The 57,671-nt window shown below is 40.9% G+C and carries 54 protein-coding genes (2 of these 54 only partly in view); 34 read left to right on the forward strand and 20 right to left on the reverse strand.

Annotated elements, in window-relative coordinates; genetic code table 11:
• Window positions 1–368: the final stretch of a putative metalloprotease CJM1_0395 family protein gene (locus R0J88_RS13290; RefSeq protein ID WP_410900144.1), read on the forward strand. Its footprint begins 484 nt before the window's first position; the window shows 368 of its 852 coding nt (coding positions 485–852); the start codon falls outside the window, past its left edge; its stop codon occupies window positions 366–368.
• 157 nt (window positions 369–525) lie between these two features.
• Here R0J88_RS13290 and R0J88_RS13295 read toward each other — a convergent pair whose 3' ends face one another.
• From R0J88_RS13295 to greB, 4 genes are all read right to left on the reverse strand, one after another.
• Window positions 526–2,850, reverse strand: a complete 2,325-nt coding sequence (locus R0J88_RS13295; RefSeq protein ID WP_410900145.1) for a Tex family protein — start codon at window positions 2,848–2,850, stop codon at window positions 526–528.
• A gap of 166 nt (window positions 2,851–3,016) precedes the next feature.
• Window positions 3,017–3,598, reverse strand: a complete 582-nt coding sequence (locus R0J88_RS13300) for a CBS domain-containing protein (RefSeq protein WP_008129108.1) — start codon at window positions 3,596–3,598, stop codon at window positions 3,017–3,019.
• A 52-nt stretch (window positions 3,599–3,650) separates the two neighbouring features.
• Window positions 3,651–3,956: a hypothetical protein gene (locus R0J88_RS13305; RefSeq protein ID WP_010557746.1), complete on the reverse strand. Its 306-nt coding sequence runs from the start codon at window positions 3,954–3,956 to the stop codon at window positions 3,651–3,653.
• Between the two features lie 110 nt (window positions 3,957–4,066).
• Window positions 4,067–4,549 carry a transcription elongation factor GreB gene (greB, locus tag R0J88_RS13310; protein WP_410900146.1) on the reverse strand — a complete coding sequence of 161 codons (483 nt, stop codon included), beginning with the start codon at window positions 4,547–4,549 and terminating at the stop codon, window positions 4,067–4,069.
• Between the two features lie 194 nt (window positions 4,550–4,743).
• Between greB and ompR the strand changes: the two genes are divergently transcribed.
• Both ompR and envZ read left to right on the forward strand, forming a co-directional pair.
• Window positions 4,744–5,463, forward strand: coding sequence for a two-component system response regulator OmpR (gene ompR / locus R0J88_RS13315; RefSeq protein WP_006793806.1), 720 nt, complete (start codon window positions 4,744–4,746; stop codon window positions 5,461–5,463).
• Window positions 5,464–5,468: 5 nt separating this feature from the next.
• Window positions 5,469–6,785: a two-component system sensor histidine kinase EnvZ gene (gene envZ, locus R0J88_RS13320; protein ID WP_006793807.1), complete on the forward strand. Its 1,317-nt coding sequence runs from the start codon at window positions 5,469–5,471 to the stop codon at window positions 6,783–6,785.
• A 62-nt stretch (window positions 6,786–6,847) separates the two neighbouring features.
• Here envZ and R0J88_RS13325 read toward each other — a convergent pair whose 3' ends face one another.
• A complete protein-coding gene (locus R0J88_RS13325) occupies window positions 6,848–8,884 on the reverse strand; it encodes a glycoside hydrolase family 97 protein (protein WP_410900148.1) in 2,037 nt (678 codons plus the stop codon).
• Window positions 8,885–9,046: 162 nt separating this feature from the next.
• On the opposite strand from R0J88_RS13325, the gene R0J88_RS13330 reads away from it, so the two are divergent.
• The 3 genes from R0J88_RS13330 to R0J88_RS13340 all read left to right on the forward strand — a co-directional run bounded on the left by R0J88_RS13330 (window position 9,047) and on the right by R0J88_RS13340 (window position 12,566).
• On the forward strand, window positions 9,047–9,673 hold the full coding sequence (locus R0J88_RS13330) for a methylamine utilization protein (protein ID WP_410900171.1): 627 nt from the start codon (window positions 9,047–9,049) through the stop codon (window positions 9,671–9,673).
• Window positions 9,663–10,895, forward strand: coding sequence for a hypothetical protein (locus R0J88_RS13335; protein ID WP_410900149.1), 1,233 nt, complete (start codon window positions 9,663–9,665; stop codon window positions 10,893–10,895). The genes R0J88_RS13330 and R0J88_RS13335 overlap by 11 nt, the downstream gene beginning before the upstream one ends.
• Before the next feature lie 69 nt (window positions 10,896–10,964).
• Window positions 10,965–12,566, forward strand: coding sequence for a methyl-accepting chemotaxis protein (locus tag R0J88_RS13340; protein WP_410900150.1), 1,602 nt, complete (start codon window positions 10,965–10,967; stop codon window positions 12,564–12,566).
• 50 nt (window positions 12,567–12,616) lie between these two features.
• Here R0J88_RS13340 and speE read toward each other — a convergent pair whose 3' ends face one another.
• Window positions 12,617–13,480 carry a polyamine aminopropyltransferase gene (gene speE / locus R0J88_RS13345; RefSeq protein ID WP_039038374.1) on the reverse strand — a complete coding sequence of 288 codons (864 nt, stop codon included), beginning with the start codon at window positions 13,478–13,480 and terminating at the stop codon, window positions 12,617–12,619.
• Window positions 13,481–13,677: 197 nt separating this feature from the next.
• Between speE and speA the strand changes: the two genes are divergently transcribed.
• Genes speA through R0J88_RS13365 form a run of 4 tightly spaced genes read left to right on the forward strand, consistent with a single transcriptional unit; the run spans window position 13,678 to window position 18,692 of the window.
• Window positions 13,678–15,558: a biosynthetic arginine decarboxylase gene (gene speA / locus R0J88_RS13350; protein ID WP_410900151.1), complete on the forward strand. Its 1,881-nt coding sequence runs from the start codon at window positions 13,678–13,680 to the stop codon at window positions 15,556–15,558.
• Window positions 15,559–15,615: 57 nt separating this feature from the next.
• On the forward strand, window positions 15,616–16,500 hold the full coding sequence (locus tag R0J88_RS13355) for an acyltransferase (RefSeq protein ID WP_008129852.1): 885 nt from the start codon (window positions 15,616–15,618) through the stop codon (window positions 16,498–16,500).
• Window positions 16,501–16,518: 18 nt separating this feature from the next.
• Window positions 16,519–17,439 (forward strand): acetyltransferase, encoded by a 921-nt coding sequence (locus tag R0J88_RS13360; RefSeq protein WP_243532390.1) that lies wholly within the window; start codon window positions 16,519–16,521, stop codon window positions 17,437–17,439.
• Window positions 17,436–18,692: a mechanosensitive ion channel family protein gene (locus tag R0J88_RS13365; protein WP_033019818.1), complete on the forward strand. Its 1,257-nt coding sequence runs from the start codon at window positions 17,436–17,438 to the stop codon at window positions 18,690–18,692. Before R0J88_RS13360 ends, R0J88_RS13365 begins: the two co-directional genes overlap by 4 nt.
• On the opposite strand, the gene chrA is transcribed toward R0J88_RS13365, so the two are convergent.
• Window positions 18,655–19,809 carry a chromate efflux transporter gene (gene chrA, locus R0J88_RS13370; RefSeq protein ID WP_410900172.1) on the reverse strand — a complete coding sequence of 385 codons (1,155 nt, stop codon included), beginning with the start codon at window positions 19,807–19,809 and terminating at the stop codon, window positions 18,655–18,657. The genes R0J88_RS13365 and chrA overlap by 38 nt on opposite strands.
• Before the next feature lie 178 nt (window positions 19,810–19,987).
• Between chrA and R0J88_RS13375 the strand changes: the two genes are divergently transcribed.
• Window positions 19,988–20,620, forward strand: coding sequence for an OmpA family protein (locus R0J88_RS13375; RefSeq protein ID WP_008129859.1), 633 nt, complete (start codon window positions 19,988–19,990; stop codon window positions 20,618–20,620).
• Between the two features lie 35 nt (window positions 20,621–20,655).
• On the opposite strand, the gene R0J88_RS13380 is transcribed toward R0J88_RS13375, so the two are convergent.
• Window positions 20,656–22,434, reverse strand: coding sequence for an ABC transporter transmembrane domain-containing protein (locus R0J88_RS13380; RefSeq protein WP_006794215.1), 1,779 nt, complete (start codon window positions 22,432–22,434; stop codon window positions 20,656–20,658).
• Window positions 22,435–22,522: 88 nt separating this feature from the next.
• Between R0J88_RS13380 and R0J88_RS13385 the strand changes: the two genes are divergently transcribed.
• The 7 genes from R0J88_RS13385 to R0J88_RS13415 all read left to right on the forward strand — a co-directional run bounded on the left by R0J88_RS13385 (window position 22,523) and on the right by R0J88_RS13415 (window position 32,861).
• Complete coding sequence (locus R0J88_RS13385; protein ID WP_410900152.1) at window positions 22,523–22,921, forward strand: DUF3224 domain-containing protein; 399 nt, start codon at window positions 22,523–22,525, stop codon at window positions 22,919–22,921.
• A 16-nt stretch (window positions 22,922–22,937) separates the two neighbouring features.
• On the forward strand, window positions 22,938–23,120 hold the full coding sequence (locus R0J88_RS13390; RefSeq protein ID WP_006794217.1) for a hypothetical protein: 183 nt from the start codon (window positions 22,938–22,940) through the stop codon (window positions 23,118–23,120).
• On the forward strand, window positions 23,121–23,738 hold the full coding sequence (locus R0J88_RS13395) for a LysE family translocator (RefSeq protein ID WP_410900153.1): 618 nt from the start codon (window positions 23,121–23,123) through the stop codon (window positions 23,736–23,738).
• 156 nt (window positions 23,739–23,894) lie between these two features.
• Window positions 23,895–26,774, forward strand: coding sequence for a TonB-dependent receptor (locus tag R0J88_RS13400; RefSeq protein ID WP_410900154.1), 2,880 nt, complete (start codon window positions 23,895–23,897; stop codon window positions 26,772–26,774).
• Between the two features lie 22 nt (window positions 26,775–26,796).
• Complete coding sequence (locus R0J88_RS13405) at window positions 26,797–31,101, forward strand: alpha-1,6-glucosidase domain-containing protein (protein ID WP_410900156.1); 4,305 nt, start codon at window positions 26,797–26,799, stop codon at window positions 31,099–31,101.
• Between the two features lie 346 nt (window positions 31,102–31,447).
• Window positions 31,448–31,993, forward strand: a complete 546-nt coding sequence (locus R0J88_RS13410) for a PH domain-containing protein (RefSeq protein ID WP_010557725.1) — start codon at window positions 31,448–31,450, stop codon at window positions 31,991–31,993.
• Window positions 31,980–32,861, forward strand: coding sequence for a hypothetical protein (locus R0J88_RS13415; RefSeq protein ID WP_410900158.1), 882 nt, complete (start codon window positions 31,980–31,982; stop codon window positions 32,859–32,861). The genes R0J88_RS13410 and R0J88_RS13415 overlap by 14 nt, the downstream gene beginning before the upstream one ends.
• Window positions 32,862–32,942: 81 nt before the next feature.
• Here the strand turns inward: R0J88_RS13415 and R0J88_RS13420 are convergent, their stop codons facing one another.
• Both R0J88_RS13420 and R0J88_RS13425 read right to left on the reverse strand, forming a co-directional pair.
• The gene (locus R0J88_RS13420; RefSeq protein WP_006794223.1) at window positions 32,943–33,287 is read right to left on the reverse strand and encodes a rhodanese-like domain-containing protein; all 345 of its coding nucleotides are present in this window, start codon (window positions 33,285–33,287) and stop codon (window positions 32,943–32,945) included.
• Window positions 33,288–33,292: 5 nt separating this feature from the next.
• Window positions 33,293–33,481 carry a DUF2892 domain-containing protein gene (locus tag R0J88_RS13425; RefSeq protein WP_006794224.1) on the reverse strand — a complete coding sequence of 63 codons (189 nt, stop codon included), beginning with the start codon at window positions 33,479–33,481 and terminating at the stop codon, window positions 33,293–33,295.
• A 131-nt stretch (window positions 33,482–33,612) separates the two neighbouring features.
• Here R0J88_RS13425 and R0J88_RS13430 point away from each other — a divergent pair, with 131 nt between their 5' ends.
• From R0J88_RS13430 to R0J88_RS13440, 3 genes are read left to right on the forward strand one after another with little or no spacing between them, the layout of a single operon-like run.
• On the forward strand, window positions 33,613–33,915 hold the full coding sequence (locus R0J88_RS13430; RefSeq protein WP_006794225.1) for an ArsR/SmtB family transcription factor: 303 nt from the start codon (window positions 33,613–33,615) through the stop codon (window positions 33,913–33,915).
• A gap of 5 nt (window positions 33,916–33,920) precedes the next feature.
• Complete coding sequence (locus R0J88_RS13435) at window positions 33,921–37,196, forward strand: efflux RND transporter permease subunit (protein ID WP_410900159.1); 3,276 nt, start codon at window positions 33,921–33,923, stop codon at window positions 37,194–37,196.
• Window positions 37,186–38,259 carry an efflux RND transporter periplasmic adaptor subunit gene (locus R0J88_RS13440; RefSeq protein ID WP_410900160.1) on the forward strand — a complete coding sequence of 358 codons (1,074 nt, stop codon included), beginning with the start codon at window positions 37,186–37,188 and terminating at the stop codon, window positions 38,257–38,259. Before R0J88_RS13435 ends, R0J88_RS13440 begins: the two co-directional genes overlap by 11 nt.
• On the opposite strand, the gene R0J88_RS13445 is transcribed toward R0J88_RS13440, so the two are convergent.
• Window positions 38,252–38,929, reverse strand: a complete 678-nt coding sequence (locus tag R0J88_RS13445; protein ID WP_008130030.1) for a nitroreductase family protein — start codon at window positions 38,927–38,929, stop codon at window positions 38,252–38,254. The two genes, R0J88_RS13440 and R0J88_RS13445, sit on opposite strands and share 8 nt — an antisense overlap.
• A gap of 187 nt (window positions 38,930–39,116) precedes the next feature.
• Here R0J88_RS13445 and R0J88_RS13450 point away from each other — a divergent pair, with 187 nt between their 5' ends.
• From R0J88_RS13450 to R0J88_RS13465, 4 genes are all read left to right on the forward strand, one after another.
• Window positions 39,117–39,998, forward strand: a complete 882-nt coding sequence (locus R0J88_RS13450) for an ABC transporter ATP-binding protein (protein WP_410900161.1) — start codon at window positions 39,117–39,119, stop codon at window positions 39,996–39,998.
• 9 nt (window positions 39,999–40,007) lie between these two features.
• Window positions 40,008–43,586: an ABC transporter permease/M1 family aminopeptidase gene (locus R0J88_RS13455; protein ID WP_410900162.1), complete on the forward strand. Its 3,579-nt coding sequence runs from the start codon at window positions 40,008–40,010 to the stop codon at window positions 43,584–43,586.
• Between the two features lie 170 nt (window positions 43,587–43,756).
• Entirely contained in the window at window positions 43,757–44,068 is a 312-nt protein-coding gene (locus R0J88_RS13460; protein WP_410900163.1) for a Bor family protein, read from the forward strand.
• Window positions 44,065–44,394, forward strand: a complete 330-nt coding sequence (locus R0J88_RS13465; RefSeq protein WP_410900164.1) for a Bor/Iss family lipoprotein — start codon at window positions 44,065–44,067, stop codon at window positions 44,392–44,394. Before R0J88_RS13460 ends, R0J88_RS13465 begins: the two co-directional genes overlap by 4 nt.
• A gap of 13 nt (window positions 44,395–44,407) precedes the next feature.
• Here R0J88_RS13465 and R0J88_RS13470 read toward each other — a convergent pair whose 3' ends face one another.
• From R0J88_RS13470 to R0J88_RS13510, 9 genes are all read right to left on the reverse strand, one after another.
• Window positions 44,408–45,646 (reverse strand): ABC transporter permease, encoded by a 1,239-nt coding sequence (locus tag R0J88_RS13470; RefSeq protein ID WP_006794233.1) that lies wholly within the window; start codon window positions 45,644–45,646, stop codon window positions 44,408–44,410.
• A complete protein-coding gene (locus tag R0J88_RS13475; RefSeq protein ID WP_006794234.1) occupies window positions 45,639–46,346 on the reverse strand; it encodes an ABC transporter ATP-binding protein in 708 nt (235 codons plus the stop codon). Before R0J88_RS13475 ends, R0J88_RS13470 begins: the two co-directional genes overlap by 8 nt.
• The gene (locus tag R0J88_RS13480; protein WP_410900165.1) at window positions 46,346–47,512 is read right to left on the reverse strand and encodes an efflux RND transporter periplasmic adaptor subunit; all 1,167 of its coding nucleotides are present in this window, start codon (window positions 47,510–47,512) and stop codon (window positions 46,346–46,348) included. The genes R0J88_RS13475 and R0J88_RS13480 overlap by 1 nt, the downstream gene beginning before the upstream one ends.
• Window positions 47,513–47,567: 55 nt before the next feature.
• Window positions 47,568–48,281, reverse strand: coding sequence for a YIP1 family protein (locus tag R0J88_RS13485; RefSeq protein WP_410900166.1), 714 nt, complete (start codon window positions 48,279–48,281; stop codon window positions 47,568–47,570).
• A gap of 264 nt (window positions 48,282–48,545) precedes the next feature.
• Entirely contained in the window at window positions 48,546–49,211 is a 666-nt protein-coding gene (locus R0J88_RS13490) for a hypothetical protein (protein ID WP_006794237.1), read from the reverse strand.
• A gap of 170 nt (window positions 49,212–49,381) precedes the next feature.
• Window positions 49,382–50,068 carry a TorF family putative porin gene (locus tag R0J88_RS13495; RefSeq protein ID WP_006794238.1) on the reverse strand — a complete coding sequence of 229 codons (687 nt, stop codon included), beginning with the start codon at window positions 50,066–50,068 and terminating at the stop codon, window positions 49,382–49,384.
• Window positions 50,069–50,350: 282 nt separating this feature from the next.
• Window positions 50,351–51,514 carry a hypothetical protein gene (locus R0J88_RS13500; protein ID WP_010557712.1) on the reverse strand — a complete coding sequence of 388 codons (1,164 nt, stop codon included), beginning with the start codon at window positions 51,512–51,514 and terminating at the stop codon, window positions 50,351–50,353.
• 139 nt (window positions 51,515–51,653) lie between these two features.
• Window positions 51,654–51,854, reverse strand: coding sequence for a helix-turn-helix transcriptional regulator (locus R0J88_RS13505; protein WP_006794240.1), 201 nt, complete (start codon window positions 51,852–51,854; stop codon window positions 51,654–51,656).
• A gap of 8 nt (window positions 51,855–51,862) precedes the next feature.
• Window positions 51,863–52,294: a hypothetical protein gene (locus R0J88_RS13510; RefSeq protein ID WP_410900167.1), complete on the reverse strand. Its 432-nt coding sequence runs from the start codon at window positions 52,292–52,294 to the stop codon at window positions 51,863–51,865.
• A gap of 231 nt (window positions 52,295–52,525) precedes the next feature.
• Between R0J88_RS13510 and R0J88_RS13515 the strand changes: the two genes are divergently transcribed.
• From R0J88_RS13515 to rpsE, 9 genes are all read left to right on the forward strand, one after another.
• Window positions 52,526–54,487 (forward strand): AsmA family protein, encoded by a 1,962-nt coding sequence (locus R0J88_RS13515; RefSeq protein WP_410900168.1) that lies wholly within the window; start codon window positions 52,526–52,528, stop codon window positions 54,485–54,487.
• Between the two features lie 272 nt (window positions 54,488–54,759).
• Window positions 54,760–55,128 (forward strand): 50S ribosomal protein L14, encoded by a 369-nt coding sequence (gene rplN, locus R0J88_RS13520; RefSeq protein ID WP_002959498.1) that lies wholly within the window; start codon window positions 54,760–54,762, stop codon window positions 55,126–55,128.
• 10 nt (window positions 55,129–55,138) lie between these two features.
• Window positions 55,139–55,453 carry a 50S ribosomal protein L24 gene (gene rplX, locus R0J88_RS13525; RefSeq protein WP_006794243.1) on the forward strand — a complete coding sequence of 105 codons (315 nt, stop codon included), beginning with the start codon at window positions 55,139–55,141 and terminating at the stop codon, window positions 55,451–55,453.
• 16 nt (window positions 55,454–55,469) lie between these two features.
• Window positions 55,470–56,009, forward strand: coding sequence for a 50S ribosomal protein L5 (gene rplE, locus R0J88_RS13530; protein WP_006794244.1), 540 nt, complete (start codon window positions 55,470–55,472; stop codon window positions 56,007–56,009).
• A gap of 10 nt (window positions 56,010–56,019) precedes the next feature.
• Window positions 56,020–56,325, forward strand: coding sequence for a 30S ribosomal protein S14 (gene rpsN, locus R0J88_RS13535; protein WP_006794245.1), 306 nt, complete (start codon window positions 56,020–56,022; stop codon window positions 56,323–56,325).
• A 21-nt stretch (window positions 56,326–56,346) separates the two neighbouring features.
• Entirely contained in the window at window positions 56,347–56,739 is a 393-nt protein-coding gene (rpsH, locus tag R0J88_RS13540) for a 30S ribosomal protein S8 (RefSeq protein WP_006794246.1), read from the forward strand.
• A 13-nt stretch (window positions 56,740–56,752) separates the two neighbouring features.
• Window positions 56,753–57,286, forward strand: coding sequence for a 50S ribosomal protein L6 (gene rplF, locus R0J88_RS13545; protein WP_006794247.1), 534 nt, complete (start codon window positions 56,753–56,755; stop codon window positions 57,284–57,286).
• A gap of 9 nt (window positions 57,287–57,295) precedes the next feature.
• Window positions 57,296–57,646, forward strand: a complete 351-nt coding sequence (gene rplR / locus R0J88_RS13550) for a 50S ribosomal protein L18 (RefSeq protein ID WP_006794248.1) — start codon at window positions 57,296–57,298, stop codon at window positions 57,644–57,646.
• Between the two features lie 9 nt (window positions 57,647–57,655).
• Window positions 57,656–57,671, forward strand: the 5' portion of a protein-coding gene (rpsE, locus tag R0J88_RS13555) for a 30S ribosomal protein S5 (RefSeq protein WP_006794249.1). 491 nt of this gene lie beyond the right edge of the window; only the first 16 of its 507 coding nucleotides appear in the window; it begins with the start codon at window positions 57,656–57,658; its stop codon lies beyond the right edge, outside the window.

Below are 57,671 nucleotides of genomic sequence, written 5' to 3' on the forward strand. Positions count from 1 at the left end.
TACAAATTGACGTTGCTGAAATTCCAGGTGATCCCCAAGCAACCATAGAAAAAATGCAAACGGTTAGAGCTGCAGCCCTAGCTCCAGCTGAGCCTTCGGGTGCTGATCGATCAATAGCGGCGGACGCGACTCAAAAGCTGGTAGCAGCTCAGGCTGAACTTGCAGCGCCTCAAAATGATGAAGACGACAGCGCTGAAAACAATAGCAAAGCGTCATTTACAAGCAGTGAAACGCAAGAAACTAAAACGGCAGAAAGTGAAAAGCAAACACGAGATGCAGACGTGGAAGCACGCGCAGGACGAATTGCTAATTTTTATCAAATGGCAACTTCGCCATCCACACAAAGTGGTTTTTCAGCAATCTCTTAGCGAATAGCCTGAACTTCGAATATTAAACTATTCACAATAAATTATTTTTAATGCTTACTGATTTGAATTAAAAAAACCGCTTTCGCGGTTTTTTTTATTTTAAAGCGTAGAGCGCTTTCCGATTTTTACTTAAAAGCTAAACAAGCTATATGGCCTGCTATTTTTTTACTTTGGCATTCGCAAATGCATCGGCAAACGCGTTACCCATAACCGCATTACCGCTATCACGTTTAGGTTTAGCAGCTTTTGGTTGCGCATTGTTAGTGCGCGGCTGTTGTTTTTGTGCAGCAGGGGCTGGCTTGTTGCTGGTGTCTATTTCGTCGTTTAAACGCATGGTAAAGCTAATACGTTTACGCGAAGCATCAACCTCCACTACTTTAACTTTTACAATGTCGCCCGCTTTAACTACTTCGCGAGGATCAGATATAAACTTATTCGTAATCGCCGAAATATGCACTAACCCATCTTGGTGAACACCTACATCTACAAACGCACCAAAGTTAGCAACATTCGATACAACACCTTCTAAAATCATACCTGGTTTTAGGTCACTTATTTTCTCTACACCTGCTTTAAACTCAGCTGTTTTAAACTCTGGACGTGGATCGCGACCCGGCTTATCAAGCTCAGTAATAATATCGGTAACCGTAGGTAAACCAAATTTTTCGTTGGTGTAGTCGTTAGCAACGAGCTTGTTTAAAAATTCGCTATTACCAATTAATGTGGTTACTTCTGCGTTGTTTTTTTCGCAAATTTGCTTAACAACAGGGTAGGCTTCAGGGTGAACTGATGAGTTATCAAGTGGATCGCTGCCATTGTTAATTCGTAAGAAACCAGCAGCTTGTTCAAATGCTTTTGGCCCTAAACGTTCTACTTTTTTCAGTTCACTACGTTTTGCAAATGATCCATTGGAATCGCGGTAATTTACAATGTTTTGCGCTAAGGTTTTGTTTAATCCTGATACGCGTGTAAGTAAAGGAACCGACGCCATATTTAAATCAACACCTACCGAGTTTACACAGTCTTCAACAACGGCTGTCAGTGTTTGTCCGAGTTGGCTTTGCGACACATCGTGTTGATATTGCCCTACACCAATTGATTTTGGCTCTATTTTAACAAGCTCAGCAAGCGGATCCTGCAAGCGACGTGCAATCGATACCGCGCCACGTAATGACACATCTAAGTCAGGAAATTCGTTAGCTGCAAATTCAGATGCTGAGTAAACCGACGCGCCAGCTTCGCTCACCATAATTTTATTAAGTTTTAACTCGGTATTTGCTTTCATTAGCTCAGCAACCAATTTGTCTGACTCGCGCGACGCTGTACCGTTACCAATGGCAATAAGTTCTACTTTGTGTTGGCGGCAAAGTTGCTCTAGTGTACGCAGCGATTTATCCCAATGGTTTTGCGGGGCATGAGGGAAAATAGTTTGCGTAGTTAGCAGTTTACCTGTGCTGTCTACAACAGCAATTTTGCAACCGGTACGTAAACCGGGATCAAGTCCAAGTGTTGTGCGTGGACCTGCAGGTGCCGCCATTAGTAAGTCTTTTAAGTTTTTAGCAAATACATCAATAGCGCCAGCTTCTGCTTTTTCGCGCATGGCTGCAAAAAACTCGTTTTCTAAGTGTAAACCTAGCTTAATTTTCCAAGCCCATTGCACCACGCTTAAAAGCCAAGTACTCGCTGTTTGGTCGGTAATATTTAAGCGATAATGCTGTGCAATCATATTTGCACAAAGTTGAGCAGGGTTTTCAGAACTTGGCTCTGGGTTTACATTTAATTGAAGTATGCCTTCGTTGCGAGCTCGCAGCATAGCTAATGCACGATGAGAAGGAACTTTAGTAAGTAGCTCCTGATGATCGAAGTAATCGCGATATTTAGTGCCCGCTTGTTCTTGACCTTTAATTACCGTGCTTTGTATTGCACCGTTTTGGCTTATGTGACTTCTTAATTTAGCGAGTAATTTTGCATCTTCGGCAAAACGCTCCATTAAAATAAATTTAGCACCATCAAGCACGGCTTTTGTGTCATCAAAGCCTTTATCAGCATTAATGTACTGCTCAGCGTGTTGCTCAGGATTTAAACTCGCGTCGGTAAATAACGCATCGGCTAAGGGCTCTATGCCTGCTTCTATGGCTATTTGGCCTTTGGTGCGGCGTTTTGCTTTATATGGAAGATATAAATCTTCGAGTTCTGTTTTACTTTGCGCGCTAGTGATGTCGGCTTTGAGCTCTGCGGTAAGCTTCTTTTGAGATTCGATAGTCGACAAAATAAAGCTACGACGCTCTTCAAGTTCTCGAAGGTAAGATAAACGCTGCTCTAGCAAGCGCAATTGAGTGTCATCTAAACCGCCGGTGACTTCTTTTCTGTAGCGGGCAATAAAGGGAACAGTTGCGCCTTCATCAAGTAATTTTGTTGCAGCAACAACTTGTTGTTGTTGTGCATTTAGCTCACTGGCTAAACGTGCAGAGATATCGCTCATGCAAAAACCTTTTTAAACAAAAAATAAGACCAGAAATAAATATCTGGGTCGGCTAATTGCTTGAATAATATCACATGAAGTTGTAATAAAAAGCTCTTAAAGCAAGCTATTTAACTTGCTTTAAGACGGTTGCTTTGGTTGAGGTAGTTAAGCGATAAAACAACCTCTAATGAGGGTGGTCTACGCTTTCTAGTACGTCGCTAAACGAAGTGGCAATTGGGCTAATGTGCAGCGGAATATGTAATGTTTTAGCAATTTGGCGAGCTGAAATTAATCCACATATTTCGTTATTGGCTGTTGTTACTAATAAAAACATCGCCCCTTGATGCTCCATTGTTTGCAAAGCATCGCCCACACAGGCATAACTTAAGCTTTGCATGCTGACACCCATTAGCTGGTTTATTGGGGTCATTACATGGCGAAGGCTCACTTCATTTCGCGGTGTATTTAAACGTTGAGCAATAATAGTAATTTTAGCACTTTGTAAATCAGCACTTGAAACAATACCTATTAGCTTGTGGTCGTCATCCATTACTAATACAAAGTCAGACTGCTGGCTGCTCGTTTGTTTTAGGGCATCAGCGATTATTGTTTCGTGCTGTGCTCGAACAGGTTTTTTTTGTGTAAAGTTATTCACCATTTTTAAAGCGGGTGAGGCCAAATCGATTAACGGTTGATTGTCAGCAAATGATTTTGCAATAACACCATGAGAGATATTTTGGGTACGTAATTCTTTAAAGTTAGACATAATATCCACCTATTAGTTAAAAATTTAATTAAATTGAAAGTAATAAATTAAATTAAATAACAGGGGGCCCACGTTGGTACGCAGTGCTAAACGGTCTGCTAAAAGATGAACTCTTGTAAAAAGAGTGAGCGCCTTTAGGGAGTGGTTGAGCTGCCTTAAGGGAAGTGACATCAACAAATGAATCTTCGTCAAAGTCAGGAGTTGCCTGATCGGGAATATCTAAGGCAATTAAATTATTTAAAACGGTTGGGTGTTCAAGGTTGGTGTTTTGGTTGCTGGCATGCAAAGTCAAACTCACACTCATAAAAAGTGCAAACAATACGGCATTACTAAATATGCGCTGTACTACGTTTGACATAACCATTACAACCTTTGCTAATCCCACATTAAAATTATGTGCGAGCTATTTATATATAGCCTAATGCGATAATTTAAACAATCAAAAGTTAATATGATCTGAATCAAATGCTACTTAGCCGTTTTTTGATACTCAATTGAGTTTATGTACCACTCTTTTTTTCCCTGCGGTGTCATTACTTCAAAATCGTCATCGACTTGTTTTTTAATAAGCGCCCGGGCCATGGGTGAGTCGATAGAAATATAGTCTTTTCGGTCGTAAATTTCGTCTGGGCCAACAATTCTGAACTTTTTTATGTCGCCATGCTCATTTTCTATTTCGACCCACGCACCAAAAAATACTTTTCCGTCTTGTACGGGGGAGTAATCAATAATATTTAAATCGGGAATACGTTTTCGCAAATAGCGAACACGTCGGTCTATTTGGCGCAGCAGTCGCTTATTATATTGATAGTCGGCATTTTCAGAGCGATCGCCTAAGCTTGCTGCCCAGCTGACTATTTTTGTTACTTCAGGGCGTTTTACATTCCACAGGTGATCGTGTTCTTGTTGCAGTTGCAAATAGCCTTCACGGGTAATTAAATTTGTTTTCATCGACTTTTAATTATTAGCACTAATGATGGGCACGGTAATAAACTTAGAAAAATTTGTCGAGCTTAAAGTGTTTAAAGCAGCCATTATTGTTGTTTGAAATGTTCAGTAACAATCTAAGGCCGTAATTAGTTTTTGATTATTTGTTTTTTCATTTATATTAATACTTAATTGGATATAAAAATAAGAAACAAGTAATGGGACACGAAACGACAAAAGTATTGGTTGTAGACGACGATATGCGCTTACGCAGCTTATTGGAGCGTTATTTAGTAGAGCAAGGTTTTATTGTTAGAACCGCTGCAAACTCAGAACAAATGGATAGGCTTTTAGAGCGCGAAAACTTTCACTTAATGGTACTCGACTTAATGCTTCCCGGTGAAGATGGCTTATCTATTTGCCGTAGGTTACGCCAAAAAGAAAACGAAATCCCCATTGTTATGCTCACCGCAAAAGGCGACGAAGTCGATCGTATCATTGGTTTAGAGCTTGGCGCAGATGATTACATTCCAAAGCCATTTAATCCTCGTGAGTTACTTGCGCGCATTAAAGCCATATTACGCCGCCGCGCTAAAGAAGTGCCAGGTGCGCCCGCCGCAGAAGAAAACCTAATTGCCTTTGGTAAATTTACACTTAATTTAGCCACTCGTGAAATGAGCGAAGGCGATAAAACAATATCGCTTACCAGTGGCGAGTTTGCCGTACTTAAAGCGCTTGTGTCACACCCAAGAGAGCCGCTTAGCCGCGATAAACTCATGAACTTAGCGCGTGGCCGAGATTACAGTGCCCTAGAGCGCAGTATTGATGTGCAAGTGTCGCGCCTTCGCCGCATGATTGAAATAGATGCGGCTAACCCGCGTTATATTCAAACTGTGTGGGGATTAGGGTACGTGTTTGTTCCTGACGGTGAAAAGTAGTTTTTATGGGATTTTTTCCACGTAGTGCGTTTGGGCAAACTGTATTTTTGGTAGCGGCGTTATTACTTATAAACCAAGTTGTATCTTACGTAACAGTCAGTTTATATGTTGTAAAACCGACCATAGAGCAAGTGAACTTAATGCTTGCTAAGCAAGTTAAAACTGTTTTTATTGACTGGGAAGACGGTATAGAAATAAACGACGACTTATCAGAAAAGTTTTTTGAAATAACCGGTATTGATGTCATGACCCAGCGCGAAGCCATGCGCCAAGGGCTTGGTCAAACCCGTGAATACCCCATGCTTTCACGTAGTATGTCTGCGCAGTTAAATGGCTCGGCGCGGGTGCGTATTACGCAAACTGGCCCACTCGTTTATTGGATAGAAGCCCCGCAAGCGCCTGGTTATTGGGTTAAAATTCCACTTTCAGGGTATCAAGAAAACAACCTCGAATTTTTAACGTTTTACTTATCAAGTATCGGCTTTTTAAGTGTTTTAGGTGGTTGGTTATTTGCGCGGCACTTAAACCGCCCGTTAAAAGCACTGCAACAAGCCGCTGTAAAAGTGGGTAAAGGCGATTTTAGCACTAAGCTAGAAGAGGAAGGCTCTACTGAAGTAATAGAAGTAACGCGTGCGTTTAACCAAATGTCGCGCGGTATAGCGGCCCTTGAAAACGACCGGCGTTTACTTATGGCGGGTGTATCTCACGATTTACGCACACCACTCACACGTATTCGTTTAGCAACCGAGATGATGAGCGACCAAGACGAGTATCTTCGCGAAGGGATTATTTACGATATTGAAGATATGAACGGTATTATCGATCAATTTATTGAATATTTACGTCACCACAAACGCGAAGAACTCAGTTGTGAAGATATAAACGCGTTAGTGGGTGAGGTCGTTAATTGCGAGTTAAAGCATCAGCGCTCTATTACCTTTAAAAGTAACCCAAGTATAGAGAGTATTCCGCTCAGCAGTGTGGCTATAAAGCGTGTTGTAACTAACATGATTGAAAATGCAATTCGTTATTCTGACGGCGATATAGAGGTACTTAGTTATTATAACTCCAATAAAAAGTATGTGGTTATTGCGGTAAACGATAATGGCCCGGGTATTCCTGAAAGTGAATTAGAGTCGGTATTTGAACCGTTTAAGCAAGGTGATGCCGCGCGAGGTAGTGAAGGCAGTGGCCTAGGCCTTGCTATTATTAAGCGCATTGTTGATATGCACGACGGCAAAGTAAAACTAGAAAACCGGCCTGAAGGCGGCTTAAGTGCACAAATTTATCTGCCTATAAAAATACAAAACTCTGCACAGTAACCTGTGCAGAGTTTGCTATTTGTAACACTTATATATCTGTAAAACTGATATAACCGTGAAGCTTAAAGTGCTTTAAAGCGGATGGCAGTGCCGCCGCTTGTTGCTAGTTTTAAAGTTAGCTTATCGTTTGCACTAACTACGCGCTTTTCGATATCTAAATCGTACGGGTTGTTTTTCCATTCTGCGTTTTTGCCGTCTTGGTATATATGCGCTTCAAACTTTTTACCCTTTTCTAAAAAGTCGAGTTTTACCTTAATGGTGCGGGCTTTTTCGTCAGTCACTGCACCTAAGTACCAATCGTTTCCTGAGTATTTATCGCGTTTTCGTTCTTTACGGGCAAACACAATAAAGTCGCCTACTTCGCCATCAAGCGCAATACTCTGCTGCCAATCGGTTGGTACATCTTGAATAAATTGAAATGCATCTGGCTTAGCTAAATAGTTTTTAGGTAGGTCGGCGGCCATTTGAATCGGGCTATACAGCACAACATAAAGTGCAAGTTGCTTGGCAAGCGTTGTTTGTGGGCGGTTTGTATCATCGCCTAAGCCATTAAAGCCCATATCAAATATACCGGGAGTAAAGTCCATTGGCCCTGCCAGCATACGGGTAAACGTAAGCATAGGGATATGCTCTGGCGGGTTAGGCGGTGTGCCCCATGCATTAAACTCTTGCCCACGTGCGCCTTCGCGCGCAATCCAGTTTGGGTAGGTACGGCGCAGGCCAGTGTCTTTTATAGGTTCGTGAGTGTTAATACTAATTTTATGTTTAGCAGCGAGCTTTACGTTATAAAGGTATTCGTTAACCATAAATTGACCGTCGTGCCACTCATGGCGGGCAATGCTGTTTTCATCTATGCGTTTTATGTTTCCGCCATCGGCCACATAGCCCGTTTTAACTTGGCTTACGTTTGACTTTTCGTAAAGGGCAAAGGCATCTTCCATTTGATTGCGATAGTTAGTTACATTGCCTGAGGTTTCGTGGTGGCCAATTAACTGCACCCCTTTTTGCTTACCATAGCGGGTAAGCTCCTCAATATCGAAGTCGTCGTAGGGTTGTGTAAAGCTAAACACATCGCCATTAAAAAACCAGTCGCCATCCCAGCCTATGTTCCATCCTTCTACTAGCACGCCGTCAAAGCCATACTCTGCGGCAAAGTCCATGTAGTATTTGGTTGTTTGAGTTGTAGCACCGTGTTTTTCACCACTGCCCCATGTTTGCGTATTTATATGCATACCCCACCAAATACCGACGTATTTACCCGGTTTTACCCACGATACATCGCCCAATTTATTTGGCTCATTAAGGTTTAAAATAATATCGGAGTTAATCAGGTCGACCGCTTTACTGCCTATTTGAATAGTACGCCACGGTGTATTAAATGCGCCTTGCTTTTTTACTGCAATGCCGTCAGACCACGGTGTTAAATCAGCTTGAAAAACACCTGGTCGACGCTGGTTAAGGGTCATACCTGCATAATCGACAAGGGCTGCTTCGTGAATACTAACGTGTACGCCCTCTTTGTTTTTAAACGTAAAAGGGGTGTGTACTAAGGGAGCGTCGTTAACTGGGGTGGTGTTATAAACATATTCGTAACGGTTCCAGCCTCGGGCTGGGATCCACCACGCTGTTGCACTTTGGCTGTCGGTAATGGCAAATTCGGTAAGTTCTTTTGTGATTTCTATATTTTCAAAACCGGGTTGCTTGGGTACTTCGTATCTAAAGCCCACGCCGTTGTTAAAGGCTCTAAATTTAACAGTAAATACGCCGCCTTGTGGTTTTTTAAATGTAACAGCAACTTCGTTATGGTTGTCGGTAACGATTTGTCGCTCGCCCCAAGGTTGTTGCCACTGGGTGTTTTGTGTGTTTTTTTGTGTATGGGTTATTTTAAAGCCTTCGCTAAAAGGGGCTTGTTGTTTAAATTTAAACCCAAGCGCGGAGCTATTAATAACCGGTTTGTTTTTAAAGTCGATTGAATAGCTTGGGGTCGTTAATTCGTCAGAAATAGTTATTTTAATATTGCCGTTGGGCGATTGTAATGTGGCTGTTTGTGCAAAACAGCTGCCCGAAAAAGCTAAAAGCAGAAGTGCTGATGTTCTCATTTAAGAGATCCTTACTGTGTCAGTGTGACTTATCAGAATAAAGGCTGTTGTTAACAAATACGAATATCTACATACGTATTCATTTATCAATAAAATAGAAAGAAATAAGTCACCTAATAGGTCTATACTGTAAATAATTTGAAAAATAAGAATAGTAAGATGATGTTCAAATATTTAACGTTAATTATAGTCATGTTATTAACTTGGCAGGCAAAAGCGGTTTCTATCACGGTTAACAATAATAAAAACGAGCCTATGCCTGATGCCGTGGTGTGGCTGACTTCTGAGGTGCTTTCTAGTCAATCCAGCCAAGTAGATACGCTTTATTCTATGGTGCAAAAAGATAGGGAGTTTACACCGCGCATTTTAGTTGTACCACAAAATGCAAAAGTGGAATTTCCAAACGCCGATTCAATTTTGCATCATGTGTATTCGTTTTCTGAGGCAAAAACGTTTGAATTAAAGTTATATAAGGAACAACCCAAGGCGCCATTAGTGTTTGATCAAACCGGTGTTGTTGAGTTGGGATGCAACATTCATGACTGGATGCTTGGTTATATTGTGGTTGTTGATAGCCCTATTTTTGATATTACCGATAACAGCGGACATGTAAATTTAACCGTAGAGCCAGGTGAGTACAAACTTAATGTGTGGCATTCAGGGTTTGGCGATATAAGCCATGTTGAGTCTAAAAAAGTAAACATAGGGCAAGCTCCATTTATTTATAAAGTGAAGCAAGCCATAACCGAGCAGTTTGATTTTGCTACGGATGAATTTGATGATTATTAACCACATGCTCAAATATGCGGTTGTTAGTGGTGTGCTTTTATTTAGCGCGTCAATCAGTGCACAGGTTAAGGGGCTGCTACAAGTGCGTGCAGTTCAAGGTGATGCGCTAAAAAGTTTTCAAGACGGAGGCACCGGCTTATACCGACACGATGCTAAAAACGATAGCGTTTTATTATCGCAAGGTATTATTGACGTGCGCGCCGATTTAGCAACAAGTTGGTCTGCTCATGGGGTGTTAAACGTTAATCAGGACCCTGATGTAGGTTTAGGTTTAACACAAGCCTATTTTACATATAAACCATTAACTAGTAGCGCTTATAAGTGGCATGTACGAGTGGGTGGGTTTTATCCGCTAATGTCGTTAGAGAACCCAGATATTGGCTGGACATCTCCTTACAACTATACCAATTCAGCAATTAATAGTTGGATAGGTGAAGAGCTTAGAACCGTTGGCGCAGAGGTAACAATAAAACGCCCCGCTAAACGTTTTAACAGCCCGCATAGTTTTAGTTTAGTGGGTGCAACATTTAAAGGTAACGACCCTACAGGCACGCTGCTGTCTTGGCGTGGCTTTGCCATGCACGACAGGCAAACTACATTTAACGAAGGTATTAGGTTTGCACCCGTTGCAGCACTTAGCGAATATGCATTGCGTTGGCAGGCAAATCAGGTTTTACCATTTGAAGAAGTTGATGGGCGCTTTGGTTATTACCTTGGTGTTCACTGGGATTATTTAAAACAATCACAATTTAGAGTTTATTATTACGACAATAATGGCGATCCAACTAAACTGAACATTAGCTCAGGACAATATGCATGGAATACACGTTTTACCAGTGCTGCATGGTTATATAAATTTAATAATAAAACGCGTTTTATAACACAGGTACTAAGCGGTAAAACCGAAATGGGGCATAGCAAATTAATAGATAACGACTTTTATAGCCATTATTTAATGCTAAGCCATAAAGAAGGTAAGCATAGAGTATCGTTGCGGTACGATTACTTTAAAGTAACCGATAACGACACGACGGTATTTGACCCAAATGCAAGCAATGGCGAAGGGGTAACAGCCTCTTGGCGTTACGCGTTTAGCAAACATGGTCAAATTGGTATTGAAGGCTCAGCACTAAAAAGTTTTGTAGACAATAGAGCTGCAATGGGGCTGCAGCAGCGAGCTTCGCAGCAGCAAGTAATGATTAACACGCAATGGAAGTTTTAGGTTTTATCAACCTACTGCAATTTTAGGTTTAATTTGTAAGAGGCGTTTAGGGCCTTGCAGGGTGATAAAATGAATTTGCATAGTATTCGCGTTAAAGTGTCGTTTCCGATAGTTGTTTTAGGACTTGCCATACTCTCGTTAATTGTGGGGTATACCTACTTAATAACCTTACAAAAAAATGCACTTGATGTGCAGTCTGAAAAATTTATTAAGGCGCTGTCTCTTGCTTTAAACGCAGACCGCGACCTATATCAAGCTAAAGTGGCCGAATTAAATTTAGTAACTAATTCAAAAAATACAGAAAAGTACCAGGCAGAGCACGAAGAAAATGCAATGCAAGTTACTGATAAACTTAATCAGTATTTATCTTTAATGAAAGATTACCCCAGTATAGCTAAAGAGCTAAATGGCTTTGAAAACGACTTTAATGCTTGGCTTGCAGCGTCAAAAAGCTACATGGCTGATAAAAATAGCCAAGCTAAACAAACGAATTCGGAGCAAGCATTTGCCACTTTAAGAATTAAGCTTGATAAAGCCGGTGAGCTGGCTGAAAAAACCTCGGAGCAAGAAATCATCACGCTTTCATCCAATATCATTTCAACAAAAATTATGATGTTAGTTATCGTTGTTATTATTTTAATTGCAGCGAGTTGGTTTAGTTACAGTGTACCTAAACAACTTACTCGCCAAATTAATTATGTAACTAAGCGTATTAGTGATATTGCCTCCGGGGATGGCGACTTAACTGGGCGCATACAAGTAACGTCTAAAGATGAGTTTTCTGACTTAGCCACCGAATTTAATACTTTTTTAGATAATTTACAGCAATTAATACGCGATATATTAGAGCAATCTAAAGAGTTAAATGGTTTAGGTGTTGAGCTTAGCAAAGTGGCCACCCAAAATAACAGTGTAAACCAAGCCTTGGGGCAAGCGTCAGAGTCTATTGTAAGCGCAGTACATGAAATGAGCACTGCTAGCAAAGAGGTTGCAGGGGTTGCACAGCAGTCATCAAGCGAAGCCGATAATTCGTTAAAACTAGCGCAACAAGGGCTTAGTGCGGTGGCTAATTCTAGTTCGCGAATCACCTCTCTTTCTAGCAACATGGAGCAAGCTATGGCGCGCTCTACTGAGCTGCAACAAAGTTCTGACAACATCGCCAAAGTCCTTGAGGTGATTCGTGCCATAGCAGAACAAACAAACTTATTAGCACTTAATGCAGCAATAGAGGCGGCACGTGCTGGCGAATACGGACGAGGCTTTGCGGTTGTGGCTGATGAAGTAAGGACGCTCGCTACGCGCACACAAGATAGTACCAACGATATTCAACAAATGATTGAGTTGTTTGCATCGAGTGTATCGCAGTCGATTAATGCCATAGGTGAGAGTAAGCAATTTGCAGATGATGCTGTTGAATCGTTTTCGCAAACTAACGATATACTCAATGCCATGCAAAGTTCATCTACTAAAGTAAACGATATGGCTATGCAAACTGCGCAAGCAACCGAAGAGCAAACAACGGTTTCTGATGAAATAAGCCATAACTTATCATCACTTAACGATCAAACCTTAGAGGGTGGGTCGCTGGCGCGCACAACGCAAGATGTATCAAATAAAATGGAGCAGTTAACAGGCGAGCTTAATCGATTAGTTAACCGGTTTAAGGTTTAACGTAACAAAAAGGGAGCGTGTAGAGCTCCCTTTTAGAATATTAACACTGATTATTTTTTATCAAACGCGCGTTTCATAAAGTTAGGTGTTGCTAAAGCCCCATGGTGAATACCACTGTTGTAGTATTCACTTTGCGTTGCAACATGTGCTGCGCCGTCCTCTCTAAAACCATTAAATGCTTCAGACTTACGAGCAAGTGTTACCGACCATAAACCACTTGGGTAAATAGGCTGTGGAAATGGCAATGTTTGTAAATCGTTAAAGCCAACGCTTAACATCGCTTCACGCATTTCAACCAGTAGTGGCATATGCATAAGTGGCGATTCGCTTTGTTGCACTAAAATACCGCCAGGGCGAAGTGCGTTTAAACAGCTTGTGTAAAATGCATGGTTAAATAAACCTTCACCTGGGCCTACTGGGTCGGTGCCATCAACAATAACCACGTCGATAGACTCGCCAGCCACTTCGCGCATGTACTTAATGCCATCATCAAACATAACTGTAGCGCGTGCATCGTTATTAGACTCGCACAGCTCTGGGAAGTATTTTAACGACATTTGTGTGACTACTTCGTCTATGTCAATTTGCGTTACGCTTTCTACGCCAGGGTGTTTTAATACTTCACGTAACGTGCCGCAGTCGCCGCCGCCAATAATAACCACATTTTTAGGATTTGGGTGTGCTAAAAGTGCAGGATGGCTGATCATTTCATGATAAAAAAAGTTTTCGCGGGTTGATACCATAGTACAACCGTCGATGATCATTAAATTACCAAAGTCTGTGGTTTCGAACATTTCTACTTTTTGAAAAGGAGACTGTTTTTCATCTAACTTTTTGTTAATGCGTAATGAAAATGCGCTGCCGTCGCGGTCGCTAATTTCAGTAAACCACTTACTTTGATCTAAGTTTGCCATAGTTGCTGATACACTTTTTAGGTTAAGGTAAAAAAAGGGCAATTCTGCCAGTGCTTGGCGGTTTGCTCAATGATATTTTAACTGATTTAGCGAATAAAGTTAGTGAGGAGTGAGTGAAAGTTCAATTTTTGTTAGCCTAGGAGATAGCGACGTATTAAAATGCGCCTTTATACCTAATTGACGAAAGAAGAGTTGCCATGACCTGGGGTTTAGAAACAGCACGTGCTACTTATAATGTTGCTCATTGGAGTGATGGCTATTTTGATATCAATGCACAAGGCGAATTGGTTGCCTACCCCGACGGCGATCAAAGTAAAGCCGCAATCTCTTTAACAGACTTAACAGAGCAATTTAAACAGCAAGGGCTAACATTGCCTGTTTTAGTGCGCTTTACCGACATTTTAAAAAATCGTGTAGATACGCTTACTAATGCTTTTACCAAAGCGCGCAGTAACCGCGAATATAATGGCAAATACACCTGTGTTTATCCTATTAAAGTAAATCAGCAGCGCTCTGTGGTGAGTAAGTTATTGGCGCACCCAAGTGGTTTAGTTGGTCTTGAAGCGGGTTCAAAACCTGAGCTAATGGCTATTTTAGGTGTGGCAAAAGAGCCAATTACCATTGTATGTAACGGCTACAAAGACAGCGAATTTTTACGTTTAGCGTGCATTGGTCAGGCCATGGGGCACAGCGTAAAAATAGTGGTCGAAAAGCTATCAGAGCTAACCACCTTACTTGAAGAAATAGATAACTTAGGCATAGAGCCTGCAATTGGTATTCGTATACGCTTAAATTCGGTGGGTAAAGGTAAGTGGCAAAATACGGGTGGCGAAAAAGGTAAGTTTGGTTTAACAGCAGGGCAAGTATTAAGCGCAGTAGAAGTACTTAAAAAACACAATAAATTACACTTAATGCAAATGGTGCATTTTCATATTGGCTCTCAAATTGCCAATATTCGTGATATACACCGCGCACTTCGTGAGTGTGCGCGTCACTTTGCAGAGCTAACGCAACTAGGCGTACCACTGAATACGGTTGATGTAGGTGGCGGTTTAGGCGTTGATTATGAAGGGTCGGGCTCTCGTAGTGCGTGCTCAATGAACTACACAGTGGAAGAATACGCCCGTAACGTAGTAAATGCGTTTGCGGAAGTGTGCGACCAACACGATTTAACCCATCCAGCTATTATTACCGAGTCAGGCCGCGCTTTAACCGCGCATCATGCGGTACTCATTACCGACGTAATTGACGTTGAAAAAGCACCCAATCATTTAAATCCTGAACCACCGCTTGAAAACAGCGTGTTAGTGCTTGATGAAATGTGGCAATGTTTACAGCGTTTGAATCCGCGTATGGCGCTAGAAATTTATCACGATGCGATGCACTTATTTAGCGAAGCACATGATCAGTACGTACACGGTTTAGTAAGCATGCTAGAGTGGGCGAAAATAGAGCAGCTTTACTTTACTATTTTGCATCGCGTGCGTGCGTCGCTTAGCAATAACGCGCGAGCTCACCGAGAAGTACTCGACGATTTAAATGAAAAGTTAGCCGATAAACTATTTGTTAATTTTTCACTGTTTCAGTCGTTACCAGATGTGTGGGGCATACAGCAGTTGTTTCCGGTTATGCCAATCGAAAACTTAACGCAGCCCCTTACTCAGCGCGCCATTATTCAAGATATTACTTGTGACTCGGATGGGCAAATACGCGAATACGTTGAAGGTGCAGGTATTGAAACCAGCTTGCCAATTCCTGAATATAAGCATGGCGAACAATACCACCTTGCTATGTTTATGGTTGGCGCGTATCAAGAAATATTAGGCGATTTACATAACCTCTTTGGCGATACCGATTCAGTGCATGTTGAGCTAAACGACGACGGCTATGTATTAACCAATGCCATAAAAGGTGATAGCGTTAAGGATGTATTAAAGTTTGTTGATTACGATAGCGCTATTTTAGCTGAAAATTTTGCTTCTCAAATTAATAAACTAGATGCCTCAGAGCAGTGTAAAGCAAGTTATTTAGCCGAACTTAATGCCGGGCTTGAAGGCTACACCTATTTTGAAGATTAATTTTTAAGTATTAAAGCGCAGTGTTTGCTGCTGCGCACCGTTAAAGGAATAGAAGTAATGTCAGTTATTCGTAGTGTTTTTAGTCTTATTTTTTATGCATTAAACACACTTTTTTGGTTTATACCTATTTTTATTTGTGGCTTGTTAAAGCTTATTCCTATTAAACCATTACAAAAGTTATTGAGTTGGGTTGCTAAACAGTGCGCCACTATTTGGGTGTCGTTCAATACCTTAAACCAGTTGTTACTTACACCAACAAAACTTAACGTGACGGGCTTGGATTCTCTGAAACTAAAAGATTGGTATTTGGTGATTGCCAATCATCAAAGCTGGGTTGATATTTTAGTATTGCAGCGTGTATTTAATCGCAAAATTCCGTTTTTAAATTTCTTTTTAAAGAAAGAGCTTATTTATGTGCCTATTTTGGGCTTATGTTGGTGGGCGCTCGACTTTCCATTTATGACGCGCACGAGCAAAAGTCAGCTTAAAAAGAACCCTAAATTACGTGGCAAAGACTTAGAAACAACACGTAAAGCCTGCGAAAAATTTAAAGAAATGCCTGTAACGGTAGTTAACTTTGTTGAAGGTACGCGCTTTACACAAAGTAAACATGCAAAACAGCAAAGCCCATTTCCGCATTTATTAAAACCAAAAGCCGGTGGCATTGCCTTTGTTATGCAAGCAATGGGTGAGCAAATTTCTCAAGTAGTGAATGTTACCTTGCATTACCCTGACGGTATTCCTACGTTTATGGACTTTGCTGGTGGGAAAGTAAAAAATATTAATGTACACGTGAATGTCATGCCGGTAAGTGATGAGTTAATTGGTGATTACACGGGTGATTCTGAATTTAGAGTTCGTTTTCAAAGCGAGTTAAATCGTTTATGGGAAGAAAAAGAACAAACGTTGCAATCACTTGACGCCCCAACAAGTACAAAATAACACGGTGAGCTTACAGTTATGCTAAAAAAATGGTTACCAAATTGGCTAAACGGCCTAATTGTAGGCTGCGTATTATTTACTAACCTTATAATTTTTGGCGTGTTGGTATTACTTTTAGGATTAGTGAAACTATTACTGCCTATTCATGCTGTTAATCGTTTATTACATAGCGCTTATCGGGGGTGGTGTAATGGTAATCGATTGGGTTTATGGCTAGGCTGCCCAGACATTAAAATTGATGTGAAAGGTGATTTAAATTCAAAAAGTTGGTACTTACTAATTTGTAACCATATGAGCTGGTTAGATATTACGGTGCTTAGCTCGATGCATGCGTTACCCGCGCCTAAGTTTTTTTTAAAAGACGATTTAAAATATGTGCCATTTATTGGCACGGGTGCGTGGGCGATGGGAATGCCATTTATGAAACGTGTAAGCAAAGCGCAAATAGCTAAAAACCCAAAGCTTAAAGGGTTAGACATAGAGCGCACTAAAAACAGCTGTCGTAACTTTCGTAACCACCCAACAACTATTATCAACTTTGTTGAAGGAACGCGTTATACACCCGCCAAACATGCACAACAGCAAAGCCCGTTTAAGCATTTACTAAAACCAAAAGCAGGCGGAATTGCATTTGCACTTGAGGTACTTGGAACCCAGTTTGATGCTATGTTAAATACAAGTTTGGTCTATAGCGGTAAGTCAGATCATGTGTGCCGCAACTTATTAAAAGGTGAGCTAGACTCTATTCACGTATCAATTGATGTAATGGCTATTACCGACACTATGTTAGGTAGTTACCAAACAGATGAAGCGTTCAAAGCTAACTTTCAACAGTATGTGAACGACTTATGGGTTGCAAAAGATAAGCAATTGGCAGGTATTTATGCTCAGCAAGCTATGCCAGATGCACAAATTAGTAAGGAAGCCAAAACACTATGACCAACACCCATATACAAGAGCTAATTGCCCCTTGGTTTGAAAACGTCCCCGACGCTGCTTTTTTTAGTGCACTAACGGCTACCGCCATTGGCATTTGTTCGTTATTTGTTGTGTATTTATTTACTCGCAGGCTTATGCTGCCAGGTATTCAAAAGGTGGTTACTAAGTTATCGCCTGAGCGTATTGGCGCGCTTTCTCCAATGTTAACTAAGCTTAATAAGCGTATTGCTGGGCTACTGTGTTGTGTACTGTTTTTAGCCACCTTCGATAGTGTATATCCGGTTGGTGAGTTAGCGGCTGAAATACTTAAAACCATAGGCCAAGCTTTATTAATTATTTATACCGGTTTTATTATCAGCAGTATTGTAAGTCTTGCGGCTGCTATTTATAACCAATTAGACTTTGCTCGAGAAGTCCCCATTCAGGGCCTTGTGCAAGTTGTAAAGCTAATTACCTTTATTGTTTGTGGCATTTTAATTGTTAGTATTGTGCTTGAAAAATCACCAACGTATATTCTTTCGGGTTTTGGTGCGATTGCCGCCGTCACTTTATTAGTATTTAAAGATACGATTTTAGGGTTTGTTGCCAGTATACAAATTGCGGCTAACCGATTAGTTACTTATGGTGATTGGATACAAGTTGATAATTATGGCGCCGATGGTGAGGTAATAGACTTAGGCTTAAACACGGTAAAAGTACGTAACTGGGATAACACTATTACGACTATTCCTACGTACATGCTGGTGGCAGGCTCGTTTAAAAACTGGCGTGGTATGCAGGAGTCGGGTGGAAGGCGTATTAAGCGCTCACTCAATATTGATATGAACAGCATTTGCCTAGTAAACGACGAGTTTAGAGCGCAAATAGACGCCGCTATTCCGCTGCACGAGTATATTCGTGTATCGACATTGCCAGAGCCTGTGTCTAATTTAGGGCTGTTTCGTCGTTATGCCGAAGGGTATTTAAAGCAGCATAGTAAAATAAACTCTTCGCTTACTTTAATGGTGCGGGAGCTTCAACCTTTAAACCACGGTTTACCTATTGAGTTTTACTGCTTTAGTGAAGATAAGCGCTGGATTTCTTACGAACATTTGCAAGCCGAAATAATGGATCACTTACTTGCCGTGCTGCCTATTTTTGGATTGCGCGCTTATCAAAGTGTGAGTGGGCAGTTAAGCCCACCAACCAATGCAGGGCAAACTGAAAAACCCAGTATTAAAGTGCCCAATAATGCTGTGCAAGACCCACACTAATAAAGAATATTAATAGCCACCAAATAGGTGGCTTTTTAAATCGTAGCCATGCAAAAGCCACAACAACTAACCCAACATGCAACCAGCTGTGCACTGCCGATGTCCAAATAGGTGAGTATAAAGCTGCGGCCAAAAAGCCCACAACGGCGGCATTAAGTGCGGCAATTGAACTAGCAAAACGCGGTTTATTAGCCAAGTTAAGCCAGCTTTTTTGAAATGCTAACATCAATAAAAAGCCGGGTGCAAAAATTAATAACGTAGCAACCAGTGCGCCAAATAAAGGCTGCGCAGTATTAAGTTGTGCACCTAAATAAGTAGCAATAGTAAACATAGGGCCAGGGATTGCTTGAGCGCTGGCATAAGCACTTAAAAATTGGTCATCACTCAGCGCAGGTACACCAGCTTGCAATACGGGTAATACAACGTGCCCACCACCAAACACCATAGCGCCTGCTTGGTAAAAAGGCGCAAATAATGCAAATTCTTTTCCAAGCGGGGCAAAGCTAATAGCCAGTAATAATGCAAATAAGCTCAGAGCAACCCAGTTAATATTACTTTTTGTGTCGGTATTCGTATTTTGATTTGCCTCGCCTAATTTTAATAAAGGCCATATAGCACCAATAGTTGCAGCAATAACTAAAACTGCAATTTGCGTGCTTAACACGGGCAGTAGAACAAGCGCTAAGGTGCTAAATAGCGCAAGTAACTTAAGCACCGCACTTGTGCAAAAGCTTTTAGCCATAGACAGTGTGGCATCAGCTACGATGACCACGGCAAATAGTTTCAAACCTGCAATAATCGCATAGTAAACGGCATCAAATTGGTGTGCACTAATGGCCAGTATCACCATAATTAAAAAAGATGGCAGCGTAAAACCAACAAATGCGGTAATACCACCTAATATCCCTGCGCGTTCAACACCAATAGCAAAGCTCACTTGGCTCGAACCAGGTCCCGGCAACGCTTGGCTTAAACTAATTAATTGCGCGTAGCGTGTGTTAGTGATCCAATTTAGTGTATCTACAAAGTGGCGCTTAAAATAGCCTAAGTGTGCCGCTGGACCACCAAAGCTCATGCAGCCAAGTAAAAAAAACTGCCTAAAAATAGCAATCAGCATTGCGCTTTTATCCTTTTTTGATTTCATTAAATTGTCACAAAGGAAGATGACATATTTATTAAAACTCAATTTTTTAGGGTTAATAACAAAATTATAAGGTGATTGTTACGCACTTCATAGTTTGTTCATACAAGTAATTACATACTGTTGCTAAATTCTAAATGAATAGGACATCATCATGACATTATCAAAATCACTTTTGAGCGTTACAGTAGTAGCCGTATTACTTTCAGGTTGCGAAATGAATAACACCGGCAAAGGCGCAGCAATTGGTGCAGCTGCTGGTGGCGTGTTAGGTAAAGCAACGGGTAACCACAAAGACAAGCGTATATTTATTGGTGCTGCTATTGGCGCATTAGCAGGTGCAGCTGTAGGTGACTACATGGATAAGCAAGAAGAAGCGTTTCGTGATGAACTAGCAGGTTCGGGTGTTGAGGTGGTACGCGAAGGTGATAACTTGCGTTTGGTTATGCCATCTAATATTACGTTTGCAACCGACCAATCATACATTTCAACAGGGTTTAACGATACCCTAAACGCCATTGCTAAAGTTATGAATAAGTATGAGAAAACCTACCTAAGCGTAGAAGGGCATACAGATAGCACAGGGCAAGATAGCTACAACATGAACTTATCGCGCGAACGTGCTCAAAGTGTAAAGGCTTACTTAGCTAACCAAGATATTATGGCAGCACGTATTAGTACTAGCGGCTTTGGTGAAACACGCCCAATTGCCACTAACGATACTGCAAATGGCCGTGCTCAAAACCGCCGTGTAGAAATTCAAATAGTGCCAAACACAGAGGGTTAACGCCTAGCCTGTGCGAATTTCAATCTGTTAAGACCCTAGTCTTTATTAAACTGTAATTCACACAGCTTTTGATACAACGGGTTGCTTGCTACTAATTCTTGGTGAGTGCCCGTTGCAATAATTTCGCCATTCTCCATAACTACAATCATATCTGCATGGATAACTGTTGCTAGCCTATGCGCAATTATAAGCGTGGTGCGATTTTGCATTAAGTGCTCAAGCGCGGCTTGAACGTGGTGCTCGCTTTGCGCATCAAGTGCGCTGGTAGCTTCATCAAGAAGGAGTATTTCAGGGTCTTTTAAAATAGCCCTAGCAAGAACAATACGCTGCTTCTGACCACCCGATAATCTAACGCCTTGTTCGCCTAAAAAGCTGTTGTACCCTTGTGGTAATTGTTTAATAAATTCATCAGCATGAGCATGTTTTGCAGCAGCGTATACTTGTTCATCAGTGGCGTTTGGATTGCCGTAACGAATGTTATGCATTACATCTGAGCTAAATAAAATAGGGTTTTGTGCCACCATACCCATTTTATCGCGCAGAGTGTTTAAAGATAGCGACTTAATATCAATATCGTGAAATTTTATTGCGCCACTAGCTGGGTCGTAAAAGCGCTGTAGTAGCTCAAATAATGTTGTTTTACCTGCGCCAGATGGGCCAACAATAGCGACTGTTTGACCTTGCGAAATGCTTAAGCTTATTTTGTTAAGTGCACTGACATCCGGGCGAGACGGATAATTAAAGCTGATATTTTCAAGCGAGATTGCAGGTAAACTTGCGTTATTTTGTAGCTGAGCGTCTTGCGGGTTTTCAGGATTTTCAATTTCACTTTTAACGGCCAGTAATTCAAGTAAGCGGGCGGCTGCGCCTGCCGCTCTTTGTAGTTCACCGTACACTTCTGCAACCGTTGCCACCGACATTGCCACCATAATAGCGTAAAACACAAACGCACCCAGTTCACCCCCGGTCATAGTGCCTGCCAGTACATCACTGCCGCCAACCCAAAGCATTGCGCTAATGGCACTAAAGGTTAAAAATATTACAGCGGCAATTAAAAACGAGCGCTGTTTAATGCGGCTTTTGGCAACGTTGAAGGCTTTTTCGGTTTCAAGTGCAAAAGCATGTTGCTCTTGTGTTTCGTGGCTATAGCTTTGTACCACTTTAATATTTTGAATGATCTCGCCGGCATATGTGCTTATATCGGCAATGGCGTCTTGACTCGAGCTTGCAAGTTTACGCACCTTTTTGCCAAATACCATCATCGGCACTAATACCAGCGGCACACACGCAACCACTACGAGCGTAAGCTTTAAGTTGGTAATTAATAACATTACCAAACCGCCAACCAGCATTAATGCGCTACGCAGCGCCATAGAAAACGATGAGCCAATAATTGATTGCAGCAAAGTGGTGTCGGTTGTTAAACGTGACATAAGCTCGCCACTGCGGTTTTCTTCAAAGTAGCTTGGGTGCAAAGTAACAATGCGATTAAACACGGCTTTACGAATATCGTTACTGACTCGCTCGCCAATCCACGACATTAGATAAAAGCGGCTAAAGGTGCCTACAGCCAATAAGCTAATTAAACCAATAAGTACCAATACAGCTTGTTGAAGTTGCGCTTGAGAGCCCGCAATAAAGCCATGATCTATAACAAACTTAACCCCTTGGCCTAACGATAAATTAACGCCAGCCGTTACTAATAAAGCGCCAAGGGCTGCTATAACCATCCATTTATAGGGTTTTATAAATGCAAAAATAGGCAATAAACTGCTAAAGGCAGCTTTTTCGGTTGCGGGGGTACTGTTTGGCATAGTGGATTCTTTTTATAAGTTGAGGTATAGATATGGCATCATTGGATTAAAAATCAATAGCTTTAAAAATCATCAATAAGGAATTGTTATGACAAGCAACATAGTAACAGGCCAATTTAAGGTGGCATTAGCCCCACTAGATGGCTATGCCAAAGGACAAAACGGCATTAATTTAGGGCGTATGTCGATTGATAAAACATTTACAGGCAAGCTTAATGCTTCTAGCCAAGGCGAAATGTTAAGCGCTATGACACCTGTGCAAGGCAGTGCTGGTTATGTAGCAATAGAGCAAGTAATAGGCGAACTTGAAGGCAAAAAAGGCAGTTTTGTATTACAACATTTTGGCACTATGGATAAAGGCCAAGACAGCCTAATTTTAACTGTAATTTCCGACTCAGGCACTGATGGGTTAGAAGGATTAGCCGGCAGTATGAAAATACGCATTGAAAACGGTGTACATTACTACGATTTTCAATACACGTTATAAGATACAAAGGATTTAAATGCAAAAAGTAATCGAATTTAGAAAGACCCGCTTTATGGGTGGGGTAAATATAGCGGCGCTGAATGATCGCATACAGGAATTAAATCAAGATGGCTGGAAAGTAATTAGCGCAGTGCCAATAACCGGTTTTTATGGGCAAGTGCATGGTTATACATTATTTATTGAAATTGACGAGCTGTAAATGACTCTTTCTATGTGGTTAGGCCTAGTGGCTATTTGTATGATGGGCGCAATGTCGCCGGGCCCAAGCCTTGCGGTTGTATTAAAGCATTCGCTCAACGGCAGTATGAAAAATGGCATGCTAGCGGCGCTAAGTCATGGTATTGGAGTGGGATTATATGCGGGAGCCTCATTACTTGGCTTGGGTGCGTTAATGCTACAGTTTCCTACTGTTTATCAGGTGTTAGTGTATTTAGGCGCTGCCTATTTAGCTTACCTAGGAATTAAAATTTTATTGTCTAAACCCAACAATGATGAACTTAAAATACAAAAAAGCGAAGTGAGTAGCATTAAAGCATTACAAGATGGGTTTGCCATTGCCTTTTTAAATCCCAAACTTGCTATTTTCTTTTTAGCCTTGTTTTCACAGTTTATTGATCCAGAAAATCTTACCCTAAGCATTGCAATGGTGATGTGTTTAACTGTATTTGTGATTGATACCGGTTGGTACTTACTTGTTGCCGCCCTAACAGAGTTTTCTAAAAACCGTTTTGGGTATACTAAACACAATCCATGGTTAGACAAAGTACTGGGTTTTGTATTTGTTGCCTTAGCCATTAGGGTGGTAGTGAGTATTTAAGCTATTGCTAGCTAAATTGCTCAAAATAGCTACAGCCTAAGCAGGCTATACTGCATACGTATTCATCACAAAACATTCACCTTTTGGTTACAATTTGTTGGTTGTGTTTTTACTGCACTGACACACCACACAAAACAATAACCAAAAGGCACACACATGCAAAAGTTTAAATTAAATGCGCTCATGCTGGCATTATTTGCCGCCAATAGTGCTATTGCAGCTACTGAAGAACCACCTGAAGATACGAGTAAACCCGCTCAAGTTCAAACCGATGTAGAAGTGATTGAAGTGCGCGGCTTTAGTCGCAGCTTAATTCAATCGCTTAACCAAAAGCGATTTAGCGATACGGTGTCAGAACAAATTTCTGCTGATGACTTAGGCGCATTGCCTGATATTTCAATGGCCGATGCACTGACTCGTTTACCGGGTATTTCAGCTGTGCGCACTGGCGGGCAGGCTGCACAAATTAATATACGCGGGCTGTCGGGCGGCTTTGTATTTTCAACACTTAACGGTCGTGAGCAGGTATCTACAAGTGGTAGCCGCAGTATTGAGTTTGACCAATACCCATCAGAATTAATTAGCTCTGCGGCGGTATATAAATCGCCAAAGGCATCGCTTATAGAAGGTGGTGTGGCAGGTACGGTAGAGCTTGAAACAGCCAGCCCACTCAATAATGATCAAAAGCATAAATTTGTAGCTAATGTGCGCGGTATGTATAACGACCGTGCATCTGAGGTATCGGATGCCACTGAGTTTGGTGACCGAATTAGCTTTTCGTATCAAGGTAAATATTTAGACGATACATTAGGTGTAGCACTGGGGTTTGCGCGTTTATTTCAGCCAAGTGTAGCAACACAGTTTATTGGCCTTGCATACAACGATAGAAAAGATGTTGATGGCGTACCAAACGACACAAATGGCCCCATAGATAGCCCAGAAAGTGAATACATTAGCGAGGGCTTTGAGCTACAGCATTTAGGCGGTGAAGAAACCCGTAATGGCTATTTGGCTGCCATAGAGTGGGCACCGGTAGATAATTTTAAATTAAAAGGTGATGCGTTTTTATCGCGCTTTGATAAAGAGTCATTTGCCCGCGGTTTTAGGGTTAAATTAGGCGGCCCATCTGCAGCATACGCAAATGCGCAACTTGATGGTAATGCTGTAATTGGTGCTGCTGTTAATCGTACTTCGAAAAGTTATACCCGTGTTGAAATAGTGAATGACGACAACCAAGATTTTGACGAAGTAGACAGCTTTGGCGTTAATGCCGATTGGCAAGTAACCGATAGACTAAATGTTAATGCTGATGTAGCGCTTTCTCGCGCAAAAAGTAATTTTAGAAACGGTTTGTTGTGGAGCTTAGTGGCTGAAGATGCCAATGCAGAAACGCCGGTATTTGATAACAACGTTGCAATTAACTATCAATTAAATGGCTTAAACTTACCTGACGTTGGGTTTAATCAGGCGGCCGCCTTTAGCGATATAGACCGAGTAATGGTCAGTAAATATGGTATTTACCCTGATCAAACCGAAGATGAAGTAACGGCATTTAGACTCGATTTTAAGTACGAGCTAGAAAGCGATATTTTTAGCTCAGTAGAATTTGGTGCACGCTATTCAGATAGAGAATACAGCCGAAAGCGCTCGGTGTTTGAGTACGGTAACGACGGGGCATTTTCAACAACGCAGCCCCCTTTGCGTTTAACCGACGATATGGCATCAGTGGTTGATTGGCAGGGCGACTTTAGTTATTTCCCATCGTATTTAGCCATTGATTTAGATAAAGCACTTAATGCATGGTTTCCAGATGGCACGCCAGAACCCGTTCAAACATGGGGCAATGCCGATGGTGTAGACGATGCGCAAGGTTACACAACGAACTATTCGTGGTCAGTGTTACAAAGCGGCTCGGTGTTTGAAGATGTGCTAGCCGCGTATGTGATGGTAAACATTAACACGCAAATTGCCGGCCTTGACCTATCAGGTAATGTGGGGGTGCGCCGTATTGAAACCGACCAATCAGCAACCGTACTTGAAAACGTAGCAGGCGATGCGCGCTTAGGTGCGCAAAATATTGTTGATGAGAATGGCATTGTAAATGACTTATACGCGCCTAATGTATTAGGCACTAAATATACAGATTACCTGCCTTCGCTAAATTTAAACCTGCAACTTAACGACAACTTGCTAGTTCGTTTTGCTGCGGCTAAAGTTATGTCGCGTGCGCCAATTAACCGCTTAGCGGGCGATGCCAGCGCAAACGTAAGTGACGATGGTGTTATTAACGGTTCAAGTAACAACAACCCATTTTTAAAACCCTTTTATGCTGACCAGTACGACTTATCTTACGAATATTATTTTGAAGAAGGTAACGGCACTGTTGCTGCGGCGTTATTTTATAAAAATATAGACTCGTTTGTTGAAATCTTATCAATCGAAAACTTCGACTTTAAAGGCAATGGCTTTAACGTCCCTGACTCTATAGAAGATCCGGTCAGTGGTGAGCAAGTTGCTACAACAAACGGTATTTACACCACGGCAGTTAATAATGGCGAAGGTGGCTACATTAGAGGGCTAGAGCTTGCCTATACGCAAGTGTTTACCTTTTTACCAGAGCCATTTAATGGCTTAGGCGCTAATGCAAGTTACTCATACACCGAAAGTGAAATTGAATCGATAACCAGTTTAGGGGGCGATACTCTCGTTCAATCTTTACCTGGGTTATCTAATAATGTGCTTAATGCTACGTTATTTTATGCTTTAGACGATTTTGAAACGCGCCTTAATGTACGTTACCGCGATGAGTTTGTATCAGAGCAGGTTGCCATTAACGAACAAGTGGTTAATTTTGATGCTGAAACAGTCATCGATTTTCAAACGTCTTATCGCTTTAGCGATTCACTCACCATGCTTTTGCAAGTTAATAACTTAACCGATGAACCAACCCAAAGTTACTTTGGCTCAGAGCAGCGAACAGGGACTACTCAGTACTTTGGTCGTCAGTTTTATCTTGGTTTTACATACAGTCATTAATTAGCAAACGGAGCGTTTAAAAATGAAAATTATAACAATGTCTAAATATTTGCTAATAGCCTTAGGGTTAATGATATTAGCAGGATGTGGTGGGACAGATGAAGTTGAGTCGGGGCAGCAGCTTTTAACCTGTAATGTGCCACAAGTACCAAACGAAGCAGGCTCGCAATGTGTGGACCCTGAGCCTATAACGTGTGCAGCGCCTACTGTACCGGATGATAAAAACGAAAGCTGTGTAGTGGGCGCCGACCCAACATTGCCTGATCCTATTGTATTTGCTGGTGAAGGTGAGGCAGTTTTATTTTATAACCGTTTAGCCGACGATAACTACGAAGGTTACCGATTACATTCGTGGAATAACGATGTGTGTGATGCTTACGCACCTCCGTTTGACACGAGCGATTGGGCTAACGGCCATGAATACGATGGGATTGACCCAAACTACGGTGCTTACTGGATAATTGACCTCAAAGAAGGTTATAACGAGTGTGCTAACTTTATTGTGCACATTGGCACAGAAGGATCGGGTAAAGCGTTTGGTGATGTTGATTTAACCATGCCGCTTATGCAAGACGATGAAAAGTTTCAGCGTATGAACTTTACCATTCATGGTGAGCCTTCGGTGTTTGAATACCCTATTTTAAGCTTGGGCGAACGTCCGGTGGCGATAGATGGTGCATCAGCACATTGGATTGATTTAAATACAGTATTGTATAAGCCAAGTAATGAGCTTACACAAATCATTAAGTTACATTCTTCAGCAGCCGCTGACTTGGTGGTTGATTTAGACACTGGGCTAAATGGTGAAACCGTTGAGCTGACTGCAAGCGAGTTAAGTGATGAGCAAGCTGCAAAAGTACCACACTTAACGGATTGGACTGCTTATGAAGGTAGTTGGGATGCAGACGCTGCAAAGCAGCTTATAAAGCAACAGCTTGTTGTTGCAGGCTACGATAGTGAAGGCAAGCTACTAGAAGCAACCTTTGTACAAACCGCTAAAGCACTCGATGCCCTTTACACACAAGGCGAAGACGATGCTAACGAGGCATTACTTGGCGTAAATTATGGTAATAACACGATTGATGTAACTGTGTGGGCACCCACCGCGAATAACATGGTGCTAAACGTGTTTGATGATGCAAAAACACAAGTGCACTCCACGCCAATGACATTAAATACGCAGACAGGTATTTGGCAAGTAAGTTTAGATACGCAATATGACCGCCATTACTATCGCTTTAATTTTGATGTTTACCACCCACTGACTCAGCAAATAGAGTCGCTATGGAGTACCGACCCTTACTCACTCAATGTATCTGCCAATGGCTTATACAGCCAGCTGATTAATTTAGCCGATGAAGACACTAAACCAGAAGGCTGGGATGAGCGTATCGTGCCTACTATTACTAACCCAGAAGATGCGGTTATTTATGAAGGCCATGTACGTGATTTTAGTGTGCGTGATCAATCAGTAAGCGAAGCAAACCGTGGTAAATACCTTGCATTCACTGAACTTGAAAGCGTGCCAATGCAGCACCTTAAGCAATTAGCAGATAAAGGCTTAACACACTTTCATTTACTGCCAGTGACTGATATTGGCACCATTGAAGAAGATGCTTCACAGCGTGTGGAAATTACAGACACCTTAGGTAAATTATGTGAGCGTATTAACGATGAAGCTGATGCATGTAAAATCGAAGATAAAAACAGCACCATTGTCGATATTATGCAAAGTTACCTACCTGGCTCAGACGATGCACAAGCATTAGCCAGTGCGATGCGTGATTTAGATGGCTTTAACTGGGGTTATGATCCTCATCATTTTATTGCGCCTGAAGGCTCGTATGCATCAAGCAGCGATGGCATTGCTCGTGTAGTTGAGACACGCGCTATGGTGCAATCACTGCAAGAAGTAGGACTTCGTGTTGTACTGGATGTGGTTTATAACCACACAACATCATCGGGCATTTGGGATAAGTCGGTATTTGATAAACTAGTGCCGGGTTACTACCACCGCTATAGCGAAGTAAGTGGTGAAATAGAGCGCTCAACCTGTTGTGAAAACACAGCGACAGAGCATGTAATGATGGATAAGTTTGTTACTGATTCAATGGTTATTTTAGCGCGTGAATTTGGCTATGACAGTTTTAGATTTGATGTAATGGGGCATATGCCTAAATCATCAATATTAGCTGCGCGTGAAGCCGTGCAAGCAGTTGACCCTGACAACTATTTTTACGGTGAAGGCTGGGATTTTGGTGAAGTAGCCAACAATCGTTTATTCACACAAGCTAAACAAGCTGATATGGCAGGCTCAGAGGTAGGCACATTTAACGACCGTATTCGTGAAGCCGTACGTGGTGGTGCAATGTTTAGCAATAACCCGACAGATGGCAACCTAGCTGAACAAGACACGTTACGGTTATCGCTGGCGGGCAACTTACAAAATTACATTTTAAAAGACTTTAAAGGTAATTCATCTAAAGGTAATAGCTTTACTTGGAACACTCAACCAACGGCGTATGCACTTGACCCTGCCGACAGCATTCATTACGTATCAAAACACGATAACGAAACGCTGTGGGATCAGTTGCAATACAAACATGCATCAAGCATGAGTATTGAGCAACGTGTGCGCGCGCACAATGTGGCATTGTCGATTCCACTTATGAGCCAAGGCATCCCATTTATGCAATTGGGCGCTGATTTACTGCGTTCTAAGTCAATGGACCGTGATAGCTATAATGCCGGTGATTGGTTTAATGCTGTTGATTTAACCAAAGAGAATAATAACTGGAACATTGGTTTACCTAACGCAGAGAAGAACCAAGGAAAATGGTCTGAAATTATGCCTATTTCTGCTAATGCAGATGCACAGGCAATGCCGCAAGACATAGCTTATGCAGGTGATGTATTTCAAGAATTCTTGGCTATCCGCAGCGCAAGCCCGTTATTTAGATTAACAACTGAACAAGATGTTATCGAACGTGTCGGATTTCACAATGTGGGTAAAAACCAGCAGCACGGCTTAATTGTAATGAGCATTGATGATGGTGAAGAACTCACAGACTTAGACCCAGCACTTGATGCGCTTGTTGTGATAATTAACGCAACCGAGCAAACTCTTAGCCATACTATTGCCACTGCAGCGGGTTTTGAATTACATGACGTATTAAAAAACAGTGTTGATGCAAGCATGGCCAGCGCCAATTTTGCCGAAGGCGATAACGAAGGCACATTCACTGTACCGCCTTATACGTTAGCTGTTTTTGCTAAAAACCAAGGTGAGAGCCAAGGTACTGGTTTAAGTGCAAATGCAACCGTAGGCGCACCTGATGTTGTACCTTATGGCAGCAACGCTGTGTTTGTTCGTGGTACGTTAAACGACTGGGGCACACGTGATGCATTTGAATATATTGGCGAAGGTGAATACCGTATAGCAATTGCACTCAGTGCTGGCGATTACGAATTTAAAATTGCCTCAGAAGATTGGTCTACGGTTGATTTTGGTGCGCTTTCTGATGCCGATAAAGACGTTGTAGAAAACCAAAGTGAGCCACTAACGCGCTCAGGTGCCAACATGACCTTTAATGCAGCCATTGATGCAACTTATGTATTTTCGCTTGATGCTTCAAACCCTGAAAACCCAACGCTTACTTTATTCAACGAAGAGCCATTTGTAGGCACCGCTATTTATGTGCGCGGTACGCTTAATGACTGGGGAGTAACCGATGAGCTGAGCTATCAAGGAAAAGGCATTTACACCTTTACTAAAACACTGAGCGCTGCAAGCTATGAATTTAAAATAGCGTCAGAAGATTGGAGCACGGTTGATTACGGCTCTGGCGAGGGGGATGCAAGTGTGATGATAGGCACAGCAGAGCAGTTATCGGTTGCGGGCGCAAATATGACCTTAGATATTGCCGAGCAAGGTGAATACCAGTTTGTATTTGATGCCAGTGATTTAAATAATGTAACGCTCAAAGTACTTAACGCTGAAATGTTTGCACAAACACCGGTGTTTATTCGTGGCAGTTTAAATGGATGGGGAACAGACAACCCACTGATGTACGAGGGTAATGCGGTTTACTCTACATCCATAGAGTTAGAAGCGGGCGACTATGAGTTTAAAGTAGCGTCTGAAGATTGGAGTACCGTTGATTATGGCGGAGCAGGTGATGCACCTGTAGCCACCATTGGTGAACTTACTTCACTCGAAGCCATAGGTGCCAATATAGCACTGAATATTACCGAACAAGGTACTTACACCTTTAAGGTAATAGGTCCAGATAGAGAAAATGTGAGCATACTTATAAACAAACAGTAGCAGTTATATTTTCCCAGACCTAAGCCGAGCATAATCCTGCTCGGCTTTTTTAATGCCTAATTAATGCCTCACTAATACATAATTAAAAGCATATTAAAAACGGGTGTTAATCCATGGTATTCGCGTTCTAATGCAAAAATAAACTTTATGCAAAGTGAAGCCAGTTCAGAACTGAGGTTGAAGATATTTTTTGTTTAAAGGGGGGGTATAAAAGGAAGTGTGACAATTTGTTTCAGTGTAATAAGTTAAATTGCATTAAAGTTACTGTTCACGTAACTTAAGTATCTAAAGGCGTAAAAACGACCTAGTACAGGGTATACGCTCTCATTAAATTAAGGATAAATTTATGAATAACCTCGTTTTAAAAAGCGCAACTTTCGACCCCAAAGTGCAGCAATATTGGATGCTAATGGCCGCTTTTTTTAGTGTGTTAGCACTCGTGACCATTCCGCTATTACCTATTGTTTTGGCGATTGTGTGGCTGGTGGGAGGGCGAATATTGGCGGCTATGTCGGCACAATTACTCACGCAAAAACTCGTTGTAAAACGCGGGATATTTTTTAAAGAAGAAAAATCAATACCACTTGAAAAAATAACCGATGTAGGCCTAAGTCAAGGCCCAATAATGCGCATGTTTGGGCTGTATCGTTTAAGTTTTGAAACAGCAGGGCAATCTGGCCACGGTGCATTGGTGTCATTACTTGGTGTTGAAAATGCCAGTGAATTCAGAGAAGCCATACTTGAGCAAAAAGATAACTTAACCGCGAGCACACCAGCAAAATCATCAAATGAAGAAAGCCCGCAAAGCCAACTAGAGTTAATACGTGCACTTACCTATAGCGTAAAAAACATAGAAAACATGCTTGTTACGCTAATTGATGAGAAAAAATAGCTTTTGCTATACAAAAAAGCACTTAATAAGGGCCTTAAAAAATATGCTGAGATATGGACTGTTTTTATGTTTGTTGATTAATGCAGCGGCTATTAAGGCCGGTGGTATGCCTCCTTATTTTAATGAGGATATAGACACAGAATATAGAGCATTGCTAAAGCATGCTGGAGATATATTACCTAAAAGTGATTTACCACTAGCGTATCTGCCGTTATTTTATCCTTTTAGTTTTCTTGATATTCACCCAACTAAGTTTAAAAGTGATAAAGATAAACAAGCGTTTGCAAACTTTAATTTAGGTGTTTTGGGGCGCAATTTCTTAAATATTAATAAGACACAACTCTCCAAATTACCTAATGTTACGATATGTAAAAAACAAGCATGTAAGGAAGAAAGGTTAGGCTTAATTGACGACTTTTTAAGAGTAACGATGAATGAGCTTGTTAAATTAAATCAGTCAAAAGATCTAAATCTTATTCAGCAAACCGACATGTTTGTTTATCGAATAAATAATACATTTTTCACGCCAGCTCAACTTGTTACTTATTATCCTTCTAAGTATGCGGGATTTGTTCCTTCAGCTAATTATAAAGTTTTTAAGTTAGGTGAAAATGAAGAGCTAATGAAGTTATCAGCAGAAACTCAGCAAGTTAGGGAGTTAATGGATGCTTATAATGTTGCTGCTATCACTAAAAATGATGACAAAAGTATGAGCATAATTTTTGGAGGAGTGAGTGATAACCATTGGGGTGTTGTTGTTAATTACAGTTCAAGAATACCAACTCAGGGTGAGTATAACCACATGGGCTTAGAGTATGACATTATTGAAAAAATAACAGAAACGCGCTTTTATTTTCAAACAAATTAAGCCCAACTTGAATCAGTAGACTCGACGATTTTTATCGTCGAGTCTACTAACTAAGGCCCTAATTATTTGTGTTTACCATAATTAAAAAGCTTCACACACTTGCGTTGCGTTACAAGTAATGACGGTGACGTTTTCATATCCTATACGTGTAATTGCTTCAGCACTTAATGTGGCGCGTGCGCCACTAGCGCAGTGCAGATAAATAGGGCGGGAAGCGTCTTTTTCTATTTCCATCAACTTCATTTCAAGTAAGCCACGCGGAATATTAATAGCGCCTACAGCAGGATTGGTAGCATGTTCTGCGGGTTCGCGCACATCAATAAGTAAGCCCTTGTTTTCGATAATCTCTTGTTTTGCTTGTTCAGCGTCGATACGTCGTTGGTTAGGTGTAATAACTTTTAGTAAATCGGGGATAGAAGTAAGCATTATATTTATTCCTTAACGCCAAATTTGCGTAGTAGTGTAATCATAGGGCACCAGCTAGTGAAAGCCGATTGCATCAAGTTTAGGGCAATAAACACTGTAAAATATACCCACCTAGGATCGTGATAGGTTTGTAATAAAATTGAGATCACAATCATTATGCCAGCGATCAGACGAAGTGCATTATTGAGTTTCATTATAGTCGGTCACTTATCCAGTTAAATACCTAATTACTATAATTGTATTTTATATATTAGTAAATCCTAATATTAGACTTTTCTAATGTAACAATTTATACTGCGATCACATTAGATTATTAGAGCTTTATATGAATATTGATTTTACTGCTATGGCGGGGAACGTTGAGCAAGCAGAGCAGCTATTAAAAATTTTAGCTAATAAAAATCGTTTAATGATTTTATGTTCGTTGCAAGATACCGAAATGAGTGTAACACAGCTTAATGAAGCGGTGCCGTTAGCGCAGTCGGCACTTTCTCAGCATTTAGCTGCCCTTAGAAAAACGAATATTGTTGCTACTCGCCGTGAGGGGCAAACTATTTATTACCGTGTGATTGATCAAAATGCTATTCATCTTTTAGGCACATTGTATGGTTTGTTTTGTAAGGGGTAGTGGTAATGAACATGATTGATAACACAGTAAAAAGCAGTTTAACGGGTCGTATTCCGGTTATTATTTTTGTGTTATCAATTTTGTTTGGTCTGTTTGCTTTAAAACAAACGCCTCGCGAGGAAGAGCCGCAAATAGTGGTGCCTATGCTTGATATATATGTATCGGCTCCTAATGTAGAAGCGCCCGAAGTGACACGGTTGGTGACTCAGCCTCTTGAAAAGTTACTTTCCCAGCTTGGCGGTGTTGAACATATTTATTCAACCACACAAACTGGCGCTAGCGTGGTGACACTTAGGTTTGAGGTGGGGCATGATCGCGAACAAGCTATTTTAGATACCTACGCCAAGCTTAATAGTTACCAGCATACAATACCTTCTGTTATTAAAAATTGGCAAATTCGGCCCATTGAGGTCGATGATGTTCCCATTATTATGCTTGGGCTGTACAGCAAAGATCCACAACTCTATAGCGATTACGAATTAACACGATTTGCAAACGAAATTGCGAGTGCTTTACAACGTATTGAAAACACCAGCGAGGTAAAAGTGATTGCTGGGCGTAAACGTACGCTAACTATTAATTTAAATGCCAGCGCGTTGGCTGCTCACCAAACGACTATAAGCGATGTACTTTATGCATTAAGTGTATCTAATCAACTTACGCAACTAGGCAGTGTTGTAAATGGTCAGCAAAAAATAGCTTTGCAAGCGGGTGACGTTTTACGTAATAAGTCTGCAGTGGAGCAGCTTGTAGTGAATGTAGTAAACGGAAAGAGCGTTTACTTGCTTGATATTGCAAGCGTGATTGACGGGCCTGGCGAGAGCGAACATTACCAATGGCTTGCACAATCTTCTAATGCTCAACAGTTACCCATGGTCACATTAAGTGTGGCTAAGCAAACAGGCACGAATGCCGTGGCGGTGGCAAACCATGTTCATCAAATGATGGCCGAGTTATCACGCACGCTTTTACCGCCAGAAGTGAGCTACTCGGTATTAAGAGATTACGGACAAACCGCCAATGAAAAAGTAAATAATCTAACATCAAGCTTAGTATTTGCTGTATTTACGGTAGTGATATTTGTTGGGGTGTTTTTGGGCTGGCGACCCGCCATTGTTGTTGGGTTAGCGGTGCCTATTTGCTATGGCATTACACTGGCACTGGATTTTGCGTTTGGTTATACCATTAACCGAGTAACGTTATTTGCACTTATTTTATCGTTAGGTTTATTGGTAGATGACCCAATTACAGGCATTGATAATATAAGCCGTTTTTTAAATAAAAAAGGCAACAAAAAGCAGCAAATAGTTGGTGCAATGAGCGAAATTCGCGGTGCATTACTTATGTCTACGTTAACGATTATGGTGGCATTTATTCCGCTGGCATTTATTACCGGCATGATGGGGCCATACATGGCACCTATGGCATTTAACGTTCCAATCAGCGTGATGGTATCCACCATTGTGGCGTTTTTTGTAACGCCATGGCTTGCGATGAAGTTACTCAAGCCCAATACGGATACCCACACTGAAATTAAGCCCAAAATCAGTATTTATCAAACGCTATTAAGCCCGCTGCTTGTCTCAAAGCAGCGCGCAAAATGGGTATTATGGGGCGCATTGATTTTGTTTATTATTAGCGCCATGCTGCCAGTGATGCGTTTAGTGCCTTTAAAGTTATTACCGTTTGATAATAAAAACGAGCTACAAGTATTAATAGACATGCCAGAGGGCACAAATTTAGAAAGAACCGCGGCCTTTACCAAGCAAGTGCAAACACTCACTTGGCAATTAAACGAAGTAAGTGAAATAGCATCCTACGTTGGTAAGCCTTCAAGTATGGATTTTAATGCCATGGTACGTGGGTATTATCGCCGTGAAGCGACACATTTAGCAGAGCTAAGAGTGTTATTGATTGATAAGTCTGAGCGTGAGCATCAATCACATGCTGTGGTTATGCGCTTACGTAAACAGCTCGCACCTTTAGCAAAACAAGGCATAGTAATAAAAGTTGTTGAAGTGCCTCCTGGTCCGCCCGTATTAAGTACTTTAGTTGCTGAGGTTTACCGAGATGATTTTGTTGATGAGCAAACTCATTACCAAGCAGCTAAACAATTAGCTGAACGTTTAAAGCAAGAGCCACACGTAGTCGAAGTGGATACTTCTATGGTTGCACCTTCACCTTTACAGCGTTTTGTAACCGATAAGAGCAAAGCGGCAATCAGTGCAATTTCTACTCAAAATATTGCTCAATCGTTAAGTGTTGCAACACAAGGTGAAACCATGGGGGTACTTTACGTAAGTTCTGAAACTGAGCCTGTTGATATTAAATTACAGTTACCATACAGCGAGCGTAATCAAATTTCGCAATTACTTGCACTGCAAGTCAGAGGTGATAGAGACTTAGCTAAAACCAGTAATGAATTTGGCTTACAAAGTGCACCTAGGCCATTAGTGTCGCTTTCAGAATTAGGTGAATTTACGCAACATCAGGTTGCTGACATTCGGGTTCGTAAAGATCAACGCGATGTAATTTATGTTATGGCTGAACTAAACGGTCGAACGCCAGCAGAGGTTATTGCAGACGTAAATGCTGATTTTAACGCCGAGCCTAACTATTTTGAAAAAACACCGTGGATAAACCGCCACTTTTTTAACAATGGCGGTACTGCACCATGGCAATTACCTAAAGGCACTCATGCCAACTTTAGTGGTGAGGGTGAGTGGCGTATTACCATAGATGTGTTTAGGGATATGGGAATTGCATTTGCCTTTGCACTTAGTGCCATATTTATTATTTTACGTGTTCAAACACAATCTGCGAGCTTGTCGCTAATTATTATGTCGGCTATTCCGCTCACGGTGATAGGTATTATGCCAGGTTTTTGGTTATTAAATCAGTTTGGTGAACGTGCTATAGCTGGCGCTCCTGAGCCGGTATTATTTACCGCCACAGCAATGATTGGGATGATTGCCCTTGCTGGTATTGTGGTTCGTAATTCGCTTATTTTAGTCGAATTTATTAATCAAGCCCGAGGCCAAGGTATGGCTATAAAAGACGCGCTGGTTGCTGCTGGAACAGTGCGCATGCGCCCTGTATTACTAACCGCAGGCACGACTTTATTGGGTAACTTAGTAATCACACTTGACCCGGTATTCAGCGGGCTCGCGATTGCGATAATTTTTGGTATTGTGGCGTCTACTGTATTTTCGTTATTTGTAGTGCCACTTGTTTATTATTTAGTGTTTGCAAGTTCAGAGGGTGAAGCGCATGCAGGGTAAATCAAAACTAATCGGCGCTTTAATCGCTTTATTGGTAATTATTATGGCTGTGCTTTACATGGCTGGTAGTTTTTCTGACCAACAAACTGCTGGTTTAAAAGAATCACAACAAAGTAATTATCAGGGTGAGCGCGTTACCATTTCGCTGCAAAGCATCACCGGTATTGAGCAGGTACCGGGTAGTGTAATTGCTAAACAAAATACGCAAATTTCATCAAATGTTATGGCGCAAGTTGAGCAGCTAAAAGTACGAGCGGGCGATAAGGTCACTAAAGGCGATTTACTTATTACCCTCAAGCAAGATGATTTTAAAGCGGCGTTAGCACAAAGCGATGCGAATATTAACGCGGTGAAAGCATCGTTGACGCAAGCTCAAAAGCAACTAGTTAGAGTGAGTGATTTAAATGCTAAGGGGTTGGTGTCTGTTAGTGAATTAGATAATGCTAAAGCTAAATTTGATAATTTCACTGCTAATTTAGCCGCCGCTCAGCAGCAGCAAGCACAAGCAAAAGTGGCGCTAAATTATACTCAAATTATAGCGCCTATTTCGGGGGTTGTGGTTGAGCGTTTAACAGAGCCTGGCGACACTGCAACACCGGGAAAGCCACTTATTACAGTGTATAACCCATTGCAATTACAGCTCGAATTTAATGTGCGTGAACAACAAGCTGTAAAATTAAAACTCGGAGATAGCTTAAATGTGGCCCTTCCATCTTTGGCAATAACAACACCTGCCGTAGTAAGTGAGATTGTCCCTGTTGCCGACAGTAGCGCGCGTAGCTTGCTTATTCGCCTAGATACGAATGCACAGTTAGGGTTAATTCCTGGGCTTTACGCACAGTTGCAGTTGCCTACAAAAAGCGCTCAAGGTATTTTAATTGAGCCAAGCTGGGTACATGAATTTGGGCAATTAAACATGGTGTATGTACTAGAAAACGAAACGCCAGTTAAACGTTTCGTAAGGTTAGGTACAATGGTTAATAACAAGCACCATGTAATTGCTGGCCTTAAAGAGGGTGATGTACTCGCTATTGATTATTCCCCCTTGCACGGTATTAAATAAAACTGGCTATTTCATCAATCGATTTTTTATCTAGGGCGTGCATTGGTACTGTTGCATGCTCATCCGGATAGCCTGCAATTAATAGCATATAAGGGCGCTCGTTATCTTTATCGCGGCCACAAATGTCTGTTAAAAAGCTCATAGGTTTTGGGGTGTGAGTAAGTGTTGCAAGGCCTGCTCGGTGCAGAGCTTGTATTAAAAACCCGGTTGCTAGCCCAACAGACTCATGCACATAGTAATTTGTATTTTTATCGTCAGTACTCACGCCGCCCTTTTTTTGACTAAACACAGCAATAAGCCAAGGTGCATGCTCTAAGTAGGGTTTGTTCGCGTCAGTCCCTAATGGTTTTAATGCATCCAGCCACTCCTCGCCTGCTCGCCCTTCGTAAAAAGAGCGCTCTAGCTTTTCAGCCGCGTCGCGTATTTGTTTTTTTACATCGCTACTGTTAATAGCCACAAAATGCCAAGGCTGGTGGTTTGCACCACTAGGTGCTGTACCCGCTGCTTTTATACAGGTTTCGATAATCTCTTTTGGCACTGGGCGGTCACTAAAACTGCGAATGCTATGGCGGCGCTGGCTTGTTTGTAAAAATTCATTTGCACGGGCTAACATTTCATCGTGTGAGTATTCTATAAAATCGGTCAATGGCTGGTTTTTATGTTCTTGCATGGCTTTTCGCTTCTTATCAATGGTGTGTGGTTTTTATACCCAGAGGCTCACTTCTTAGCAAGTGTTATTAGAGTGTGTTGCTGTTTATTTATTGTTACAAAGTTGGCCACAGCGTAACTTATGTTCCCGTTTTTAATGTGGTATAAAACAGTATAAAAATAATACTTACAATTCAAGGAAGTAAAAAATGCTATCAATAACAGGGTTATCAAAAACCTACGACAACGGCGTGCACGCTCTGCAAGGTGTTGATTTATCAATAGGTAAAGGCATGTTTGGGCTACTTGGGCCAAATGGTGCCGGGAAGTCATCGCTAATGCGCACTATTGCAACGTTGCAATCTGCCGACGCGGGGGCAATTACCTTTGATGGTATTGATGTATTTAAAGACCCACAAGCACTGCGCCAACGTTTAGGTTACCTTCCGCAAGATTTTGGTGTTTATCCGCGTGTTAGTGCTTACGACTTGCTAGACCATATGGCTGTTTTAAAAGGCATTCATAACAAAGCTGAGCGAAAAGAGTCTGTTGAAGGCCTACTGGCACACACTAATTTATATCAGCATCGCTCAAAAGCGGTAAGTGGCTTTTCGGGCGGAATGCGCCAGCGTTTTGGTATTGCACAAGCCTTATTAGGTGACCCTGATTTACTCATCGTTGATGAACCAACTGCAGGGCTAGACCCTGAAGAGCGAAATCGCTTTCATAACTTGTTAGTAAGCTTAGGCGAGCAAAAAGTCGTTATATTATCAACCCACATAGTAGAAGATGTGGCTGAACTATGCCCTAATATGGCGGTACTGGCTGGTGGTAAAATTTTATTAGAGGGTAACCCGATTGCGCTTACCGATAAACTGCAAGGGCAAATTTGGCGCAAAGCCATGAGCCAAGAAGAAGCGCAAGAGCTTGAGCCACAGCTACCTGTTATTTCTAAACGCTTATTTGCTGGGCAAACCATATTGCATGTATTAGCGGAACAAGCCCCTGAAGGTTTTCAATCAAGCCATGCAAACCTAGAAGACGTGTACTTTTCTACTTTGCTCAATCATCGTAATAGCCAAGTAGCATAAGGAGGCGTTATGTTTTTTAATATGCTCGCGTTTGAGCTGCGCTATTTTGTGCGCCAGCCTTCGTTTTATATCATTTCATTAATGTTCTTTTTTATGGCGTTTTTTATCAGCTCTTCTAGCAAATTTCCGCTAGGCGGCGCTAATGTACATATGAATTCGCCTTTTTCAATTATGATGTTGACCATTACATTTTGTGTATTTGCGATGTTTTTGGTAGTTAACTTTGTTGCCAGCTCCGCTATTAGAAATAGTGAAACTAAAATGGATGAACTGGTTTTTAGTAAGCCTGTTAATCCTGTCCCTTATCAAACTGGGCGCTTTTTTGGTGCTTACTTAGTGGTGCTGGTTGTATTTTTAACCGTGCCGTTAGGCGTGCTTTTAGGGTCGCAGTTTGGCTTATCTGTTGGATGGCTCGATAGTGAGCTAGTGGGTCCAAATAAGTTTGTGTATTACGCTGCACCTTATTTTTATATTGCAGTACCCAGTTTGCTGGTGCTTTCGGCTATTTTTAACAGCGTAGCTGTCTATTTTAAAACCATGATGTCGGTGTATGTCGCAGCCGTTGTTATTTTTATTGCTTATCAAATCGCCAGTGCTTATTTTGATGATTTAGCATTTAGAAATATAGTTGTTTACGCCGACCCATTTGGCTTGGGGTCTTTAATTGATTTGACGCGTTACTGGACTGTGAGTGATAAAAACACAGAAGTGCTAACCCTCACAGGTGACCTTTTAGTTAACCGTATATTGTGGGTTGTACTGGGCTTAGCTATGTTTTTTAGCCTTGGAAAATTAAGTAACCGCATAGTAGCTAAAAAACAGAAAAAGCAATTTAAAGTCTCTGCATTTGTGCAAAATAAACAAGCTGCACTGATTAATAATGCTAAAAATTACAAGTCTGCAGGAGCGAGTACGCAATCGCAGTTAATAATGCGCAGTATATTTGAACTTAAACAAGTAATATTTAGCGCGCCATTTATGATTTTAGCGGGTGTAAGTATTGTAACGCTTATGATTCCGCTGTTTGCTCCCATTGGCGCTTACGGTACAACTAACTGGCCAATTACCGCGAATATGGTCAATATTATTAGCGGTATTTCGGGTTTGTTTTTGTTTGTTATTATCGCTTTTTATAGCGCTGAGCTTGTTTGGCGAGAACGTCAAAGTGGTATGGGCGATATTGTTGACAGCTTTCCAGTACACAACAGTGTTTTTTGGGTATCAAAAATACTGGCGTTAATAACAGCTATTTCAGGCTTGTTTCTTGTTGGAATGATACTAACAATCACAGTGCAGTTATTTAAAGGGCAATTTAATTTAGAGTTAGGGCAGTATTTATTCAGGATTGTTTATTTATCGCTTTTACCGTTAATTATGCTTACGGTGCTTGCCTTCTTTTTACAAATTATTAGCCCAAATAAATACGTAGGAATGGGGTTATTTATTTTGTACTACATAGTGCAAATGGTAATGGATTCGTATGGATTTGAACACCATATGTATCATTTTTCGAAAAGCAGTAGCGTACCGTACTCTGATATAAACGGCTATGGACACTTTTTGCAAGCAGCGCATTGGTACACATTGTATTGGGGCGCGTTAAGTCTTGTTTTGGCTATTGTAGGATTTGCGTTATGGCATAGAGGACCTTCACAAACGCTGCGTACACGCCTGTCTATGCTTCGTTATAATATGTCGTTAAAGGGGCAAGTAATTGTTTGTGTTAGTGCACTGGTGTTTGTTGGTGCAGGTTATAACATTTATTACAATACGCGTGTTTTAAACGAATTTACCACAAGCGATGCGTTTCAAGACAAGCAAGTAAGCTATGAAAAACAGTTTGCACAATACAAAGATTTAGCCGTGCCTATGGTGACCGATGTTGACTTAACTGTTGATATTTATCCTAAAAAGCGTGCTTTGAGTGCAGTTGCAAAAATTAAGTTTACTAATACATCTAATGAGCCAATTTCGCGAGTGCTAATAAGTTCACCGCAACACGCCAAAAGCTGGGATGTAACGATGGCTGGCGGTAAAATTGTTGAAAAATTACCAGCGCTTTATTCTGCATGGTTTGAATTTGATCAGCCCCTTATGCCAGACGAGGTAAGAGAAGGGCAGCTGTCTGTCACTCGCGAGCATACAGGCTTTAACGATAGTGGCTCCGATACACAGTTAGTGGCTAATGGTACGTTTATTAATAATTGGGAGCTTTTTCCTAACTTTGGGTACAACCGTGGTTTACAGGTGGCTGATAAATTTAAGCGCCGTAAACATGACTTACCAGAGCTAGAACGAGCAAATAAACTTGAAGATAGCCAGTACTATACACAAAGTGATTTTGGTCAAGCGACTGGGTTTATTAACTTTAGGGCCAGGGTAACGACCGATGAATCGCAATTTGCGATTACACCTGGTTATTTACAAAGTGAAAGCGTAAAAGATGGGCGCCGAACCTTTGTTTATGAAATGGATGCACCTATTATAAATTTTTATGCGGTGCAGTCGGCTGAATTGGAAAGTAAAAAGGTTGAGCATAATGGTGTAAATATTGAGGTTTATTTCCATAAAAGTCATGCGTGGAATGTTGACCGCATGATTGAATCGGTTCAAGACTCGATAGATTATTTTACACAAGCATTTGGCCCATATCAGCATAAGCAATTACGTATTATTGAATTTCCTCGCTATCGCTCATTTGCGCAAAGTTTTGCTAATACTGTCCCTTATTCAGAAAGCATTGGTTTTGTTACAGACTCAAGGGATGAAAGTAAAATTGACCTGCCTTATTACGTAACCGCACACGAAGTAGCGCATCAATGGTGGGGTCATCAAGTATCAGGCGCCAATGTAGAGGGGAGTGAAGTTATGTCTGAAACGCTTTCACAATACAGTGCGCTTATGGTGCTTGAAAAACGCTTTGGCCCAGAAAAGCTACGTAAGTTTTTAAAATACGAGCTAGATAGGTACTTAATGGGCCGCACTGGAGAAGCGTTTGAAGAGATGCCACTATATAAAACCCAGGCTCAGCAATACCTTCATTACAATAAAGGATCTGTTGTTATGATGGCGATTTATGATCGCCTAGGTGAAAAACGCCTAAACGCTGCCCTTAAGGCATTTTTAAATGAGTTTAGATATCAGTCAACGCCATACCCAACAACACTTGATTTACTAAGTTATTTAAAACAAGATGCAACCCAAGCTGAGCAAAACTTTATTGACGATCAGTTTAAATATATCACTTTGTATGAGCTGGAAATGAAAGAGGTTTCGATTTCAGACGAAGCCGACAGTGATGGCTTTTACAGTGTTACGTTAAACGTTGAAGCTGTTAAGCAACGTGCTGATGGTCAAGGTGAAGAAACAGAGCAGCCACTCGATGAGTTAATTGATATTGTGTTGTTTAGTGACGATCCTGAAAATCTACTCGCTGAAGATTTTGTGATTTACTCACAAAAACACCAAATAGTAACGGGCACTAATATCATTGAGTTAAAGGTAAAAGAAAAACCTTTATTTGCAGGGGTAGATCCGTACGTAAAACTGGTTGATAAAGACAATGTAAATAATTTGGCTAAGTTTTAATAGCTGAAACTAAACTTACTCAAAGGCCGCAATTTTGCGGCCTTTTTTGTGTAAAAAACTGTTTGAAATCTGTAAGGTTGGCTACATTTTTCGCACAGCTTTTTACTCATTATTTTACTGGTTTACTGTAAAGTTTATTTACTGAAAGTAAGTACCAAGTAAGGACAAACATGAAATCATTAATAATGGGGTTTGTAGTATTAGGCTTAAGCGCCTGTTCTGCGGTTACCATACAGCCACACGCTATGGCAAAAATTACAAGTAAAGCGACCTACGAAGATAGCCGTCCATTTTATTTATGGGGATTAGTAGGAGAGGAACGTGTGGATGTAAAACAGGTTTGTACAGATACACAAGCGGCTCAAATGCAGTCGCAGCAAACATTTAGCGATGGTGCGTTGAGTTTAATTACGCTAGGCATTTATTCACCACATACCATAAAGGTATGGTGTGAAGAGCAAAATACGCAGGAGGCGTTATGAATCTTAAATTAATTTTAGGCAGTATTACTTTTGCTATGTTAACTGGTTGCACAAATATTTACTTTGATAATGGTGTACCTGAAAAAGTGAATAACCAGTCGCACAATAGTTTTCAGTGGCATCATAATTTTGCTTTAGCTTTGTATGAGGGATCTGATGCGGTTGACTTAAGTGAGCATTGTCCACAAGGACAATGGCAAACGGTGCACACGTATAAGTCATTTAGTAATGGAGTAGCGGAGGTTGTAGTTAATCAGATAGGCCCGGCTTGGTACCCTAAAACAGTTGAAGTGAGCTGCACTAAGGTACCTTTTAAAGCTGAGTAGAGATTGATGCTGATTATTCGTATCGTAATGCTTCAATAGGGTTTAGCCTTGCCGCTTTAATAGCAGGGGCTAAGCCAAATATAATACCGATAAGTGACGTAAATCCGAACGATAGCATCACAGCCCAACCAGGTATGTAAGCATCCGGCATACTGGGAACCATAAACGAAATCAATGCGGCAGCACCATAACCTATAGCTAAGCCAATTAGTCCGCCAAATAACGATAGCACTACGGCTTCCACCAAAAACTGTAGCATAATAAAGCCGGGTGTTGCGCCCAATGCTTTAAGAGTGCCTATTACTCGGGTACGTTCAGTCACCGATACCAGCATAATATTCATTACGCCAATCCCCCCTACAACAAGGCTTATACCAACAATACCAGCAGTGATTGCTGTGGCGCTACCTGTAAACTTATCAACATTAGCACGGGCTTTTTCAGCGGTTTCAAATTCAAAGTCGTTTTCTTCACCGTCTTTTAATTTATGTAATTGTCGTAAAATACGCGTTATTTTAGCTAAAGTAAGCTCTTCATCGACCCCTTCTTTAAGTCTAAACATTATTTGCACGTTACTCGTGCTGCTAGCACCCTCTAACGCGCTCATGGTACTGATCGGAATATTTATATAATCATCTTGATCAAAGCCAAATAAGCTACCTTGTTTTTCGGCTACTCCAATGATCCTAAACCATTCGCCACCAAGTTTGATATATTCGCCTACGGGGTTATCGGGTAAATTTAACTTTTCAATAATAGAAGGACCAATGAACGCAACCCGACGGCGTTTTTCGTCATCTTCCGCGCGAATAAAGCGGCCTAATTCTGGAAACGTGCGGTATGCTTTTTGGTAATCTTGTTCGGTTCCCATCACGCGTGATGAATGGCTTTTATTTCCGTATTCAGCTCCGCCAGAAAAACGCCACGTAAACATAAGTGCGGTCAGTGTTTCGGCTTCTTTTATACGTGCTTTTAGTGTTAGAAAATCTGAGTAAGTCAGTTTTGCGTTTTTACCAACCATTTCTTGCTCGATGCTTGTAAATGGTTTGATTGAGGTTACATCGGGTGCCATGTCAGCAAGTTGATCGTTAATTTGTTTAGTAAAGCCCTGCATAACTGCAACCACAGTTATAACGGCTGCAACACCAATAATAATACCTAAACAGGTTAATGCGCTGCGCATTGCGTTGGCCTTAATAGCCATTAATGCTGCTTTTGTTCCTTCCATAATGGCAATGGCAGATTTAAACATGTTGTTTTTCTCCTTCGCCTTTTTTTACGTCACTTACGACCTTACCATCTACTAAGCGAATAACCCGTTGGCAATGGTCTGCAATTTCTTGCTCGTGGGTTACTAAAATAATAGTGTGCCCCTCATTATGCAGTTCATCAAACAAGGTCATTATTTCTGCTGTGGTCTTGCTATCAAGATTACCTGTGGGTTCATCCCCCAGTAAAATATGTGGTTTAGTTACTAATGCGCGAGCAATGGCTACACGTTGACGTTGTCCACCCGAAAGCTGACTTGATAGGTGATCAACTTTGTCGCCAAGACCAACGCGTTGCAATGCTTCAAGTGCTTTTTGTTTGCGTTGTTTTGCGGGTATAAAACGATAAACCAAGGGCTGCATTACATTTTCAAGTGCAGATGCGCGAGGCAGTAAGTTAAAGCTTTGGAAAATAAATCCGACGCTCTCATTGCGTTGATGGGCAAGCTCGGTTTCAGTCATACTTTTTACAAGCTTATCTTTTAAAAAATAATCGCCACTAGTGGGTGTATCTAAGCAGCCAAGTAAGTTCATTAAAGTTGATTTACCTGAGCCTGAAGGGCCAATAATGGCTACGTATTCATTTTCATTCATGACGATATTTACATCATCTAACGCTTTAAATACTTGCTCGCCCATTACATATTGTTTGTTAATGTGTTCTAACTTAATTACCGCAGACATTATAGTGTTTCCTCGCCTGCGTCATTTTTAAGTGAAACAACATCGCCTTCTTGCAGCTTGCTAATTGGTCGAGCGGGGCCAATAACCACATTATCGCCTTTGCTTAGCCCCTCTGTTATAGCTTGCTCAATGTCAGACGAAATACCAACACTTACTATTACTTTACTCACGGTATTATCGCTATTTAAGCGCCATACAAAGGTTTTACCCTCTTCTTTTTGTATTGCTTCAATAGGGAGCTTTAAACCATTTTCGGCAATACTGGTGGCAATTTCTGCTCGGCAACTCATACCTGCATAAAGCTGGCGATCTGTTGGGTCCAATAGTACTTTAACTCTAAAAGAAAGCCCTTGCGAACCTGGTTGGTTTTTAGCTGATGTACCAATATTAATTACTTTGCCGCTAAATGGTTTGTTAGGGTAGGCTGCGGCATAAATATCAGCTTGTTGATTTAGTTTTATGCTGGCTATATCTGTTTCATCAACTCTAAGCTCTGCTAAAATAGCGCTAGGGTCGGCAACAAGCATAAGGTCTGAACCAATAATATTAGTTGTGCCTGCAATAACTGTTTCACCCTCTTTAATATTAACCGATGCCAGTAAGCCACTCATTGGCGCTCTAAATACACTTTTACTTAGGCGATCTTGTGCAATTTGAAGCGACGCTTGCGCTTGGTTATATGACTCTTTGCGTGATTCGATATCTATTTTTGCTAGATCGCGAGCACTTTCGATATTTTCAAAGCTTTCTTGATTTCCTAATCCAACATCGTATAGCTCTTTTTGCCTTTTTAATTGGCGCTCTAAATTAGCAAGGCGAGTTTGGCTATGTTTTATTTCAATTTCGGTAGCGCGTAGAACGGCTTGGTTTCGGTTTACTTCTGATTCGAAGGCAGTTGTATCAAGGCGCATTAAAATATCCCCTTGCTTAACGCTTTGCCCTTCTTCTACAAATACCTTATCGACACGACCAGTTACCTCAGAGCGCAATTGCACTTGGGTATTAAAAACTAGATTGCCCGACGCCATGATTGAATCAGCAATATTCCCTTGCTCAACCTGCGCAATATTCACTTGGGCTTGCTTTTTATCACCGGTCACCTGCTTAGAGACGATTAGGCCTACAAAAGCGACTATAGCTATCGTTATTATTATTGCTTTTTTCATATATACATCTGTCCGTGAATAAGTAGCGCAGAGGTAAAATACCTCTGCTTATTAATTACATTGCGGCAATAATTGCCCAAATACCAAAAATAACGAGTGTTGGAAGCGCCGAGAAAAGTAACGCTTTATTTGTTGAAAAATTTGTCCAACATTTTAAGCCAACCATTCCTAGTCCAATCCCCCAAAGACTACTTAGCTTTAATGATTCTAGTAATGTATAAAATGCGCTACCAGGTTCTAACCCAACAACAAGCTGATTAATTGAATCAAAGTTAAATACTGCTGTTTGAGATATTTGATCGGTACTTGCACTAAGTACAAGCGCTATCGTACCTAAACTCAGAACAACATTTGGCATTATTGTCCAAATAGTAAAACCATACCAAGCACCATAGCTGTGCTCTGACTCTGGGTCTAATTTAGCAATGAGCATATAATACACAGCCATTATCGCGGCTATGATTGCAGTACCTAATACGATTGATATCATGCTAATCCATACTTGTATTCCGGCGTTTTGTTCAATGCTTTGGCGAATCATTTTTTGCTCGCCAATTGTTGCATCAACACTTGCAGCTGCAAATTGCTCGTTAATCAAAAACTGCATATCAACGGTAGAATAAAAAATATAAATACTCGCCATTGAAACTAAAGATATTGTTATAAAAGCAAGCCATGACCAACCTTTGGCGTGCTCAACACCATTGAAAGCTTTGCTTGGACTAATGTAAATATCGAGTAGGGCGCTAAATGCGTTAGGTGATTTCATTATTATTCCTTAATAACCTATATGTGATTTGGTAAACACTTGATACCAATGGATAGATTAATAATATAGGAAAAAGTATGTACTAATTTTATTCAATTGTAACCGATTGTTAACAAGGGTGGCATTATAAAAGTAATTAATAAAAGACGTATTGTTAAGCTCTATAGTTGCCAGATGGTTTTAATATGATTGAGCCATAAGGAGTGGAGCTTAATAATCACGTTGTTATGGCTGTATCTAATGCAAATACAGCCATTTATTTAATTAGCTATCAGATAAACTCAGACCGCTAGGGTTATCTGTTGCGATATACAATGCTTTTAGTTTTTTATCACCACTTTCGGTTTCAGTGAATTGCTGAAAAGAATAGTTTTTAGAAAAGCTTGAAAGGGTGTCAATAGATGCTTGGTTACTACTTTGCGTATAAGTAAGTTCTATCGCGCAAACCTTTCCTGCACACTCTAAGTCTTGCTGTAAAATGGTAACGTCTTTTAATTCATTTATAATAAATTCGTTTAACTTATCTTTACGTATCTGGGCAACTTCAGAGTATTCAATATCAGACATGCGTTGCAGTAATAGTGAAGTGTCATTTTTAAATACGTCATCTAATGCTTTTTTTGACACAAACTCTTTGCCATTTTCTGTAGAGACAAACTCATCAGAAAATACTTCAGCAGTTAAGACTTGTTGCTCTGGTTTATCTAACTGTTCTTGTGTTGTTGAATTGCTTTTATCGGTGATGGGCAACACGTTTTTACCTGTAGATAAAGTTTGTATGGGCTTCATATCAATTACTGGGATGTTTTTGTTGGATTCGATAGCTGATTGTTGAACCGATAGATTAGGCTCTGGTGAGTAATGTAATGTGAAGATAATCGCAAAACTAACTGCAATAACAGAAATAGTAATTAACACTTTATGTTTCATTTTTACTGTCCTTAGTAATCAAAAGCCTAAGCTTTGAAAAGTCCAATTCAACTTAACATAGTAAGAACCTACCTTCTAGTTATACAATCATGAATACTTAAACAAATTTGCCTTAGTATAAAAAAAAGGGCCAAATGGCCCTTCAGTTGCAGCAAGTAACACATGTTTGTTTATAGGCTGAAGTCTACAGCGTAAGCAACGTAAACTTTTACATCTGACTCATCCATATCAGTGTCTGATACGCCAAATGTGAATCCATCTTTTGATACAGACACACCGTAATCAATGATGTCTTCGTCACCAATAAAATCGCCAGAATAATGACCTATGTGTAAAGCCATTTCTGTACCATTGCTGCCTACGGCAAAGCCGTAATCAGCTGTCAAATAAAGTGAGTCGCCAAAGTCTGTACCGTCGCCACTTGCAGCAGAAGTAGCAAGCACTGATGCACCAAAGGTAAAGCCTTCAACACTGATGCTACCGTAAATTTCTGAAAAATCAGCATCTGCGCTTGATGCCGCGTCTGGGTAAGCATAATAAATGTAACCTACATCGTAACTAACACCTTCGCTAATATCGCCACCAAAGCCTGCGTAAAAATCTAGCTCGTAGGTCATTTCGTCAGCCCAAGATGCATTAGATACCCATGTACCAGCATAAAACCCAGATTCGTCAGCGTAATCAATACCACCAGAAATAGCAGCGTCGCCGCCAGTTTGTTCTTGTCCACGCCATAAGTAATTTGAAGTAGCTGCTACATTGGCAGACACTTCAGCATTTACTGCTGTTGATGTAAGTGACGTTGCAGCCATTAATGCCACGGCGCTAAAAGCGATTGTTTTTTTTAGTTTTAACATGTTCCATTTCCCGTTATATGATTTTTTGCATAGGAAGGCTTTTTATTATGAAGTACCGTAGCCTTTTGATTTATGCGTTTTTATTGTTTAACTGAGAATAGAATTGCACTGTGTGTGCCAGCTTGATTTATTTTGTTTTAAAATTAAATTTTATGTTTTATTAACAATGGCTTGCGTTTGGGGTGGGTGCTTTAGATTATGCGGAAGAAATATTTTATCGCACATCGCTGGTGCATAAAATAATCAAGCTGCACCATGAAAGTACAGCTTGTTTAGAATTATTTAGCCAAATATGGTGCGCATTAGACTAATTGTTTCGTTTACACTGCGGCCTTTTTGAACTTCGCTGATTATTGAGTCGCGTTTGCTACGAATATGCTCAGGAATATCATCGGCAGCCAAAGCGCGGTCAACTAAAATTTCAGCAGACTCTTTACCTCTGCGTTGTGTTTTACCCGTTTTAGTGGTGCTACGCTTTGGTTTATTAAGTAATTTAATATAGTTAGAGCTATCTGGTGTTTTGTTATCCGCGTAGTAAAAAAAGCACGGAATAAGCGCTTTAATTGACACTAATTGCTCTTCTAGTTCATTTGAAGCATTTGCCATTTTGTACCATGACATAGCTTGAATGCCTTTTACAATATCTTGCCAGTAACGCTCAAAATCACTATTTTTGAGTTTAGTAACCGCAAGCGCTGAGCATAATGCGTCTAAACGGCTATTTGTAATTGGCGTAAAAATATCAGGGCGACGCATTGCAAGTAGTCGTGTTGCCGGAGCAAGAGTTGGCTTTTCACTGCTATCAGTAAATATTTTGCTATAAGCAGCTACAAACTGTTGGTACTCGTAATGGGTAATGTCACCTTCAAGAGGAATATTAGCCAGTGCTTCATCAAACGCACCCGGTAAATCACCAATGAGTTGGTGGAAAACTTTAGCACTCTTAGTTGATGCAAACCACTCAACATCAAAATCGTAAGTGCTTGGATCAAGTGAAGCCATATGCTTGCCAGTAAAAGCAAGAAGGTCTTCAGGGATCATGTCTTTTAATGATTGCTCACGAATACTTTTTACGTAACTTGCTAAACGAAGTTGTTCATCAAGTGCAATAACATCTTTATGTTGCTCTATAAATACACTTACCACAGGCCAAGGGGCTACACGAAGCGTTTTAACTTGTAAAAAGCTGATAGCCGAAATAAGCTGATCATGCAGTTTTTTCAGAACAGGTAGCTGTTGCGGCTCAAGTAAATCGTAGTTAATACGGTCTCTGCTTGCGTTTAATAGCTCGTAACACCAAGGTAAAAAATCATCAGGATGGTTTTCTACTTTCACGGCCATAAGGTTAAGGCTTAATTCTGAAGATTGTTTCAGAATGTTCTGATAGATTTGATTTTCTTGCTCGCCTAGTGTCATTTTTGACGGTGAAATTAGCAGTTTTTTCATGCCTTGTAGATACTCCGGATTTATATATATGTATTAGCATTGCTTATTTTAGCTCAAATACACTAATAACAACAGCGCTGTCCTGCGCGCTGCATTATTATGGTGTTTAAAATCGGGGTTAATCTAACCAGCTCGGTTATTAATCAGCCTCTTCTAATATGAAGAGGCTTTCAACGGGCATGTTAAAGTTAGCTGCAATTTTAAGCGCTATAATGACCGACGGCGTAAATCGATTTGTTTCTACAGTGCTTATTGTTTTACGCGATACGCTTATAGCATCGGCAAGTTCTTGCTGCGAAAGCCCTGCCTCTTTACGAAATTTTGCTATGTTATTTTGCACTTTGACTCCTAATCACGGCTCTGCCAAAGTAATGAAGCACCATATACCAAAAGCATGATACTGAGATAAAGTATTGCCATAGTTGCATGCGAAACCTCGCTAGGTATTTCATCGCTTTTATAAAAAACGGCGATAAGGCAAAGTCCAAATGCAAAACTTGTATGTTTATAGGCATTAATGTCAATGTTGTTTAGAAACTCATCTTTATATGCATATTTAAAATACATTTTTAATGGGAAGTCTGCTTTAGTTATATAAATAGCTATTATAATTATATAAAAGAAAACGCTCATTCCAACAGTTAAAAGCCCTTCAATATGTTGGTCTTGTTTTATCAGTGAGTAAACACTGAGAAGTAAACAAACTACGCCAGCGCTTATACTAATCCATATATCATGACTCATGAATTGTTCTTCTGTTTTTATATTTTGCTGTTTCATAGTATTCATCCTGTAATAGTATTTGATTTCTTGTAACCTCTGGGTATCAATGTAACCTTGGGGTATCAATGAGTCAATTATTTTTTGTAACCTAAAGGTATCAAAATGTTTCAGGAACGATTCATATGAAATAAGTAAACTGTTTTTATGATCTTTTTTTATCTACAGCAATGCTTTTAGGCTTAACACTCGCTATGATAAAAACATAATTTGACCGCTTAAAGGACGAACATGAAAACCTTACTCAAAATTTTTGGTGTAATACTCTTACTCTGTATTGCTTTAATTGTCGCAGCGCCTTTTTTAATTCCTACCGATACCATTTTTAATAAAGTATCAGAGGAAGTTCAAAAAACGACGGGAAGAACGCTAACAATTAATGGTGACAAAACGCTTAGTGTGTTTCCTGCACTAAAGTTAGAGTTGAATGATGTCCACTTTGCTAATATGCAAACAGGTTCGCGAGCTGATATGGCAAGTATGCAGCAGCTGGCAGTACATATACCTTGGTTCTCGTTATTTGGCGGTGAGTTTAAGCTTGATAAGTTTGTTATTAACGAACCAGATATTTTATTAGAGACAGATAAAAATGGTAAAGCTAACTGGCAGTTGTTTGATGCTGTAGCAGAGCAACCAACAGAGCCTGGTGAGGCAATTAAGCTACCTGCTAGCTTTGATATTGAGCTGGGTGAGGTCGCTATTTATGGCGGTACATTTACATATCTAGATGGTCAAACGGGCGCCAAGCAGCAAATTAGCGATTTAGAGCTGGCTATTTTACTTCCTTCATTACGTAAAACCCTTGAAGTTAAAGGGGGGATTACCTATATGCAGGAGCGATTTGAACTAGATGCAAAACTTGATACGCCTGCAAAGGCAATTGAAGGGGCGACGTTTGAGGTTACTCAAAGCGTAGACTCTCGCTTGGTCGATCTTACGTTTAACGGCAGTATTGCTCGCCAAGGTAAAGATATAAAAGGCGAGTTAGCGCTAAGTGGCGACTCTGTTAAAGAGCTAGCGACTTGGCAAGGGGTAGACTTAAACGCTAAAGAAAATGCATTTAATGCGTTTAGTGTAAACGGTAAAATGCATCTCATGGATGATACGTTTAACTTAGAAGAGCTGATTGCTACCCTAGATGAATTAGAGATTAAAGGGAAAAGTGAAGTAAACTTAAGCAATAAACTAGCGGTTAATGCTGATATAGACCTAGGTATGCTTGATTTGAATCCCTACTTACCAGAGGCTGTCGCTAAACAGCAAGCGCCGCAAAATGAAGAACCTAAAGCCGCGCAGCCGATTGTTTGGGACGATACTAAAATTGATTTAAGCGCATTAAATGCACTTAATGCTAATGTAGTTATTCGCTCAAGCGGTTTAAAAGCTAACGATATTGAGCTAGGTGCTAATCAATTTACAGTCGATTTAAACAACAGCGTTGCTAAATTAAGCTTAGATAGCTTTAAAGCATATGAGGGCACTGGTAAAGGGGTTATCAACATAAATGCGCAGCAAACGCCGTATAAAATAAACACAAATTTTGATTTAGCCGACATAGACGCACAACCGTTACTCACTGATGCAGCTGGCTTTGATAAGCTCATGGGTAAAGGGTCATTAAATTGGAATTTGACCACAACTGGGCAAAGTCAAAAAACCTTTATTAATGCATTAAATGGTAAGGTTGGCTTTGAATTTGCCGATGGTGCTGTTAAAGGCGCAAACGTGGCTGAAATGGTTCGCAAAGGCAAAGAGCTTATTACGGGTAACCTTGGATCTGTGAGTGAAGGGCTAGATACGGGCTTTGAAGAATCAGAACAAACAGATTTTTCTGCGCTTACAGGTAGCTTTAATTTTATTAAAGGTGTTGGACGAAATACTGACCTTTCACTAATTAGCCCTCTGATTCGTATTTCCGGTGAAGGAGATGTGGATTTACCTCTTACTAAAGTTGATTATCGTTTGGTAACAGGGATTGTAGATTCAATAGAAGGTCAAGGCACTACCGATGACAGTACAGGCTTTAAAATACCGTTACGCATAAAAGGGCCATTTCACGATGTGGGAATTAAACTTGATGTAAGTAATGCCTTAAAAGATGAAGCAAAAAAGAAACTCGATGACGCAAAAGAAAAAGCGAAAGAGAAAGCCAAAGATAAAGTAAAAGATAAATTAAAGGGGCTATTTGGCTAAATAACCACTAGTAAAATAAACAAGGCACTTTTTAAGTGCCTTGTTTATTTTATAACCATTGAAAAAATAGTCACATAGCTTTACCAACGTTAATAAAATCCCCTCAGTCCTTAAATTAATTAAAAAATAACCTATCGCTACATGCTCAATGCTGGTACAATTGCCCGCCCTTAAGAGACAACTCGTTTGTTTTTGAGTGGGATTTAATCGAAATGTCTTGATTTTAAACAATTTTAAGACACGTTGTAATTACTACACCGGAGGTCATTAACATGATCCAAATGCAAACTCAGCTGGAAGTTGCTGATAACAGCGGCGCTCGCAAAGTGCAGTGTATAAAAGTCCTTGGTGGTTCACACCGTCGCTACGCAGCGATTGGCGACATCATTAAAGTTTCTGTAAAAGAAGCTATTCCTCGCGGTAAAGTGAAGAAAGGTGATGTTAAAAACGCGGTAGTTGTGCGTACCAGAAAAGGTGTTCGCCGTCCAGATGGTTCTCTGATCCGTTTCGACAGCAACGCGGCTGTTATCTTAAATGATAACTTGCAGCCAATTGGTACACGTATTTTCGGCCCTGTGACTCGCGAACTTCGTAATGACAAGTTCATGAAAATCGTTTCACTAGCCCCAGAAGTACTGTAAGGAGCCAATCATGGCAGCAAAAATCCGTCGTGGTGACGAAGTAATCGTACTAGCAGGTAAAGACAAAGGTAAGCGCGGTAAAGTGCTTTCAGTTGTTACTGAATCTGGTCGAATCTTTGTCGAAGGCATAAACTTGATCAAGAAACACCAAAAGCCGGTTCCACAATTGAACCAAGCTGGCGGCATTGTTGAGAAAGAAGCGTCTATGGACGCATCAAACGTTGCGATCTTCAACTCGGAAACGAGTAAAGCAGATCGTGTAGGTTTCAAGATTGAAGATGGTAAGAAATTACGTATCTTTAAATCTACTGGTAAAACTATCTAATAGTTGGAGTAGAATGATGGCGAAACTGCATGAAGTATATAAAGACAAAGTAGTTGCTGAGCTTCAAGAGAAGTTTGGTTTCAGCTCTGTCATGCAAGTCCCTCAGATCGAAAAGATCACATTAAATATGGGCGTGGGCGAAGCCCTAGCTGACAAGAAAATTTTAGATCACGCTGTAGCTGATTTAACTGCAATCTCTGGTCAGAAACCTTTAATCACTAAAGCACGTAAATCTGTTGCTGGCTTTAAAGTGCGTGAAGGCTACCCAATTGGTTGTAAAGTAACCCTACGCGGCGAGCGTATGTGGGACTTTTTTGAGCGTTTGGTATCAATCGCTATCCCACGTATTCGTGACTTCCGTGGCGTAAGTGCTAAGTCTTTTGATGGACGTGGTAACTACAGCATGGGCGTACGTGAACAAATCATCTTCCCAGAAATCGATTACGATAAAGTAGACCGTGTACGCGGTATGGATATCACTATCACTACTTCTGCGAAATCTGATGAGGAAGGCCGTGCGTTGTTAGAAGCGTTTAACTTCCCATTTAAGAAATAAGGGTAGGGTTATGGCAAAGAATTCTATGAAAGCGCGCGAAGCAAAGCGCACAAAACTAGTTGCTCAGTATGCTGAAAAGCGTGCTGCACTAAAAGCTATCATCAGTGATGTTAATACATCTGAAGATGATCGTTGGGACGCGGTACTTAAGCTACAAGCTTTACCTCGTGATTCTAGCCCTGCACGTCAACGTAATCGTTGTAACATTACGGGCCGCCCACATGGTTTCCTTCGCAAATTCGGCATGAGCCGTATTAAAGTTCGCGAAGCAGCTATGCGCGGTGAAATTCCTGGCCTTAAAAAGGCTAGCTGGTAATAGAATCATGGGAGTAAGACTATGAGCTTGCAAGATCCTATCGCGGATTTGTTCACACGTATCCGTAACGGTCAATCAGCGAAGAAAGTATCTGTAACGATGCCAACTTCAAAGCTGAAAGTAGCATTAGCTAAAGTACTAAAAGACGAAGGTTACATCGTAGACTACGCAGTTAACGGTGAAGTTAAACCTGAGCTTTCTATCGAGTTGAAGTACTTCGAAGGCAAAGCTGTAATTGAAAATATCCAGCGTGTAAGTCGCCCTGGTTTACGTATCTACAAGAAACGTGACGAATTACCGAAGGTAATGGGTGGTCTTGGTATCGCTATCGTATCAACTTCTAAAGGCCTAATGACAGACCGCGCAGCACGTAGTGCTGGTGTTGGTGGTGAAATCATTGGCTTTGTAGCTTAATCGGAGGGGAACTATGTCTCGCATAGCAAAGGCACCAATTAATGTTCCTGCCGGTGTAGAAGTTACATTGAAAGGCCAGGAAATCACAGTTAAAGGCAAAAACGGTGAACTTACTCGTACTATCAACGACGCAGTTGAAGTACAAGTTAACGACAACGTTATTACAACTTTACCTCGTGAAGGCGTAGCAAATGCATGGGCACAAGCAGGTACTGCTCGCGCTCTAATCAACAACATGGTTGTTGGTACGCATGAAGGTTACGAGAAGAAACTTCAGTTAGTAGGCGTTGGTTACCGTGCTGCAGCTAAGGGTAAAGTTTTAGACTTAACACTTGGTTTCTCACACCCAGTTAATTTCGCAGTTCCTGAAGGAATTACGATTGAAACTCCAAGCCAAACAGAAGTTCTAGTTAAGGGCGTAGATAAGCAGTTAGTTGGTCAAACAGCTGCTAACATTCGTGCATACCGTAAACCTGAGCCTTATAAAGGTAAAGGTGTTCGCTATTCAGATGAGAATGTACGCCGTAAAGAGGCTAAGAAGAAGTAAGGTAAGACGATGGATAAAAAAACAGCTCGTCTACGTCGTGCTAAACGCACTCGTAGAAATTATATTGAACAAGGCACAACGCGTCTTGTTATCCACCGCACGCCACGTCACATTTACGCTCAAGTAATTAATGCTGAGGGTAATGTACTGGCTGCTGCTTCTACTGTTGAGAAGGCTATTAGCGAAACAGTTAAAGGCACCGGTAACGTTGAAGCTGCGCAAGCAGTTGGCAAAGCGGTTGCTGAACGTGCGGCTGACAAAGGCATCGAAAAGATTGCTTTTGATCGCAGTGGCTTTAAATATCACGGCCGTGTGAAGGCGCTAGCTGATGCTGCGCGTGAAGCCGGTTTGCAATTCTAGGAGTAGACAATGGCTAACGTAGAAG

The sequence above is a fragment of the Pseudoalteromonas sp. SIMBA_162 genome (assembly GCF_046535955.1).
GTDB classification, from domain to species: domain Bacteria; phylum Pseudomonadota; class Gammaproteobacteria; order Enterobacterales; family Alteromonadaceae; genus Pseudoalteromonas; species Pseudoalteromonas marina.

Coding starts and splice junctions, on each gene's coding strand:
- R0J88_RS13295 (WP_410900145.1), bottom strand. CDS start 2,850: ATGAGCGATATCTCTGCACGTTTAGCCAGTGAGCTAAATGCACAACAA.
- R0J88_RS13300 (WP_008129108.1), bottom strand. CDS start 3,598: ATGTCTAACTTTAAAGAATTACGTACCCAAAATATCTCTCATGGTGTT.
- R0J88_RS13305 (WP_010557746.1), bottom strand. CDS start 3,956: ATGTCAAACGTAGTACAGCGCATATTTAGTAATGCCGTATTGTTTGCA.
- greB (WP_410900146.1), bottom strand. CDS start 4,549: ATGAAAACAAATTTAATTACCCGTGAAGGCTATTTGCAACTGCAACAA.
- ompR (WP_006793806.1), top strand. CDS start 4,744: ATGGGACACGAAACGACAAAAGTATTGGTTGTAGACGACGATATGCGC.
- envZ (WP_006793807.1), top strand. CDS start 5,469: ATGGGATTTTTTCCACGTAGTGCGTTTGGGCAAACTGTATTTTTGGTA.
- R0J88_RS13325 (WP_410900148.1), bottom strand. CDS start 8,884: ATGAGAACATCAGCACTTCTGCTTTTAGCTTTTTCGGGCAGCTGTTTT.
- R0J88_RS13330 (WP_410900171.1), top strand. CDS start 9,047: ATGTTCAAATATTTAACGTTAATTATAGTCATGTTATTAACTTGGCAG.
- R0J88_RS13335 (WP_410900149.1), top strand. CDS start 9,663: ATGATTATTAACCACATGCTCAAATATGCGGTTGTTAGTGGTGTGCTT.
- R0J88_RS13340 (WP_410900150.1), top strand. CDS start 10,965: ATGAATTTGCATAGTATTCGCGTTAAAGTGTCGTTTCCGATAGTTGTT.
- speE (WP_039038374.1), bottom strand. CDS start 13,480: ATGGCAAACTTAGATCAAAGTAAGTGGTTTACTGAAATTAGCGACCGC.
- speA (WP_410900151.1), top strand. CDS start 13,678: ATGACCTGGGGTTTAGAAACAGCACGTGCTACTTATAATGTTGCTCAT.
- R0J88_RS13355 (WP_008129852.1), top strand. CDS start 15,616: ATGTCAGTTATTCGTAGTGTTTTTAGTCTTATTTTTTATGCATTAAAC.
- R0J88_RS13360 (WP_243532390.1), top strand. CDS start 16,519: ATGCTAAAAAAATGGTTACCAAATTGGCTAAACGGCCTAATTGTAGGC.
- R0J88_RS13365 (WP_033019818.1), top strand. CDS start 17,436: ATGACCAACACCCATATACAAGAGCTAATTGCCCCTTGGTTTGAAAAC.
- chrA (WP_410900172.1), bottom strand. CDS start 19,809: ATGCTGATTGCTATTTTTAGGCAGTTTTTTTTACTTGGCTGCATGAGC.
- R0J88_RS13375 (WP_008129859.1), top strand. CDS start 19,988: ATGACATTATCAAAATCACTTTTGAGCGTTACAGTAGTAGCCGTATTA.
- R0J88_RS13380 (WP_006794215.1), bottom strand. CDS start 22,434: ATGCCAAACAGTACCCCCGCAACCGAAAAAGCTGCCTTTAGCAGTTTA.
- R0J88_RS13385 (WP_410900152.1), top strand. CDS start 22,523: ATGACAAGCAACATAGTAACAGGCCAATTTAAGGTGGCATTAGCCCCA.
- R0J88_RS13390 (WP_006794217.1), top strand. CDS start 22,938: ATGCAAAAAGTAATCGAATTTAGAAAGACCCGCTTTATGGGTGGGGTA.
- R0J88_RS13395 (WP_410900153.1), top strand. CDS start 23,121: ATGACTCTTTCTATGTGGTTAGGCCTAGTGGCTATTTGTATGATGGGC.
- R0J88_RS13400 (WP_410900154.1), top strand. CDS start 23,895: ATGCAAAAGTTTAAATTAAATGCGCTCATGCTGGCATTATTTGCCGCC.
- R0J88_RS13405 (WP_410900156.1), top strand. CDS start 26,797: ATGAAAATTATAACAATGTCTAAATATTTGCTAATAGCCTTAGGGTTA.
- R0J88_RS13410 (WP_010557725.1), top strand. CDS start 31,448: ATGAATAACCTCGTTTTAAAAAGCGCAACTTTCGACCCCAAAGTGCAG.
- R0J88_RS13415 (WP_410900158.1), top strand. CDS start 31,980: ATGAGAAAAAATAGCTTTTGCTATACAAAAAAGCACTTAATAAGGGCC.
- R0J88_RS13420 (WP_006794223.1), bottom strand. CDS start 33,287: ATGCTTACTTCTATCCCCGATTTACTAAAAGTTATTACACCTAACCAA.
- R0J88_RS13425 (WP_006794224.1), bottom strand. CDS start 33,481: ATGAAACTCAATAATGCACTTCGTCTGATCGCTGGCATAATGATTGTG.
- R0J88_RS13430 (WP_006794225.1), top strand. CDS start 33,613: ATGAATATTGATTTTACTGCTATGGCGGGGAACGTTGAGCAAGCAGAG.
- R0J88_RS13435 (WP_410900159.1), top strand. CDS start 33,921: ATGAACATGATTGATAACACAGTAAAAAGCAGTTTAACGGGTCGTATT.
- R0J88_RS13440 (WP_410900160.1), top strand. CDS start 37,186: ATGCAGGGTAAATCAAAACTAATCGGCGCTTTAATCGCTTTATTGGTA.
- R0J88_RS13445 (WP_008130030.1), bottom strand. CDS start 38,929: ATGCAAGAACATAAAAACCAGCCATTGACCGATTTTATAGAATACTCA.
- R0J88_RS13450 (WP_410900161.1), top strand. CDS start 39,117: ATGCTATCAATAACAGGGTTATCAAAAACCTACGACAACGGCGTGCAC.
- R0J88_RS13455 (WP_410900162.1), top strand. CDS start 40,008: ATGTTTTTTAATATGCTCGCGTTTGAGCTGCGCTATTTTGTGCGCCAG.
- R0J88_RS13460 (WP_410900163.1), top strand. CDS start 43,757: ATGAAATCATTAATAATGGGGTTTGTAGTATTAGGCTTAAGCGCCTGT.
- R0J88_RS13465 (WP_410900164.1), top strand. CDS start 44,065: ATGAATCTTAAATTAATTTTAGGCAGTATTACTTTTGCTATGTTAACT.
- R0J88_RS13470 (WP_006794233.1), bottom strand. CDS start 45,646: ATGTTTAAATCTGCCATTGCCATTATGGAAGGAACAAAAGCAGCATTA.
- R0J88_RS13475 (WP_006794234.1), bottom strand. CDS start 46,346: ATGTCTGCGGTAATTAAGTTAGAACACATTAACAAACAATATGTAATG.
- R0J88_RS13480 (WP_410900165.1), bottom strand. CDS start 47,512: ATGAAAAAAGCAATAATAATAACGATAGCTATAGTCGCTTTTGTAGGC.
- R0J88_RS13485 (WP_410900166.1), bottom strand. CDS start 48,281: ATGAAATCACCTAACGCATTTAGCGCCCTACTCGATATTTACATTAGT.
- R0J88_RS13490 (WP_006794237.1), bottom strand. CDS start 49,211: ATGAAACATAAAGTGTTAATTACTATTTCTGTTATTGCAGTTAGTTTT.
- R0J88_RS13495 (WP_006794238.1), bottom strand. CDS start 50,068: ATGTTAAAACTAAAAAAAACAATCGCTTTTAGCGCCGTGGCATTAATG.
- R0J88_RS13500 (WP_010557712.1), bottom strand. CDS start 51,514: ATGAAAAAACTGCTAATTTCACCGTCAAAAATGACACTAGGCGAGCAA.
- R0J88_RS13510 (WP_410900167.1), bottom strand. CDS start 52,294: ATGAAACAGCAAAATATAAAAACAGAAGAACAATTCATGAGTCATGAT.
- R0J88_RS13515 (WP_410900168.1), top strand. CDS start 52,526: ATGAAAACCTTACTCAAAATTTTTGGTGTAATACTCTTACTCTGTATT.
- rplN (WP_002959498.1), top strand. CDS start 54,760: ATGATCCAAATGCAAACTCAGCTGGAAGTTGCTGATAACAGCGGCGCT.
- rplX (WP_006794243.1), top strand. CDS start 55,139: ATGGCAGCAAAAATCCGTCGTGGTGACGAAGTAATCGTACTAGCAGGT.
- rplE (WP_006794244.1), top strand. CDS start 55,470: ATGGCGAAACTGCATGAAGTATATAAAGACAAAGTAGTTGCTGAGCTT.
- rpsN (WP_006794245.1), top strand. CDS start 56,020: ATGGCAAAGAATTCTATGAAAGCGCGCGAAGCAAAGCGCACAAAACTA.
- rpsH (WP_006794246.1), top strand. CDS start 56,347: ATGAGCTTGCAAGATCCTATCGCGGATTTGTTCACACGTATCCGTAAC.
- rplF (WP_006794247.1), top strand. CDS start 56,753: ATGTCTCGCATAGCAAAGGCACCAATTAATGTTCCTGCCGGTGTAGAA.
- rplR (WP_006794248.1), top strand. CDS start 57,296: ATGGATAAAAAAACAGCTCGTCTACGTCGTGCTAAACGCACTCGTAGA.